The 57,671-nt window shown below is 55.0% G+C and carries 51 protein-coding genes and 1 pseudogene (1 of these 52 cut by a window edge); 27 read left to right on the top strand and 25 right to left on the bottom strand.

The features are described from left to right. Positions 1–733 precede the first annotated feature (733 nt). The gene (locus PGH32_RS17915; RefSeq protein WP_337894742.1) at positions 734–1,048 is read right to left on the bottom strand and encodes a hypothetical protein; all 315 of its coding nucleotides are present in this window, start codon (positions 1,046–1,048) and stop codon (positions 734–736) included. A gap of 715 nt (positions 1,049–1,763) precedes the next feature. Here PGH32_RS17915 and PGH32_RS17910 point away from each other — a divergent pair. Beyond that, positions 1,764–2,645, top strand: a complete 882-nt coding sequence (locus PGH32_RS17910) for a WYL domain-containing protein (protein ID WP_337894741.1) — start codon at positions 1,764–1,766, stop codon at positions 2,643–2,645. A 79-nt stretch (positions 2,646–2,724) separates the two neighbouring features. Here the strand turns inward: PGH32_RS17910 and PGH32_RS17905 are convergent, their stop codons facing one another. Continuing rightward, on the bottom strand, positions 2,725–3,006 hold the full coding sequence (locus PGH32_RS17905) for a hypothetical protein (RefSeq protein ID WP_337894740.1): 282 nt from the start codon (positions 3,004–3,006) through the stop codon (positions 2,725–2,727). Positions 3,007–3,234: 228 nt separating this feature from the next. Continuing rightward, a complete protein-coding gene (locus tag PGH32_RS17900; RefSeq protein ID WP_337894739.1) occupies positions 3,235–4,104 on the bottom strand; it encodes a helix-turn-helix transcriptional regulator in 870 nt (289 codons plus the stop codon). Between the two features lie 832 nt (positions 4,105–4,936). Between PGH32_RS17900 and PGH32_RS17895 the strand changes: the two genes are divergently transcribed. From PGH32_RS17895 to PGH32_RS17880, 4 genes are read left to right on the top strand one after another with little or no spacing between them, the layout of a single operon-like run. Beyond that, entirely contained in the window at positions 4,937–6,346 is a 1,410-nt protein-coding gene (locus PGH32_RS17895) for a sugar porter family MFS transporter (protein WP_337894737.1), read from the top strand. 23 nt (positions 6,347–6,369) lie between these two features. Next, the gene (locus PGH32_RS17890; protein ID WP_337894736.1) at positions 6,370–7,383 is read left to right on the top strand and encodes a Gfo/Idh/MocA family protein; all 1,014 of its coding nucleotides are present in this window, start codon (positions 6,370–6,372) and stop codon (positions 7,381–7,383) included. A gap of 24 nt (positions 7,384–7,407) precedes the next feature. Further along, positions 7,408–7,836 carry a PTS sugar transporter subunit IIA gene (locus PGH32_RS17885; protein WP_337894735.1) on the top strand — a complete coding sequence of 143 codons (429 nt, stop codon included), beginning with the start codon at positions 7,408–7,410 and terminating at the stop codon, positions 7,834–7,836. Positions 7,837–7,855: 19 nt separating this feature from the next. After that, positions 7,856–8,797, top strand: a complete 942-nt coding sequence (locus tag PGH32_RS17880; protein ID WP_314426827.1) for a sugar phosphate isomerase/epimerase family protein — start codon at positions 7,856–7,858, stop codon at positions 8,795–8,797. Positions 8,798–9,006: 209 nt separating this feature from the next. Here the strand turns inward: PGH32_RS17880 and PGH32_RS17875 are convergent, their stop codons facing one another. Together PGH32_RS17875 and PGH32_RS17870 are read right to left on the bottom strand one after the other, a co-directional pair. Beyond that, a complete protein-coding gene (locus PGH32_RS17875) occupies positions 9,007–9,408 on the bottom strand; it encodes an NUDIX hydrolase (RefSeq protein ID WP_337894734.1) in 402 nt (133 codons plus the stop codon). After that, entirely contained in the window at positions 9,401–9,988 is a 588-nt protein-coding gene (locus PGH32_RS17870) for an LOG family protein (RefSeq protein WP_314426822.1), read from the bottom strand. The genes PGH32_RS17875 and PGH32_RS17870 overlap by 8 nt, the downstream gene beginning before the upstream one ends. A 287-nt stretch (positions 9,989–10,275) precedes the next feature. On the opposite strand from PGH32_RS17870, the gene PGH32_RS17865 reads away from it, so the two are divergent. Further along, entirely contained in the window at positions 10,276–10,713 is a 438-nt protein-coding gene (locus PGH32_RS17865; protein WP_337894733.1) for a DUF4186 domain-containing protein, read from the top strand. 12 nt (positions 10,714–10,725) lie between these two features. Here the strand turns inward: PGH32_RS17865 and PGH32_RS17860 are convergent, their stop codons facing one another. Then, positions 10,726–12,051 (bottom strand): type II toxin-antitoxin system HipA family toxin, encoded by a 1,326-nt coding sequence (locus tag PGH32_RS17860; protein ID WP_337894732.1) that lies wholly within the window; start codon positions 12,049–12,051, stop codon positions 10,726–10,728. A gap of 4 nt (positions 12,052–12,055) precedes the next feature. After that, a complete protein-coding gene (locus PGH32_RS17855) occupies positions 12,056–12,352 on the bottom strand; it encodes a helix-turn-helix domain-containing protein (protein ID WP_314426816.1) in 297 nt (98 codons plus the stop codon). A gap of 465 nt (positions 12,353–12,817) precedes the next feature. Here PGH32_RS17855 and PGH32_RS17850 point away from each other — a divergent pair, with 465 nt between their 5' ends. The 7 genes from PGH32_RS17850 (at position 12,818) to sorE (ending at position 18,529) form a co-directional block, all read left to right on the top strand. Further along, complete coding sequence (locus PGH32_RS17850; RefSeq protein WP_337894731.1) at positions 12,818–13,765, top strand: sugar-binding transcriptional regulator; 948 nt, start codon at positions 12,818–12,820, stop codon at positions 13,763–13,765. Positions 13,766–13,834: 69 nt separating this feature from the next. Further along, a complete protein-coding gene (locus PGH32_RS17845; RefSeq protein ID WP_314426812.1) occupies positions 13,835–14,638 on the top strand; it encodes an SDR family oxidoreductase in 804 nt (267 codons plus the stop codon). 11 nt (positions 14,639–14,649) lie between these two features. After that, entirely contained in the window at positions 14,650–15,057 is a 408-nt protein-coding gene (locus tag PGH32_RS17840) for a mannose/fructose/sorbose PTS transporter subunit IIA (RefSeq protein WP_337894730.1), read from the top strand. Continuing rightward, complete coding sequence (locus tag PGH32_RS17835; protein WP_337894729.1) at positions 15,057–15,551, top strand: mannose/fructose/sorbose PTS transporter subunit IIB; 495 nt, start codon at positions 15,057–15,059, stop codon at positions 15,549–15,551. The genes PGH32_RS17840 and PGH32_RS17835 overlap by 1 nt, the downstream gene beginning before the upstream one ends. 65 nt (positions 15,552–15,616) lie before the next feature. Then, a complete protein-coding gene (locus tag PGH32_RS17830; RefSeq protein WP_314426803.1) occupies positions 15,617–16,414 on the top strand; it encodes a PTS mannose/fructose/sorbose transporter subunit IIC in 798 nt (265 codons plus the stop codon). Positions 16,415–16,425: 11 nt separating this feature from the next. After that, positions 16,426–17,250: a PTS system mannose/fructose/sorbose family transporter subunit IID gene (locus PGH32_RS17825; protein WP_337894728.1), complete on the top strand. Its 825-nt coding sequence runs from the start codon at positions 16,426–16,428 to the stop codon at positions 17,248–17,250. 49 nt (positions 17,251–17,299) lie between these two features. Then, positions 17,300–18,529: an L-sorbose 1-phosphate reductase gene (gene sorE, locus PGH32_RS17820; protein WP_337894727.1), complete on the top strand. Its 1,230-nt coding sequence runs from the start codon at positions 17,300–17,302 to the stop codon at positions 18,527–18,529. An 802-nt stretch (positions 18,530–19,331) separates the two neighbouring features. Here sorE and PGH32_RS17815 read toward each other — a convergent pair. From PGH32_RS17815 to PGH32_RS17805, 3 genes are read right to left on the bottom strand one after another with little or no spacing between them, the layout of a single operon-like run. Beyond that, complete coding sequence (locus PGH32_RS17815) at positions 19,332–20,144, bottom strand: PfkB family carbohydrate kinase (protein WP_337894726.1); 813 nt, start codon at positions 20,142–20,144, stop codon at positions 19,332–19,334. A 12-nt stretch (positions 20,145–20,156) separates the two neighbouring features. Beyond that, positions 20,157–21,131 (bottom strand): SIS domain-containing protein, encoded by a 975-nt coding sequence (locus PGH32_RS17810; RefSeq protein ID WP_337894725.1) that lies wholly within the window; start codon positions 21,129–21,131, stop codon positions 20,157–20,159. Between the two features lie 4 nt (positions 21,132–21,135). Beyond that, complete coding sequence (locus PGH32_RS17805) at positions 21,136–21,915, bottom strand: ABC transporter substrate-binding protein (RefSeq protein ID WP_314426945.1); 780 nt, start codon at positions 21,913–21,915, stop codon at positions 21,136–21,138. A gap of 233 nt (positions 21,916–22,148) precedes the next feature. On the opposite strand from PGH32_RS17805, the gene PGH32_RS17800 reads away from it, so the two are divergent. Together PGH32_RS17800 and PGH32_RS17795 are read left to right on the top strand one after the other, a co-directional pair. Beyond that, positions 22,149–22,913 (top strand): GntR family transcriptional regulator, encoded by a 765-nt coding sequence (locus PGH32_RS17800; RefSeq protein WP_337894724.1) that lies wholly within the window; start codon positions 22,149–22,151, stop codon positions 22,911–22,913. A gap of 1,034 nt (positions 22,914–23,947) precedes the next feature. Continuing rightward, positions 23,948–24,502, top strand: a complete 555-nt coding sequence (locus PGH32_RS17795) for a sterol desaturase family protein (protein ID WP_337894723.1) — start codon at positions 23,948–23,950, stop codon at positions 24,500–24,502. Here PGH32_RS17795 and crtB read toward each other — a convergent pair. The 6 genes from crtB to PGH32_RS17765 all read right to left on the bottom strand — a co-directional run bounded on the left by crtB (position 24,441) and on the right by PGH32_RS17765 (position 30,652). Further along, entirely contained in the window at positions 24,441–25,370 is a 930-nt protein-coding gene (crtB, locus tag PGH32_RS17790; RefSeq protein WP_337894722.1) for a 15-cis-phytoene synthase CrtB, read from the bottom strand. The genes PGH32_RS17795 and crtB overlap by 62 nt on opposite strands. Beyond that, the gene (locus PGH32_RS17785) at positions 25,367–26,845 is read right to left on the bottom strand and encodes a phytoene desaturase (RefSeq protein ID WP_337894721.1); all 1,479 of its coding nucleotides are present in this window, start codon (positions 26,843–26,845) and stop codon (positions 25,367–25,369) included. Before PGH32_RS17785 ends, crtB begins: the two co-directional genes overlap by 4 nt. Beyond that, entirely contained in the window at positions 26,838–28,016 is a 1,179-nt protein-coding gene (gene crtY / locus PGH32_RS17780; RefSeq protein WP_314427870.1) for a lycopene beta-cyclase CrtY, read from the bottom strand. Before crtY ends, PGH32_RS17785 begins: the two co-directional genes overlap by 8 nt. After that, entirely contained in the window at positions 28,013–29,041 is a 1,029-nt protein-coding gene (gene fni / locus PGH32_RS17775) for a type 2 isopentenyl-diphosphate Delta-isomerase (protein ID WP_337894720.1), read from the bottom strand. Before fni ends, crtY begins: the two co-directional genes overlap by 4 nt. Then, positions 29,041–29,949: a polyprenyl synthetase family protein gene (locus PGH32_RS17770; RefSeq protein WP_337894719.1), complete on the bottom strand. Its 909-nt coding sequence runs from the start codon at positions 29,947–29,949 to the stop codon at positions 29,041–29,043. Before PGH32_RS17770 ends, fni begins: the two co-directional genes overlap by 1 nt. Before the next feature lie 148 nt (positions 29,950–30,097). Continuing rightward, entirely contained in the window at positions 30,098–30,652 is a 555-nt protein-coding gene (locus PGH32_RS17765) for a YtfJ family protein (protein WP_337894717.1), read from the bottom strand. A 964-nt stretch (positions 30,653–31,616) separates the two neighbouring features. Here PGH32_RS17765 and PGH32_RS17760 point away from each other — a divergent pair. From PGH32_RS17760 to dgaE, 7 genes are all read left to right on the top strand, one after another. After that, positions 31,617–33,710: a TonB-dependent receptor gene (locus PGH32_RS17760; protein WP_337894716.1), complete on the top strand. Its 2,094-nt coding sequence runs from the start codon at positions 31,617–31,619 to the stop codon at positions 33,708–33,710. Positions 33,711–34,314: 604 nt separating this feature from the next. Continuing rightward, complete coding sequence (gene dagR, locus PGH32_RS17755; protein WP_337894715.1) at positions 34,315–37,110, top strand: transcriptional regulator DagR; 2,796 nt, start codon at positions 34,315–34,317, stop codon at positions 37,108–37,110. 120 nt (positions 37,111–37,230) lie between these two features. Continuing rightward, positions 37,231–37,665: a PTS sugar transporter subunit IIA gene (locus PGH32_RS17750; RefSeq protein WP_337894714.1), complete on the top strand. Its 435-nt coding sequence runs from the start codon at positions 37,231–37,233 to the stop codon at positions 37,663–37,665. Positions 37,666–37,678: 13 nt separating this feature from the next. After that, the gene (locus PGH32_RS17745) at positions 37,679–38,164 is read left to right on the top strand and encodes a PTS system mannose/fructose/N-acetylgalactosamine-transporter subunit IIB (RefSeq protein WP_105593016.1); all 486 of its coding nucleotides are present in this window, start codon (positions 37,679–37,681) and stop codon (positions 38,162–38,164) included. Between the two features lie 65 nt (positions 38,165–38,229). After that, positions 38,230–38,979: a PTS mannose/fructose/sorbose/N-acetylgalactosamine transporter subunit IIC gene (locus tag PGH32_RS17740; protein ID WP_105593015.1), complete on the top strand. Its 750-nt coding sequence runs from the start codon at positions 38,230–38,232 to the stop codon at positions 38,977–38,979. Then, entirely contained in the window at positions 38,976–39,836 is an 861-nt protein-coding gene (locus PGH32_RS17735; protein ID WP_314424264.1) for a PTS system mannose/fructose/sorbose family transporter subunit IID, read from the top strand. Before PGH32_RS17740 ends, PGH32_RS17735 begins: the two co-directional genes overlap by 4 nt. Before the next feature lie 3 nt (positions 39,837–39,839). Beyond that, positions 39,840–40,949 carry a D-glucosaminate-6-phosphate ammonia lyase gene (gene dgaE, locus PGH32_RS17730; RefSeq protein ID WP_337894713.1) on the top strand — a complete coding sequence of 370 codons (1,110 nt, stop codon included), beginning with the start codon at positions 39,840–39,842 and terminating at the stop codon, positions 40,947–40,949. 113 nt (positions 40,950–41,062) lie between these two features. Here dgaE and ampC read toward each other — a convergent pair whose 3' ends face one another. Then, complete coding sequence (ampC, locus tag PGH32_RS17725; RefSeq protein ID WP_337894712.1) at positions 41,063–42,208, bottom strand: CMY2/MIR/ACT/EC family class C beta-lactamase; 1,146 nt, start codon at positions 42,206–42,208, stop codon at positions 41,063–41,065. Positions 42,209–42,339: 131 nt separating this feature from the next. Between ampC and ampR the strand changes: the two are divergent. Beyond that, positions 42,340–43,217 (top strand): annotated as a pseudogene (gene ampR, locus PGH32_RS17720) (LysR family transcriptional regulator AmpR). A 47-nt stretch (positions 43,218–43,264) separates the two neighbouring features. On the opposite strand, the gene PGH32_RS17715 reads toward ampR, so the two are convergent. The 4 genes from PGH32_RS17715 to PGH32_RS17700 all read right to left on the bottom strand — a co-directional run bounded on the left by PGH32_RS17715 (position 43,265) and on the right by PGH32_RS17700 (position 47,116). Next, complete coding sequence (locus PGH32_RS17715; protein WP_337894711.1) at positions 43,265–44,059, bottom strand: amino acid ABC transporter ATP-binding protein; 795 nt, start codon at positions 44,057–44,059, stop codon at positions 43,265–43,267. 18 nt (positions 44,060–44,077) lie between these two features. Next, positions 44,078–45,013, bottom strand: a complete 936-nt coding sequence (locus tag PGH32_RS17710) for an amino acid ABC transporter permease (protein ID WP_337894710.1) — start codon at positions 45,011–45,013, stop codon at positions 44,078–44,080. A 118-nt stretch (positions 45,014–45,131) separates the two neighbouring features. Then, entirely contained in the window at positions 45,132–45,938 is an 807-nt protein-coding gene (locus PGH32_RS17705; RefSeq protein WP_337894709.1) for a transporter substrate-binding domain-containing protein, read from the bottom strand. A gap of 14 nt (positions 45,939–45,952) precedes the next feature. Beyond that, positions 45,953–47,116, bottom strand: a complete 1,164-nt coding sequence (locus PGH32_RS17700) for an FAD-dependent oxidoreductase (RefSeq protein ID WP_337894708.1) — start codon at positions 47,114–47,116, stop codon at positions 45,953–45,955. 1,384 nt (positions 47,117–48,500) lie between these two features. On the opposite strand from PGH32_RS17700, the gene PGH32_RS17695 reads away from it, so the two are divergent. From PGH32_RS17695 to PGH32_RS17680, 4 genes are all read left to right on the top strand, one after another. Continuing rightward, positions 48,501–49,262, top strand: a complete 762-nt coding sequence (locus PGH32_RS17695; RefSeq protein WP_314424287.1) for a hypothetical protein — start codon at positions 48,501–48,503, stop codon at positions 49,260–49,262. 69 nt (positions 49,263–49,331) lie between these two features. Continuing rightward, the gene (locus PGH32_RS17690) at positions 49,332–49,856 is read left to right on the top strand and encodes a CS1 type fimbrial major subunit (protein ID WP_337894707.1); all 525 of its coding nucleotides are present in this window, start codon (positions 49,332–49,334) and stop codon (positions 49,854–49,856) included. Positions 49,857–50,010: 154 nt separating this feature from the next. After that, positions 50,011–52,356 (top strand): TcfC E-set like domain-containing protein, encoded by a 2,346-nt coding sequence (locus PGH32_RS17685; protein WP_337894871.1) that lies wholly within the window; start codon positions 50,011–50,013, stop codon positions 52,354–52,356. Then, positions 52,353–53,624 carry a hypothetical protein gene (locus tag PGH32_RS17680; protein WP_337894706.1) on the top strand — a complete coding sequence of 424 codons (1,272 nt, stop codon included), beginning with the start codon at positions 52,353–52,355 and terminating at the stop codon, positions 53,622–53,624. The genes PGH32_RS17685 and PGH32_RS17680 overlap by 4 nt, the downstream gene beginning before the upstream one ends. Positions 53,625–54,411: 787 nt before the next feature. On the opposite strand, the gene PGH32_RS17675 is transcribed toward PGH32_RS17680, so the two are convergent. The 4 genes from PGH32_RS17675 to PGH32_RS17660 all read right to left on the bottom strand — a co-directional run. After that, positions 54,412–54,828 (bottom strand): hypothetical protein, encoded by a 417-nt coding sequence (locus PGH32_RS17675; RefSeq protein ID WP_337894705.1) that lies wholly within the window; start codon positions 54,826–54,828, stop codon positions 54,412–54,414. Positions 54,829–54,887: 59 nt separating this feature from the next. Next, positions 54,888–55,811 (bottom strand): helix-turn-helix domain-containing protein, encoded by a 924-nt coding sequence (locus PGH32_RS17670; RefSeq protein ID WP_337894704.1) that lies wholly within the window; start codon positions 55,809–55,811, stop codon positions 54,888–54,890. A gap of 462 nt (positions 55,812–56,273) precedes the next feature. Further along, positions 56,274–57,281 carry a restriction endonuclease gene (locus PGH32_RS17665; protein ID WP_004108748.1) on the bottom strand — a complete coding sequence of 336 codons (1,008 nt, stop codon included), beginning with the start codon at positions 57,279–57,281 and terminating at the stop codon, positions 56,274–56,276. Positions 57,282–57,544: 263 nt separating this feature from the next. After that, positions 57,545–57,671 carry the final stretch of a TA system toxin CbtA family protein gene (locus PGH32_RS17660; RefSeq protein WP_337894703.1) on the bottom strand. Its footprint extends 215 nt past the window's final position, so the window shows 127 of its 342 coding nt (coding positions 216–342); its start codon lies off the right edge, out of view — the gene reads right to left on this strand; the stop codon is at positions 57,545–57,547.

Genomic DNA, 57,671 nt, shown 5'->3' with positions numbered 1-57,671 from the left:
CTGACGTGCTTAACGGGAACCGCCTGACTCAGCGAACCGCCGCTGTGCTTCGCGCTGAAGTCCGCCAAGTCGTCGATATCGATTCAGCCTTCCGTAATGGTCGCCAGTTTGCTTAAATAGATCATAATTAGGCGCTTTGCAGTGATCTAAACGGTTAAACACCGAACTTATTTAGCCATTATGCTTAGTATTTTTTAGAGTATATCGATTGGCGGAGAATGTCATTTTTGCCAGACTTTGCACTGAAAAATAAAGCACTGCCCATAGTCTGGGAAGCACGAATGAAATCCGCTAAGTTTATTACTCCGACCAAGACAGTCGACATACAAGTATAAATTTCATATAGTTACGATGAATACATCAGATAAAGCGAAACCTAAGTCGCAGAAGAAATTACCTGAACAATAGTCCAATTTAACGACTTTTAAGCAGAGTTAAAAAAGAACAGGGCCAGAATATAGTTACGAAAAACTTAGCAAATCTGTCACAGCAATAAAAAATTACATCACGGAACCTTAGAGCCAACTGAGGCCTCATCACTATAACAGTGGTTAGACGCCGTATAAATAAGAACGATTTTTTTGGGAAAACTCTGGAGACATGGCCAATTTTTATCTCACACTAAAAAACGAAAAATAACCACCTCACAAGGAGGTGGTTTTAGGCTAAAAATTAAACATGGGAAACAACGTTGGGTATAAATATAAATTCTTTAGGTATGTCTGTTTTATTGTTAAGAAACTTCAATATCTATTATGTCAACGCAGGTTTGTGCTTGGCTATGATTTTCTGCAGAATGCCAAGTTCCCGGCCGTAACGTTACATCGGTTAGACCATCTACAGGAATGCATCGCCAATTAGAGGTAGCTCCTGGTAAGACGGCCCCCCTACTGCTTTCACCAGCAAACTGATAGAAAAGGGCTTGCTGCCGTCCATTTTTTGAGCCAAGTGCATGTGGGCACATCTCGCGATAATAACCTTGATAATAAGCTGTTATTTGTAGCTTCTCTCTTATCGCGCGCGCTATGATTTCGTAGTTGCTAGACATACTCATCCATCTCCAAAAAATTGGAAAACATGATATTAGACCGACCTGTTGTGGGCAGGTCGGTCACGTCCTACTTCCTGCTCTTGCCTGCATCCGAGCGTTTTTTTCGTACAGTACCGTCATTATTACGATCTCGCGGCTGTGTTCCACCGCCAGGTTTAGGTACTGTAACGTTGGGGTTTAAAGGTCTTCTATCGGCCATACATCCTCCTAAGTGATTACAAATCCCCTTAATATTCTCTTAAAAGGGGGTTAATTTTTATCCTTCTTCACCGGTATCTTGAACATTCCACCATTAGGACGGGTAATGCGTTTACCTTTTACTGTTATGTATGGCCTAAAAATATACTCAGTTGTATCAGTTGGAGTCATAGTTCTACCTATAAATTTCTACCAAATTCGTTGAATTTCGCTGAAAATCAGGTAATCTTCTAGTTCAACAAATTTGGTGAGCTGTTACGCTTTAGGTCGAAGTAAAGCGTCAAGTTTGTTCTCGTCTATGGAAGGCTCGTTCGTGCGAGCCTTTTTTAATTTTTTTGCGTTTTTTTCATACAAACCCTCCTATGTTTCAGACGTATGCCCGTGTTTTCCACCAACTTTAGCGATAAATTAGACTGATTCCTTACGTATCATCACAACGGTCTGATCATTTTAGTCTGATCATTGTGATTAGATCAATAGCTGTGCGATTTTTTTTGTGGTGGAGATCAAGATTATGAGTAATAAAGATGAGTTAACACATGCAGCTCAAGAGCGTTTGGAGTTCATTGAAAGGCAGCTTATCTTTAAGGGATGGGTGTCTCGGATGGATCTAACTGAACAGTTCGGTATAGGTGAAGCTGCTGCAACAAGAGATTTTAAAGCATATAAGGAATTGTCAGTAGACAATATGGTTCTTAATCATACGGTTAAAAGGTATGAAATAAACCAAGCTGACTTCAAACCTGTTTTTGAAAAAAGTGCATCGATATACATATCTGAACTGAAGGACTCTTATTTCAAAAATGGCAGTGAAAAAAAACTGATAGAGCCTATGGAGAGGATTTCCTATTTAAAAATGAATATATTTTCAGAGTTATCCAAATTCATCAGCAACGAAAGACCCGTCAGTATAAGATATAGATCTCTTGAAAATGACGTATCAGAAAGAGTCGTAATACCACACTCTTTTTTTGATACAGACATTCGTATGTATATGAGATGTTTCGATCGAAAGCGTGCTAAATTCTCTGACTTTATGGTTAATAGGGTTATTTTTGCATCTGGAGATTTAGTTATTGATAAAACTGTTCATGAAGAAGAAAAGCCTGTCCATGACAAGGAATGGAATAATTTTATTGAATTAATTCTTGTTCCACATAAAAATAACTTCACAGGGAATGGAAAGGCCTGCGTAGAAATGGATTTAGATATGGATGAAGGTAAGAAAATTGTTTCAGTCAGAAGATCCCTTGCACCTTATTGGCTAAACAGATGGGATGTGGACTGTTCAAAAGATGGGGTTTTAGATAGTAAGAAATTTCAGCTTAGTTTGTATAACTTTGATGTTCTTAATGACATTAGTAATAATTTTATAGCACCAGGATACGGAAAATAAGAGATAAGCGCAAATCAAGCGCATGACCAAGGATTAACTTCAGTCGTAAACTTTGGCTTCGAAACGAAAAACCACCTTCTTAGGTGGTTTTTCTATAAATCAGTAAGTTAGATAACCTCTGCTCCTTGAATAAGGTGTGCTGGGCTACGCCAAGGCGAAGCCGGGCATCGGGCTGCGGGGTGTTTTCCTCGCGCAGCACGCGCTCACGTTCCTGCTGGCGCAGCTGTTCCTGCGCATCTATCAAGGCGGCTTCCCGCGCGGGGCTGTTGGATGTAGCCAATACCGGCGTAACTGCGATGGACAGGCCAAGCCCTCCCCACCGAATAAGACGTAATAAACCCTGAGCGCAGTCCTGGCGCATTCCCTGCTCCTTGCGTTGTCATCCATGCTGGCACCTCGCCTTTCGCTTTCCAAACCAGAAAGCAGGCTGCGATCGCATTAAGGTGCCTGTTCAAAATACTGCAAACCGTAAAATAATATGTCAGGCGACAATACTATTGGAGCCACTGGAGAAAATGCAAATTAAATCGATAAAATATTCAATCTGTACAGGAATGATTTATTTTACCGTCCAGTTGAATATTTAAAATCAGGATTTTATCTGCCCCGTCAGCCAGAACTTTTTATAGCGCGCAGGCGGGATCCCCACAAGATTATGAAAAATACGGTGGAAGTTATTCACGTTGTCATAGCCCACGGCATTAGCAACTTCCGTCACGCCTAAATCGGTACTGAGCAGCAGCGTCTGCGCTTCCCCTATTCTGCGCCGGGTTTGATACTGCTTGGGGGAATAGCCGGAATAGGCTTTGAAAACGTGCGCCAGATAAAACTGGTTCATATTCAGCGCGGCGGTAATTGATTTCAGCGCAATATCACTTTTATAACGGCTGTCAATGTAGTCTTTAATTCTCTGCCCCAGCAGGGATTCCGAGGTTTCTTTTTCCTGTTTATTGGCAACCCAGATACTGCGGCACAGCAATAGCAGCGCACAGAGCAGCGCCTGGCTGATTTCCTCTCCCCAGGCGCTTCTGCTGCGCACGTGCTGCCACATCTGGGCGAACATGCCGCAAATCTCGGCGTAAGCCTCACCGCTGGGCATCACGGCAACCTCAGAACGGGCGGTCAGGAAATTGAGCGGCAGCCCGTCAAACTTAAGCTGCTCCACGCCGCAGCTGAAAATCAGCAGATCGTCGGAGGCATGAGGGTTTTCATCATGCAGAATGCCGTGGTTAAACAGCAAAATATCGCCGCGCTTCACGTGATAGCCCCGGCCATCAATGTTATAGATGCCGCTACCCTCGGCGATAAACATCAGCTCGAAGCGGTCATCATGCTGGTGCATCACGCGGGGGATAGCGGCCTCCATGCCTTCAGCCTTGCAGACAAAGGCCAGTTTTGGCCGTGTGCCCTGCTCAAAGAAGCGGGAAGAGGACTGTGGGTTGAGGCAGTAGATCTGCATGATGTCTCCAGTGAATGTGCCGCTATTCTTGCATCATCGATGGCGGCAGTAGTCATCATTTTTGCTTTTTATGATTATTTAACCCGTTGAGTTTAAAAGCTTTGAGAATAATCGCCAGCGACAATAATCTATAAATTTGCGATTGCTACTTTTACGGAAAACGAAACATGATCGCCATCACGTTTTAATCCGCTCATCAGCCACGCCCGCGCTGAGTGATTTTAATACAAATACGCCTGCGGGAAAAAAAAGCAGTGCAGGAGATCCGAACAAAATTACCAGAATTTATCCACTAAAATGCCCGAATATTTAAAAGTCATCAAAACGGCATATACCTCAATGCGTATTTTAGCTCTTCTTTTTTTACTGCTATAAAGCCGGGCGATCCGCTCAGCCCCCGTCCCTGCCACAGCCGGCTGATGCGGCAGGCAAAGGCTTATCAATCAGGTCCGCACCCGCCTGTTCACCCACCTCAAAACATTAATTTCGGCACATCTTCATTCTTGCTTTGTCAATCAATGAGCCTGTTAGTGTGATTTAAATCACTCAATAATCTCAAACTCGTGCGTAATTTATGATCTCCGGCACGTTCTGAAATCATATCTTTCCGCCCTCATGGTTTTTTATTTTCACTTTGATGTAACGTAACCTCAACGACAGCACTTTCACTACGTAACAACCCGGTGAAAAATGGATTTCTACTCTGTCCTTCACATTCAGGAAAGGTGACTGAATATTTAGCGCCTGATTTGCGCTATGCAAATTAATTAATCATAACCTAATCGATAATATCGGCTTGTCCCTGTTTGCCTTATAACCAGATGGAACAGTTATGTCTAATAATACAAACCTGCAAAATAATAAACGGATGCGGATGATTACTATCGTCTCGACGATAGGGGGTCTGTGTTTCGGCTATGACACCGGTGTCATTTCCGGTGCATTAATTTTCATGAAATATGATTTAAATCTGACGCCCGCTGAAGAAGGGTTTATTACCTCATTCCTGTTATTCGGCGCAGCCTTAGGTTCATTATTTGGTGGTTATTTCTCCGATAAACAGGGGCGCCGCAAAAATCTGCTGTGGGTCGCCGCCATCTTTATGTTTGGCGCGCTGGGAACCGCATTTGCCTGGGATGTGCCCTCGATGATCGTGGCGCGCTTCATTCTGGGGCTGGCGGTCGGCTGTGCCTCGGTCACGGTGCCGATTTATATCTCCGAGCTGGCGCGGGCTGACCAGCGCGAGCGGCTGGTCACGGTGAACGAACTGATGATTGTGACGGGCCAGTTCCTCGCCTACAGCGTTAACGCCACCATCGTTAACCTTTATCCCGACATGGGCCACAACTGGCGCATCATGCTGGCTATCCCGGCATTACCGGGTGCCCTGCTGTGGATCGGCATGCTGATGATGCCGGAATCGCCGCGCTTCTTCATGCGCAGTGGCGAAACCGAGAAAGCGATTAAGGTATTGAAAACCATTCGCGAACCGGAAGAGGTTGAGCGTGAAATCAGAGAGATCCAGCAGGTCATAAAGGCCGATGCGGTGAAGTTTAATCTCTTTGAAGAGCTGAAAAAGCGCTGGGTGGTACAGCTGCTGTTAATCGGCCTGATGATCGTCCTTGCCACCCGCGTCACCGGGATTAACACCATTATGTATTACGCCCCGACGGTGCTGAAATCGACCGGCCTTGGCGATGCGGCGGCGGTGACCGGCGCGGTCGCCAACGGGGTTGTATCGGTGCTGGCCACGCTGCTGGGCATGATGCTGATAGGCAAACATTCGCGGCGAAAAATGTTCTTTACCGGCCAGGCGGGCGTCACCATCAGCCTGATATTAATCGGCCTGTCCTTTAACGTTTTCTTCCACACCGAAACCCTCAACGGCGTCGATACGCTGCACGCGAATTTTGACGGTGCCAGCTACATCATTCTCGGCTTAATGCTGGTGTTTTTAGTCTTTATGCAGGGATGGATTGCCCCGGTGTTCTGGCTGATGCTGGCGGAAATTTATCCGCTGCGGATGCGCGGGGTGGGAATGGGCTTTGCCGTCTTCGGCCTGTGGATCTTCGACTTTATTATCCAGCTTATTTTCCCGGTCCTGCTCAGCCAGTACGGCGGCGGCATGACCTTCGGCTTCTTCGCTGCCACCAATATCGTCATGCTGGTTCTGCTGGTGAAATATCTGCCGGAAACGCGTGGCCTGACATTAGAACAGATCGAAAAGAAATTTCGTTTTTAACTTAAAGATGTAAGGGAAAAGAAATGACGATAAAAATTGGTTTAATCGGCCTGGGCATGATTGGCCGCGATCACCTTCAGCGTTTTAAAAATGTGATTACCGGCGCGCAGGTGACTGCGGTCTGTGATATTAACCGCGCGGCGGCCGATGCCGTTGCCGCCGAATATCACGCCACGGCGTTTTATGATGCCGACGAGCTGATTAATTCAGACCAGGTTGACGCGATATTTATCTGCTCCATTGGCCCGGTACATAAAGCGCAGATCCTCTCCGCGTTTAAAGCCGGCAAGCCGGTATTCTGCGAGAAGCCATTAACGCCAACCGCCGATGAATCGCAGGAAATTATCGCCGCTGAAGTTGCGGCCGGTAAGCGCCTGCTGCAGCTGGGCTTTATGCGCCGCTTCGACCCGGGCTATCAGGCCCTGAAGCAGACCATCGCCAGCGGCGAGCTGGGAGAGATCATGCTGATCCACTGTGCGCACCGCAACCCGTCGGTACCGGAAAGCTATACGCTGGAAATGGCGGTCAACGACTCGGCCACCCATGAAATCGACATCATTCGCTACCTGCTGAATGAAAATATCGTCTCGGTGCGCGTGGATAAACCACGTAAGAAAACCAGCCGGGCGTATCCGCATCTGCAGGACCCGCTGATTGTGATTTTCGAAACGGAATCCGGGGTGCGTATTGATGACGAGCTGTTTGTTAACTGCAACTACGGCTACGACATCCGCTGTGAAGTGATTGGTGAGAACGCCATCAGCGGGCTGACCGAGCAGGCGCTGACTTACACGCGTTCACCAAACGGCGTCAGCCGCCATATTTCCCAGTCCTGTATGGAGCGCTTCGCCACCGCATACGACCGTGAAGTGCAGAACTTTGTCGACAATATTTCCCGCGGCAGCGCCATGACCGGCCCTTCATCGTGGGATGGCTACGTTGTTGCGCTGGTTTGCGACGCGGGTCTGGCATCGCTGAAAGATGGCCAGAAACATGATGTCACTATTCCAGAGTGCCCTGCCCTTTATTTGGCATAACACAGTCAGTGTCAGGAGAACGCCATGTTGAAATTGTCCGAAGAGGTTATTTATCTGCAGTGCCAGGCCACGACTAAAACCGAGGCTATTAAAATCGCAGCGGATGAGCTGGAAAAGGCAGGCTACGTTAAGCCGGGCTTTTATGAGGCCATGCTGAAGCGGGAAAAAGACGTCTCGACCTGGATCGGCGCGGGCATCTCCTTTCCACACTGTGCCAAAGAACATATCGATCTGGTTAAAAAAACCGGCTTCCTGATTTTCCAGTTTCCAGACGGCGTGAGCTGGGGAGCGGGACAGGTGGTCTTTATTATGGTCGCCGTGGCGGCGACGAAAAATGAACACGTTCAGGTACTGGCGGATATTGCCGATATGCTGGGAGATGATGCCAACACGTTAATTCTCGCCTGCGCTAAGACCAAACGTGAATTTATTGACCAGTTTGAACAGCATTAATTTCTATTAAGGATTTACCATGAAACTTGCATTATGTACCGACGTTCTGGCCGATCTGTCCTTCCCGGATATGCTGGATAAAGTGAAAGGCTACGGCATTTCCGGCGTGGAAATGACCGCCGGCGGCTGGTCCCCGTGCCCGCATGTGAAAACCGAAGAGCTGCTCGGCTCGCCGGAAAAACTGCGCCAGTTCCAGGCAGAGCTGGCCGAACGCGATATCGAAATCGTGGCGCTGAACTGCTCCGGCAACCCGCTGGCACCCGGCGAGCTGGGCGAGAAGCACACTCAAAGCAGCTACCGCGCCATTGAGCTGGCGGGCAAGCTGGGGGTGAAAAAGATCGTGATGATGAGCGGCCTGCCTGGCGGCGGACCGGAAGATCGCGTGCCGAACTGGATCACCTCCACCATCTCCTGGCCTGACTATATGCCGGGCGTGATCGACTATCAGTGGAACGAAGTAGCCATTCCATGGTGGAAAAAATTCGTCCAGCACGCAAAGCAGCACGGGATCGAGAAGATCGCCATTGAAGAGTTCCCGTGCCAGCTGGTGTACAACCCGTCCACGCTGCTGCGCCTGCGTAACGAAGTGGATGAGATGATCGGCATGAACCTCGATCCTTCGCATCTGATTGCCATGGGCGCGGATCCGATCGCCGCGGCGCGTAAGCTGGAAGGCGCGATCTTCCACGTTCACGGTAAGGACGCCCGCATCGAGCGCGGCCTGGCGGACGTTGACGGCCTGATGGAGTATCAGCCGGTCACCAACACCAAAACCCGCACCTGGAACTATGTGGCGGTGGGCTGCGGAAAGGATCTGCTGTGGTGGAAGGAGTTCTTCTCGGTGCTGCGCATGACCGGCTACGACGGCTACGTGTCGCTGGAGATGGAAGATCTGACCATGAGCGTGGAAGCGGGATTACAGACGTCGATTGATGCGCTGAACGCGACGCTGAGCCGCTAAATCGGCTTCGGCTTCGGCTCAGGCTCAGGCTCAGGCTTCAAAGCCTGATTGATATGGGTAACGACATGGCTACGGCGATGCCGTTACCCTCAAAAGATCGGCAATTCGACGCGGTCTGCACACCTTTCTCACGCCACCTGCCAACCTTCACACCAATCCCCTGTCATCCGCTATCAGCCCTGATCTTTTAGCCTTCAGCGGGACAATTATCAAACCGCGGCGTAAACCAGCGGGATAATCTGCTTCGCCGTCAGCGGCGCCAGCATCAGGCTGTCGAACTCTGTCGGAGGCACCCACCTCACCTCTTCGATCTCCGCCGCGGGCTGGAGATCTCCGCTCACGTTATGGATGCGGAAAATATCCGCCACCAGCAGATGACCCGGCTCGTTGGCGGCCACGTCGGTAAACTGCCCCAGCGGAGTCAGATCGCCCGGCGTAATCACCAGATCAAGCTCTTCCCGAAGTTCGCGGATCAGCGCAGATTCCGGTGATTCTCCGGCATCCAGCTTGCCGCCAGGCTGCATAAAGTAGAGCGTGTTACGCTTACGCACCAGCAGCAGGCGCCCGGCATCATCGACGATCGCCGCCGCGGCAATATGCTTATCAACCATGCTGGCTCCCGACTGGCGAAGCCCACTTAGTTGCCGGCGGCGTGTAGTCGTTAAAATAGTCGATGATCTCCGCCAGGCTGTCGGAAAACAGCAGCATATCGATGTAGCTCTGCCTGATAAATCCTTCGGCGGCCATGCGCTCAATCATCGCCTTCAGCGGCTGATAGAAACCGTTCACATCCAGAAACGCGCAGGGTTTATGGTGCATACCGAGCTGCGCCCAGGTCCACTGTTCAAAAATTTCTTCCATCGTACCGGCCCCGCCCGGTAACGCGATAAAGCCCGAAGACAGCTCCGCCATCCGGTGCTTGCGCTGATGCATATTCTCCACCACCACCAGTTCGGTCAGCCCGGTATGGCCAATCTCCCGTTCAAACAGCGCATGGGGGATCACGCCGGTCACGCGCCCGCCGTACTGCAGAGCGGAATCCGCTACCGCGCCCATCAGCCCCACCCGTCCACCGCCGTAAACCACGGCGATATCCCTTTGCGCCAGCAGCTGGCCCGTGGCGCGGGCTGCATTCATATACTCCGGGGAACATCCTTCCGCCGATCCGCAAAAAATGCCGATTGAATTCATCTTTTTTCCTTCGGAATTGTTCTGTTCAAATAAGGCGACTGCCCTTTGTCCCTAAGATACGCGGGAGCAGTCATCGCTGCCAGAAATGGTCACGGCACGTGGCTTTTCCCTGGGGCATCCAGCGGACATCATCGAGGCTACACGGCGTGTATGACCGCCATTCGCGAAGGGGGAGCAGAGGCTGCCGATCGCGTTTTTTCACCGCTTTTCTATTGCCAGCCTTCCGCACAATGGCGCATGCTGCGACGTGATAAATAGACTGCTTCAACGTTGAGTAAGCCCGTTTTATGCCTGCAATCGATCAACTCTTCCAGCGGCTTTCCCGCTCTCCCTTTCGCCAGCGCTTTCATTTAGGCAGTGCGGAATATCGCTATTGTCAGGAAAAAGGCCGGACGCTGGTCGAAGAGCATACCGCTGAGTTTGTCCGCACCCGGCTGGCCCCGGCCGAGCCCGCTAACGATGGGAAACAAACGCCGATGCGCGGCCATCCGGTGTTTATCGCCCAGCACGCTACCGCCACCTGCTGCCGCGGCTGCCTGAGCAAATGGCATGATATCCCGGCACATCAGCCGATGAGCGAACGGCAGCAGCAGTGGGTGTGTGAGGTGATCCTGCACTGGATTAACGATGAAATGCAGCGGCCTGCTCCGCCGGAAAAAATCAGGAAAACGGTGAAAATCGCTAAAAAACCGCAGGAAGATGGCGGGCAGATGGATTTACTGTGAGCGCGTCCGATTTTATGTGTCCTGGGCCAGTCTTTCGCACTGCTGTCGCATACCCACAAAAATAGCCTCGGCGATTTCAGCAGGAAATGAGCCTGGCAACAAAGCGGTCACTTTTTCAATCACTTCCGGCGTTATTCCGATAAGTTCATCGATCATAGAGTCAATGTATTGGCTATCCAGCCCAACTAATTCTCCATGATTAAGCCAGTGTCGCCGCTGGATCCGAAAAAGTTCGTAATAGTTACTGCTACCGCGAACAGCCATGGCCAGCTTACATTTCCTCCAGGCAAGCTGACCCCGTGCCGTGCCGATCACCGGCCATGCGGATAGAACATCATAAAGAGGCGTCAGCTCATATTTGTTTTGCGGTTCAAGCGTAATGCTGAAATTCTTTGCATGCCCATCCGTCGCAGCCAGTAGCCAGAAAATAATCTGCACTTTAAAGAACTGTTCCCTGTCACGCGCCGCCCGCTCTGAATGATTCAGGATGGCCATAATATCGGAAATTCCCGGACCGCCATCCGCCTGATATTTCTTCAGCGGTGAAACCCCCAGGGCCTGGCACAGATCCTCCTGGGGTAGACGAACGATCCATTGACGATCCTGCGACCACCTCCGGTCAAAGCGCTCAACGCTCAACACTTTCTGCTCTTCAAACTGCGCAATATGCGTTTTTGCGACAGGAATACCATAACTTTCAAGGATCAGAGAGCACAGCCATTCATTTTCCACAGAGGTACTCATGTCTGCCTGCATATTGCCGACCAGCCCTAGTGGCAGCTTGAATATATGGGTGGTCGGTGTGTTGCCTTCAGGCAGGCACCACTGCCCATTCTGCCAAAGAAGGGCCGTTTTTTCCTGAGCACCGGCGATAGATAAACGCAAATCGCCAGGTTCAGACTGCCGTCCTGGCAACCCTGTCGTGGTATCGCGCAGTACAGCGGCAACTTCAGCTTCAGAAAGCGGGCGGCAGTTCACTGAGAATAAATGACTGGGATGCTCACCTGCATTCAGTAACTGTATCGCACCAACACAGTCCCTTCCCAGCTCAGCCAGAAGATCGAAAGGCTCAAGACTTTCAGCCTGATAACGCATCGCTAAACGCCTGCGGATCCCTTCGCTATCAGGCAGCAAATTATCAAAATAGTCGCGTACAATACTGCCACGCCAGGGTTGATTACCCGGCGTGAAAGGCAGTGAAAGCGACAGGGGCCTGCCCAACTCGTCATCAATCCACTCAGGCAGATATTCCAGCCGATCCTCTCCCCTGACCTTTTCCCAGAACCCCACATGAATGCCGTTCATCCAGATAGCTAAACGCTGCTGAGTACGCCGCATAGTTTCACCATTTCTCCTGTCTGGCAGGCGAATAGCCTTCTTCCATTGGCTCCTTCACAGCGGTGACCATCGGCGAATAAGGTCCGGCAGAGAGCACCATTTCAATGCCCAGCACAGTAAACACCTTATACAGACGTTCGATGCTGGCGCTGGCAGGATTGGCTTCCAGGCGGGCATAGGTTTGCTGTGTTACACCCAACCTTTCTGACACATCCTTCTGCGTCATCCCTTTTTCCTTACGGAAACCAACCAGCAGCGGCCTCAGCTGATTCAGGGTCTTCAACGGATAAACAGTATTCATAGAGTTTCGACCCTCATTCTAAATCTGTACAAACTATAAGCGACCAGGCCACTTTACACCCGATAAGCTGTTAATGCAAAATACAACTTATAAGCTGTAATCAGCATAAACAGCCCATAGGCTGTACAAAGTGAGCGCAGGCGTAGCGCCTGAAATGGCGAGGAACTTGCCAGAACCATTACCTGCCGAACTAAATGTGATCCATTACGACTTTCTACACAAAAGTGCCTGCCTCCACCGGCTGCAAACATGTCCGCTAAAAAATAACAGAATCAATCAATTAGCGACTACTGCACAAACGTGCCGCCAGACGCCATTTCAATAGACAAATGTGCAATACAATCCACCACGAAACCGGGCTGAAATAAGCGAAAATTACTTTTAAGTCACTCTTTGATCGGGTTATATCAGATCAGAACAGCAAAAAAGTGATTTGCACAAATGTGCAGAAACCCGAGGACGACGATGGAAACCAGCGACGATATCCGCCTGATTGTGAAAATAGCCCAGCTCTATTACGAGCAGGATATGACGCAGGCGCAGATTGCCCGCGAACTGGGGATCTACCGCACCACAATCAGCCGCCTGCTGAAGCGCGGCCGCGAGCAGGGCATCGTGACGATTGCCATCAACTACGACTGCAACGAAAACCTGTGGCTGGAGCAGCAGCTCAAACAGAAATTCGGCCTGAAGGAAGTGGTGGTCGCCTCCTGTGATTCCCTGCTGGAAGACGATCAGCTGAATATGATGGGCCAGCACGGCGCACAGCTGGTCGACCGGCTGCTGGAACCGGGCGATATCGTCGGATTTTCCTGGGGCCGGGCTTTACGTGCGCTGGTCGACAATCTGCCGCAGGCGGGCCAGTCGCGGCATACGATTTGCGTGCCGATTATCGGCGGCCCGTCCGGCAAGCTGGAAAGCCGCTATCACGTGAACACCCTGACCTACGACGCCGCCGCGAAGTTTAAGGCAGAATCGCACCTGGCAGATTTCCCGGCGCTGCTGGACAACACGCTGATTCGTAACGGCATCATGCAGTCAGAACATTTCAAAACCATCTCATCCTACTGGGACAATCTGGACGTGGCGCTGGTAGGGATTGGCTCCCCGGCGATTCGCGACGGGGCCAACTGGCACGCCTTTTACGGCAGCGAAGAGAGTGACGATCTTAACGCCCGCTGCGTGGTCGGCGATATCTGTTCACGCTTTTACGATATCGAAGGGGAAAGGGTGGAAACCAATATGAGTGAAAAAACCCTGTCGATAAACATGACCAGGCTGAAGCAGGCCCGCTACTGCATCGGTATCGCGATGGGAGAAGCAAAATACGCCGGCATCCTGGGTGCGCTGCACGGTAAATATATCAACGGTCTGATCACTAATAAAGAAACAGCCGAGTCGTTACTGAAGTAAAAAAAACAATGTGATTTCACGCGGATTATTCTGCGGGGGATCCCTTTATCAAAAACCAAGGGGCTTATGATGAAAACATGGTTAAACCTGGAAGGGAAAATAATTATCGTCACCGGTGGCGCATCGGGAATTGGCCTGTCGATTGTTGACGAGCTATTAGAACAGGGAGCCAGGGTACAGATGACCGATATCCACGGCGGCGATAAACACCATAACGGTGAAAATTATCACTTCTGGCCCACCGATATTTCCAGCGCGGCTGACGTTAATCAAAGCGTGGAAAATATCATTCAACAGTTTGGCCGAATCGACGGCCTGGTCAATAACGCCGGCGTGAATTTCCCCCGCCTGCTGGTCGATGAAAAAGCACCGGCAGGCCGTTATGAACTGAATGAAGCCGCCTTCGAGAAGATGGTCAATATTAATCAAAAAGGCGTGTTTTTAATGTCGCAGGCCGTGGCCCGACAGATGGTTAAACAGCGTGAAGGGGTGATTGTTAACGTCTCATCCGAAAGCGGGCTGGAAGGATCGGAAGGCCAGAGCTGCTATGCGGCAACCAAGGCGGCGCTGAACAGCTTTACCCGTTCATGGGCAAAGGAGCTGGGTAAACACGGTATCCGCGTGGTGGGCGTTGCGCCGGGCATTCTGGAAAAAACCGGACTGCGTACTCCGGAATACGAAGAGGCGCTGGCGTGGACCCGCGGTATCACCGTGGAGCAGCTGCGCGACGGCTACAGCAAAAACGCGATCCCAATTGGCCGCTCCGGCCGCCTGAGCGAGGTGGCGGACTTCACCTGTTACCTGCTTTCAGAGCGCGCTAGCTATATAACCGGAGTGACCACTAACATCGCCGGTGGGAAAACGCGCGGCTAAGGGGAGGAAATATGGTCAATGTTATTTTTTGCGCCCACGGCCAGCTGGCCTGCGCCGTACTGGATTCGGTACGAATGGTATATGGCGAAGTGAACGTCACCGCCGTGGAGTTTGTTCCGGGGGAAAACGCCGGAGATATCACCGTTAAGTTAGAAAAGTTAGTCAGTGCTCACATTGATGAGGAATGGCTTATTGCCGTCGATCTCCAGTGCGGCAGCCCGTGGAATGCGGCGGCGGCGCTGGCTATGCACAACCCCCGGCTGCGGGTGATCAGCGGCCTGTCGCTACCGCTGGCGCTGGAGGTGGTGGATAACCAGGATGCACTGCCTGTAGATGCGCTGTGTGAACACCTGACCGCCGTTGCCAGCCAGTGCTGCGTGGTCTGGCAGCAGCCGGAAACCGTTGAGGAGGATTTATAATGAACATTACGCTCGCCCGCATTGATGACCGCCTGATCCACGGCCAGGTCACCACCGTCTGGTCAAAAGTGGCCAACGCCCAGCGCATTATTATCTGCAATGACGATGTGTATAACGATGAAATACGCCGCACGCTGCTGCGCCAGGCCGCACCGCCGGGCATGAAAGTTAACGTGGTGAATATCGAAAAGGCCGTCGCGGTTTATCATAACCCGCAATATAAAGACGAAACGGTATTTTATTTATTCACCAATCCGCAGGACGTACTGGCAATGGTTAAACAGGGCGTTAATATTGCCACCCTGAATATTGGCGGCATGGCATGGCGACCGGGAAAAACACAATTAACCAAGGCCGTTTCTCTCGACGAAGGCGATATTCAGGCTTTCACCGAGCTGGATATACTGGGCGTAAAACTGGATTTACGCGTGGTGGCTTCCGACCCGTCGGTAAATATTCTCGACAAAATTAAAGAACACGCTGCCACAGAATAAAAAACAACAGCGCCTGTAACTATGCCGTCACAGGCAGGTACCGTCATATTTCAATGGTGAAAACGATGGAAATAAGTACCCTACAAATAATCGCTATTTTTATTTTTTCCTGTATTGCCGGAATGGGCAGCGTGCTGGATGAATTCCAGACCCACCGGCCGTTAATTGCCTGTACCGTTATTGGCTTAATCCTCGGGGATTTAAAAACCGGGATTATGCTCGGCGGTACGCTGGAGCTTATTGCGCTGGGCTGGATGAACGTCGGCGCGGCGCAGTCGCCTGACTCCGCATTGGCCAGCATTATCTCCGCCATTCTGGTGATTGTCGGCCACCAAAGCATCGCCACCGGTATCGCCATCGCGCTGCCGGTCGCTGCGGCGGGCCAGGTGCTGACGGTGCTCGCCCGCACCATTACCGTGGTGTTCCAGCACGCGGCGGATAAAGCCGCAGAAGAGGCACGCTTCGGCACGATAGATCTGCTGCACGTTTCTGCGCTGGGCGTACAGGCCCTGCGCGTGGCGGTTCCCGCGCTGATCGTTTCGATGTTCGTCAGCGCGGACATGGTCAGCAATATGCTGAACGCCATTCCGGAATTCGTCACCCGCGGCCTGCAAATCGCCGGAGGCTTTATCGTGGTGGTCGGCTACGCCATGGTGCTGCGCATGATGGGCGTGAAGTACCTGATGCCCTTCTTCTTCCTCGGCTTCCTGGCGGGTGGCTACCTCAATTTCAGCCTGCTGGCCTTCGGCGGCGTCGGTGTGATCATCGCACTGATCTACATCCAGCTTAATCCGCAGTGGCGCAAGGCCGAACCTCAGGCCTCCACCGCCTCTTCCTCCTCCCTCGACCAGCTTGATGACTGATGGTGACCCCCATGGAACAGAGAAAAATCACCCAGGGCGACCTGATTAAGATGTTTCTGCGCTCTAACCTGCAGCAGGCGTCATTCAATTTCGAACGTATTCACGGGCTGGGCTTCTGCTACGACATGGTCCCCGCCATCAAGCGGCTTTACCCGCTGAAGGAGGATCAGGTGGCCGCGCTGAAGCGCCATCTGGTGTTCTTCAACACCACGCCAGCGGTGTGTGGCCCGGTGATTGGCGTGACGGTGGCGATGGAAGAAGCGCGTGCCAACGGCGCAGATATCGATGACGGGGCAATTAACGGCATCAAAGTGGGCCTGATGGGGCCGCTGGCGGGCGTCGGCGACCCGCTGGTGTGGGGCACGCTGCGCCCAATTACCGCCGCGCTGGGTGCGTCGCTGGCGCTGTCCGGCAATATCCTCGGCCCGCTGATGTTCTTCTTTATTTTCAATGCGGTACGTCTGGCGCTGAAGTGGTACGGCCTGACCTGGGGCTTCCGCAAAGGGGTCAATATCGTCAGCGATATGGGCGGTAACCTGCTGCAAAAACTGACCGAAGGCGCCTCGATCCTCGGCCTGTTTGTGATGGGGGTGCTGGTGACCAAATGGACCAGCATCAGCGTGCCGGTCATCGTCTCGCAAACGCCCGGCCCGGACGGCGGCACCGTGACGACCACCGTGCAGAACATCCTCGATCAGCTCTGCCCCGGCCTGCTGGCGCTGGGCCTGACGCTGCTGATGGTACGCCTGCTCAATAAAAAAATTAACCCGGTGTGGCTGATCTTCGCGCTGTTTGGCTTAGGGATTATCGGTAACGCGCTGGGCTTCCTGTCCTGATTTTACGCCCCGCGCCGCTGCCGGGGCACACTAAACAATGAGGTGGTTTATGAAAACAACAGCTTTACGCCTGTACGGCAAACGCGATCTGCGCCTGGAAACCTTCGCGCTGCCGGAGATGCAGGACGATGAAATACTGGCCCGCGTGGTGACCGACAGCCTGTGCCTCTCCTCCTGGAAAGAGGCCAATCTGGGCGCGGACCACAAAAAAGTGCCGGACGACGTGGCCACCAATCCGATCATTATCGGCCACGAGTTCTGCGGCGAGATCCTTGCGGTCGGCAAGAAGTGGCAGCACAAATTCCAGGCCGGGCAGCGCTACGTGATCCAGGCGAATCTGCAGCTGCCGGATCGCCCCGACTGCCCGGGCTACTCGTTCCCGTGGATCGGCGGTGGCGCTACCCACGTGGTGATCCCCAACGAGGTGATGGAGCAGGACTGCCTGCTGTCCTGGGAGGGCGATACCTGGTTTGAGGGATCGATGGTTGAACCGCTTTCCTGCGTGATCGGCGCGTTTAACGCCAACTATCATCTGCAGGAAGGCACCTACAACCACGTGATGGGCATTCGTCCGCAGGGCCGCACGCTGATCCTCGGCGGTACCGGTCCGATGGGACTGCTGGCTATCGACTATGCGCTGCACGGCCCTGTCAACCCGTCGCTGCTGGTCATCACCGACACCAATAAGCCGAAAATGAGCTACGCGCGTCAGCACTATCATTCGGAGCCGCAGACCGAACTGCATTATATCGACGGTAACGAAGCCGACTACGATACGCTGATGGCGCTGACCGACGGCAAGGGCTTCGACGATATTTTCGTTTTCGTTCCTAAAGAGCATCTGCTGACCCTTTCCTCTTCGCTGCTCGCCCCGGACGGCTGCGTCAATTTCTTCGCAGGCCCGCAGGATAAAGCGTTCAGCGCGCCGGTAAACTTCTACGACGTGCACTATGCCTTTACCCATTACGTTGGGACTTCCGGCGGCAATACCGACGATATGCGTGCCGCCGTTGAGCTGATGCAGGCGAAAAAAGTCAACGCCGCGAAGATCGTCACCCATATTCTGGGGCTGAATGCGGCAGGGGAAACCACGCTGGATTTGCCTGCCGTGGGCGGCGGGAAAAAGCTGGTGTACACCGGTAAGTCGCTGCCGCTGACGCCGCTGGGTAAGATCGCCGATCCTGAGCTGGCGGCGATTCTGGAGCGCCACCACGGGATCTGGTCCGGCGAGGCGGAGGAGTATTTACTGGCGCACGCTGAGGATATTCGTGTGGAGTGATGGCTAGTATAGCGGGCTGGATGAGTGTTTCACTGTCTGCATGAACGGGGGGCGCTGGCGGGTTGTGCCCCCGAGCGGGCTGGTCCTCTCGCCGCTGCGCGGTGCCTTCACTTCGGTCGTCAGCCTGTCGGACCGGCCAAGATTGGCACTTGTTCCGGGTCGTTTGCAAAGTCAGGAGTTGGAGCTGGCTGGTTGTGCCCCCGAGCGGGCTGGTCCTCGCGCCGCTGCGCGGTGCCTTCACTTCGGTCGTCAGCCTCACGGACCGGCCCAGACGCGCGTCCTGCGCGGCTGGGCCTTTCGGCCACTTCCCTGTGGCCGAATCCTGGCTTCCTCTCTCCATTCAGCGCTGTGGATTGCCCGCCCGGGAGCGCAACCAGCCCGCTTTCTGATTTCCGCGTTGCCTGAATGAAAGAAGAATCCTGGCTTCCTCTCTCCATTCAGCGCTGTGGATTGCCCGCTCGGGGGCGCAACCAGCCCGCTTTCTGATTTCCGCGTTGCCTGAATAAAAAGAGAATCCTGGCTTCCTCTCTTCGTTCAGCGCTGTGGATTATCCGCCCGGGGGCACAGACAGCCTGCTTTCTGATTTCCGCGTTGCCTGAATGAGAGGAGAGTCCTGGCTTCCTCTCTCCGTTCAGCGCTGCGGATTACCCGCTCGGGGGTACAACCAGCCTGCTTTCTGATTTCCGCGTTGCATGATAAAGGCTAAAATGCTGTCATTCATGCAACCGTTTTGCACTTTGAGCAAGAAGTGATGGGGATACTTTATACTCGTCATGGATATCTGCTCTGGCCTGGAACCCACTCAATAGCCTTCCCCATCCCCAAAAGCGCCTTCCAGCAGGCAAATTTTCGCTGCGAAATGTGCCCCGGCACGCAGCGCTGCCGCGATATCTCCCTGCTGGCGGAAATGCAGCAGAAAGGCGGTGATGAACGCATCTCCCGCGCCGAGCGTATCGATCGGTGTGACCGCTTCCGGTGCCTGCTGATACCAGTTTTCCCCGTCAAACAGCAGCGCCCCTTCCGCCCCCCGCGTGGCGACAGCATAGCGGGTGCCCGCCTCAACCGCCTGAATCAGCAGCTCGCGCGTTTCCACCAGAGAACGTTCCGCACAGGAGAAAAATGCCGCGTCCAGCCAGCGGCAGAGCGGCAGCGCCTGTTCGGTCACGAAATCGTCTGAAAAATCATAGGTCAGCCAGCCGGGAAGCTGCGCCAGTTCGGGCAGCTGTTCATCGATGTAGCTATAGCTGCTGGTGTGGATCAGTTCAAATTCCTGCAGCCAGTCGCGATGCTGCAGAATAAACGCCATCGATTCCGTCTGCCGCACACCGCCAAGATTGGAATCAACAAACACCCGTTCGCCCTGCTCGATGGTCAGGCGTGCATAGCCATTTTCACCCGCGACCTGCCGGCAGTAGCAGGTATCAATGCCGCGCGCGGCCAGGGCACGCTGCACGTGATCCGCCGCATCATCGTCGCCGAAAATCCCCAGATAGGCGGCCTCCACCCCCAGCATCGCGGCATAGACGCTGAAGTTCAGCGCATTGCCGCCGGGGTAACGCACGCGCCGGTGTTCATACTTATCGACAACGTTGTCGCCCACGCCAATCACTTTCATCTTACGCTGCCTCTAGTAGTCCACGACACCCATGTAGCGACGGGTCGAAAGCGGATGCTGGCGAATATCGGCCAGTGCCGCGCGGTAGTCGCACATGATGCTGTAAAACAGCACCGGGTTAAAGTAGTCCACCACCGATGCGGGCAGCGCATTCAGGCCCAACTCGCGGGCGTCCACCACCACGGTTTTATCGTTGTAACGGTTCAGGAACGACAGCGCGCGCTGGTCGAGTTCACGCGTACGGCCTTCGTTCATCAGCAGAATAAACGGCACGTGATTGTCGGTGACTTCAAACGGGCCGTGGAAAAACTCGCCGCTGTGGATGGAGGCGGCATCAACACGCTGCATCTCCATCAGCGAGCAGATAGCAAAGCCATAGGCATGGCCGTAAGACGCGCCGCTGGAGAGGACATAGAACAGGGAATCATGCTGATAGCGGTCCGCAAAATCCGTACAGCGATCGGCCACCTGCGTTCGCCCCTGGCGGATCACCGCATCGATCTGCGTGAAACCCTGCTGGAAATCCTGCCACCCGGCATAATCCTCCACCTGGCGCAGCACATCGACACACAGGCTGAGGATCAGCGCCATTGGATTATCGGTTACCGGCGTGTCATCTCCCCACTGGTACAGCAGGTTATGGTCGGCCCACTGCAACAGCTGCGCTTCCGCATTGTGGGTCAGCGTTACCGTTGCCGCGCCCCGCGCTTTCGCCAGCTTCGCCGCCGCGACGGATTCCGGCGTGTTACCGCCGTGCGAGCAGACAATCACCAGCGATGATGCCCCCAGCGCTTTCGGCGTGGCATAGACGAACTCATTGGCGGTCATCATCCACGAACGCAGGATGTCGCTCTGTTCGCTGAGGAAATAATGCGAGGGGTACATATCCACCAGCGAACCGCCGCAGGCCACCAGGAAAACCTGACGCAGCGGGGCGTGGTGAAAATGGCTGTTCATCAGGGAGGCGATAATTGTTTGGGTCTGCATGGCGTTACTCACCGTAGATGTTGAAATTGAAGTATTTTTTCGCTAAACGATCGTAAGTGCCGTTGGCGCGAAGGGTATCGATAGCCTGATTAAACCGAGCCAACAGAGCACTATCCTGCTGGCGAAGTCCGATGCCGGTGCCTGGGCCAAAAATCGCATCGTCTTTGACCTGCGGCTGAATAAGCGTAAAGCCCTGCCCCTGTGGCTTGCTGAGCAGCGCTTCGGTAATCACCACTGCATCGTCCAGCGTGCCGTCAAGGCGACCGTTAATCAGATCGGCATACACCGATTCCGCATCCGGATAGGTGATGACCTCGACGCCCGCGCTACGCCAGTATTTATTGGCATAGGTTTCAAATACCGACCCCTGCTGTACGCCAATACGCTTGCCCTTCAACGACTCCGCCGTGGGATGCAGCGAGCTGTTCTTCGCCGTAATCAGGAAGGCTGGCGTATTGAAAAGCTTGTGGCTGAAAGCGATAGCCTTCTTACGCTCTTCGGTAATCGATAGTGAAGAGAGAATGGCATCGAACTTCTTGGCCTGTAGCGCGGGGATCAGCCCGTCAAAGCTGTTCTGCACCCAGGAACATTGCACGTTCATCTCTGCACAAATAGCATTGCCGAGATCGATATCGAAGCCCACCAGCTGACCGCTGGCGTTTTTCGATTCGAACGGTGGGAAGGTGGGATCGATGCCGAAACGGATCTGTTCCGCAGCCGTTGCCGCGTGGATACTGGCTGACAGAGCAACCGTAGCTGCCAGTACTGCAATAGTTTTTCTTATTTTCATAGCTGTTCCCCTGGTGTTGCATTTATACCAAAAAACATACCATGGATATTGATATACGCTTTTATCGCTTTATATAGCAACAATTATTGCTGGTTAAATACCAAAAAAAACCTCATGGTATGTTATTATTTCTGCCATAGAATACATCAGTAAATTGAATATAATTCTTTAAAACAACATCTTGATATTCATCTTTTTTCATTTTTAACATCAGAGCTAAATGGACCATGACAACATCTGAAAAGCAGACCAGAAAGCCAAGAAAAAGCTATCTGGACGCGCGAAAGCGGCTGCTGGAAATCCTGCATTCCCCCGATTTCAACAGCGGCGATCAGATCCCCGCCGAACGGGAACTTTGCGAGCTGCTGGCTATCAGCCGGATGACCGTGCGCAAACTGCTGGCGGAGCTGGTGGAGGAAGGTGTGCTGGAGCGCCGGGGCAATCAGGGTACCTGGCTACTGGATACGCCCATCGAGCGACCGTTACAGCCCGCGCTGGGGATCGGGAAGATCCTGGAGCTGAACGGCGCGGTTCCCAGCAGCCAGTTGATCTATTTTCATATTTCCACTGCCAGCGCCCGTATTGCACGCCTGCTGCATATTGCAGAAGGTGATGAGGTGGTGATGATCAAGCGACTGCGGCTGGCCGACGGTCAGCCATTCTGTCTGGAAACCAGCTATTTGCCCCGGGCTCGGGTCGCGGATCTCAGTGCCGAAATGCTGGAAGAGGCCGGATCGCTGTATCGCCTGCTGGCCGAACGCTACCATATTCAGGACGTGTACGATGAAGGCACGCTTCGCGCCTCGGCGATGAACGAAGAGGAGCATCAGTTGCTGCAGGCGAAACCGGAAAGCCCGGCGCTGGTTTATCGCGGGGTGATTTACGACAGGCAGCGCCAGCCGGTCGAATATCTGGTTTCAGTCAATCATCCGCAGCGGGTGGCTTTTCGTATTAACGGGGGATTAAATGAGGTTGATGCTCCGGTGGTGTGAAGTGCCTTCACTTCGGTCGTCAGCCTGTCGGACCGACTGAAACGGATGTCTGCAAAATCTGGAGCTAGCGCTGGCGGGTTGCGCCCCCGGTCGGGCGGTCCTCGCGCCGCTGCGCGGTGCCTTCACTTCGTTTGTCAGCCTCACGGACCGGCCCAGACGCGCGTCCTGCGCGGCTGGGCCTTTCGCTCACTTCCCTGTGAGCGAATCCTGGCTTCCTCTCTCCGTTCAGCGCTGTGGATTGCCTGCTCGGAGGCACAACCCGCCTGCTTTCTGAATTCGTGTTGCCTGAATGAAAAGACATTACGAGCTTCCTCTCTTCGTTCAACGTTGTGGATTGCCTGCTCGGGGGCACAACCCGCCTGCTTTCTGAATTCGTGTTGCCTGAATGAAAAGACATTACGAGCTTCCTCTCTACGCTCAACGCTGTGGATTGCCTGCTCGGGGGTACAACCAGTTTGCTTTCTGACTTTCATGTTGCCTGAGAAACAAATCAGCTCTCCCCTATTTCTGTTCTGCACTGAGGATTGCCTATTCGGTTTGTTATGCAGCCAGTCTTGCCGCATCCAACGATGAGTAACGTTCTTAAAATAGCGATCTGTAAGCTGGAAAACGGATATCAGCTCAAATGCAAAGTCTGAACATGCTTAAAACAGCGAGCAATTAGTCAAAAGGGGCGCGTCCTCTGCGGCGGCCGGGCAATCCGCAGCGCTGAGGTGCAGACTGCGGGGCCGGAGAGACCAGCAGGGATGCTGGGCTCAGGCGCAGCGCGGGCAGGACGCCCGCTCTGCGCCGATCCGAAAGACCCGCAGTCGAAACCGAAGGTACCGCGTAGCGGCGCGAGGACCGCCCGGCCGCCGCAGAGGACGCGCCCCGATCGCCAATTCTGACGCCAACCCGATCGCGCCCCCTGACGCCAATCCAAACCGCAAGACCCCGTGAATTCATCCCCCAACCCGGCAGCCCTCCACGCCATTGCTATACTCATCAATCACCCGGATCGCATACCCTCTGCCCCTGGACAACAAGGAATACAAATGCTCGTGCTGTGGAACACCCTGATTGTCCTGGCGACCGTCGCCGCGATGGAAATGATTGCCGCGCTGACGCACAAATACATCATGCACGGCTGGGGATGGGGATGGCACCTTTCACACCATGAACCGCACAGCGGCCGGTTTGAAGTGAATGACCTGTATGCCGTGGTCTTTGCCGCGCTGGCCATCGCGCTGATCGCCTTCGGGGCAACGGGCGCCTGGCCACTACAGTGGATTGGGGCGGGGATGACGCTCTACGGACTGCTCTATTTTATTGTGCATGACGGACTGGTCCACCAGCGCTGGCCGTTTCGCTATATTCCCCGTAAGGGATATTTAAAACGCCTATATCTGGCCCATCGCCTGCATCATGCGGTGCGGGGCAAAGAGGACTGCGTCTCGTTCGGCTTTCTGTATGCGCCGCCGGTGGCAAAGCTACAGGCGACGCTGCGCAGCCGCAATCGGCAAGCGCATGCCGGCAAAGAGGAAGCAGCTAGCGCGGACGCTGCCACAGATCGCTCGCGCGAGGCGACGGCCGACCAGCGCGAGAGCTGAGCGCCTGCGCCGCGCCCTTCGCCAGCAGACCCAGCTTTTCCAGCCGGTTGGTCCCCTGACGACTATCCCAGGCCCGGGGACCGGCCGCACTGACCTTCACGCCAATTTCCCGATAGACGCCGTGCGCCGAGGCAATCGCCCACGCGCTGCGCAGAGGTAAACCCGGTAGCCCGGCGCGGGCAGAGGCGTAATACGGTTCGGCGGCCGCCACCAGCCGTTGCGCCAGACGCGCCAGCTTTTCACGATGAGCCGGATCGGCGATCTGAGCGGCGTTAATGCCTTCTTCAGCCAGCCACTGCGCGGGCAGATAGCAGCGCCCGGCCTGCGCATCCTCAACGATATCGCGGGCAATATTGGTCAACTGGAAAGCGAGTCCCAGATCGCAGGCGCGATCCAGCACCGACTCGTCGCGTACGCCCATCACCCGCGCCATCATCAGTCCCACCACGCCCGCCACGTGATAGCAGTAGCGCAGCGTATCCTCAAACGTAACGTAGTGCGTTTCCCTCACGTCCATCGCGAAACCTTCAAGGTGCTCAAAAGCCAGACGCGGGGGAATACCGTGGCTGAGCGCCACTTCCTGCAGCGCGGCGAAGGCCGGGTCGTCCATTTTTACACCGTCGAAAGCGCGCTGCGTCTGCATCTTCAGGCGGTCCAGCCGCTGTGTTGCACTGTCGGTGTCCGGGGTCGCCTGGTAAAACCCGAGCACCTGCCCGTCAATCACATCGTCGCAGTGGCGGCACCAGGCGTACAGCATCAGCGCGCTGCGGCGGGTCGGCGCATCAAACAGCTTCGATGCGGTGGCAAAACTCTTTGAACCTGCCGCCATCGTTAAGGTGGCGTGATCCATCAGCGTGGCGTTGGTCATAGCCGATCCTCCAGCATCAGGCCCGCGGTGGCTTTCGCCGAACCGATTACGCCGGGGATCCCCGCCCCCGGATGGGTGCCCGCCCCGACCAGGTAGAGGTTATCGATCCGACTGTCGCGGTTATGAGGACGGAACCAGGCGCTCTGCCGCAGGATCGGCTCAATGGAAAATGCCGACCCGTGATACGCCCCCAGCCGATCGCGAAAATCGAACGGGGTAAACATCCGGTGCGTCACCAGCTGCTCACGCAGGCCCGGCATATAGTGCTGTTCCAGATAGGCAAAAATGCGGTCGCGCAGGCGCGGGCCTTCCACCGTCCAGTCCAGATCCGCCGTCCCCAGGTGCGGCACCGGCGCTAACACGTAATAGCTGCCGCAGCCCGGCGGCGCCAGGGAGGGATCGGTGACGCAGGGCGCGTGCAGATAAAGGGAAAAATCTTCCGACAGCGTGGGAGAGTGAAAAATCTCATCAATCAGCGCCCGGTAGCGCGGGCCGAAACACACCGTGTGATGCGCCAGCTGGCTGTGATGCTTGTTCAGCCCGAAGTACAGGACAAACAGCGAATTGCTCATACGTTTGCGCTTTAGCGATGCGCCGCGTGCGGCCCCGACGGGATGGTGACCCAGCAGCTTTGCATAGGTCTGCACCACATCGGCGTTAGACGCCACGGAAGCGACCGCAATACGGCGCCCGTCCCTGAGCTGCACCGCGCTGATACGTTCGCCTTCCGTCTCCAGCCTGGTCACTTCCGCGTTCAGCTCCAGCGTGCCGCCGAGATCCTCAAACAGCTTTACCAGCCCCTGCACCAGCGCACCGGTGCCGCCGCGGGCAAACCACACGCCCCATTCCCGCTCCAGCGCGTGGATCAGCGTGTAAATGGATGACGTGGCGAAGGGATTGCCGCCGACCAGCAGCGAATGGAAAGAAAACGCCTGCCGCAGCTGCTCGTTTTCAATAAACTTCGACACCATGCCGTACACGCTGCGCCACGCCTGCAGCCGCGCCAGCTGCGGCCCTGCGCGCAGCATGTCGCGGAAGGATAAAAACGGCACGCTGCCCAGTTTGAGGTATCCCTCATTGAACACCGCTTTCGAGTAGGCCAGAAACTGCCGATAGCCTTCCACATCACGCGGATTGATGCGCCGGATTTGCTCTTCCAGCCGCGCCTGATCGTTATCGTAATCAAAAACTTCGCCATCTTCCCAGCACAGCCGGTAAAACGGCGTTACCGGCAGCAGATCGACATAATCTTCGATGCGCTTGCCGGCCAGGCTGAACAGCTCTTCGATCGCCGTCGGGTCGGTAATGACCGTTGGCCCGGCGTCGAAGGTAAATCCGTCGTCCTGATAAACATAGGCGCGGCCGCCGGGTTTATCGCGCTGCTCCAGCAGCAGCGTGGGAACACCGGCCGCCTGCAGGCGGATCGCCAGGGCAAGGCCGCCAAAACCAGAACCGATAACTACTGTTTTACTCATCGTGAAAAGCTCGCAGCCGGGGGGTATATTTCAGTGCGGCACGCAGGGCTTCGCCCACCGGAACCGGTGGCTTACCTGCCAGGATCCGCACCCTGTCTTGCAGCGTCAGTTGACCCGCATAAAATCGAGCGATCAGTCCGTGGTTCAGTTGATAAAACCGCTGCATCACCCGCCAGCGCCCGTCCGGGCGCCCGGCCAGAAACAGCATGCGGTTGAGCAGGCGGAAGAAACCCTGACGCCGCCACTGCGCCAGAGCGTAACCTTCGATCAGCGAGAACAGCGTAGCGGCGTCCAGAACGGGCTGGGCAGCTATCAGATCCGCCAGCGCTACCGCCTGCGGCAGCGAGTAACCGGTGGTCGCATGAAACAGCCCGGCGCGCAGGCCGCTGCACGGCTGGCCGGCCTGTGCCTGCCAGAACGCGCGGGCATTGCCTGCCAGCGCAATCGGCAGATTGCCCCGCTCTTCCCGCTCCAGCCGATCCAGGTGCCAGCCCTGCCGTTCGGCGTACTGACGGATATGCTGCCGTGCGCGCTCTTCGCTGAGGGTGGCGCGATCGATATAGTGCGTATCTTCGATCAGCAGCCGATGGTCGGAAAGCGGCAGGGTGTAAACAAAACGGTAGCCCGCCGACTGGTCGACGGTGGCGTCCATCAGGATGGGGCGCGTCAGGCCGTGCGGCTGGCTCAGGCTCCATTCCTGCCCTAAAAAAGCCTGGCAGCCAACGATCAGATGGGGACTGGGCCGGTAGCCGCGTCCGTCAATGACCGCCGCCGCATTCAGCGTTTGCCCATCACTGAGCGTCACCGTGTCCGGCGTCAGGCTCAGGGCGCGGGTGCCGGTCAACAGGCTATCGCCCAGCACCTGACGGATAACAGTGGCAAAACGTTCGGAGGTCACACTGATATATTCGCCCGCGAGGGTGCGATTCATCGCCGGGAAACGCACGTCGTAGCCCGCCCAGCGGTGCGCCACCAGCGGCGCTATCCAGCGATGCTGCCCGGGCAGCAGATCGCGCTGATGGAAAGACCAGGTATGATTGCCGCCCGGCTCGGCATCCGACTCCAGCACCAGCACGCGCAGCCGCGGCTGCAGCTGCCGTAACCGCCAGGCAATCAGGCCATTCGCCAGCCCGCCGCCGACCAGTATCACATCCCAGCGAGCTGCACTCATTCAACGGGCACCAGTTTCGCCTGGCGGAGATCGCGCAGGCTGCCGCTGCCGGTGCAGAAGCAGGCCACGCGCAGCTGTTCAATGATGACCTGAAAATGGTCGACCACCGCCTCGCTGGAGACCGTCGCACAGCCCAGCACGCCCGCCGCCTGGCCGGCGACATCAGCCCCTAACCGCAGCGCTTTCGCCACGTCGATGCCATCCATAATGCCGCCGGACGCAATCAGCGGCACCTGCGGCAGCGCCTGATGCAGCTGCGTAAGCGCCTGCGCAGTGGGGATCCCCCAGTCGGAGAAGGCCATCGCCACCGCCCGGGCCTGCGGCGATACGGCACGCTCCCCTTCCACGGCCGCCCAGCTGGTGCCGCCTGCGCCAGCGATATCCAGCATCGCCACGCCCACGTCAACCAGCTGGCGTGCCACCGGCACGGACAGCCCCGCACCGACCTCTTTGATCACCACCGGCACCGGCAGCGCTTCCACCGTATGGGCAATCGCCGCCAGCACGCCCCGCCAGTCGCGATCGCCGCCGTGCTGCAGGGCTTCCTGCAGGGGGTTGAGATGGACGATCAGTGCGTCTGCTTCAATCATCTCTACCGCCCGCCGCGCATACTCCGCGCCGTTTTTCCCGGCGATTTGCGCCGCACCCAGGTTCGCCAGTAGCGGAATGTCGGGTGCAAGCTGACGCAGTTCCCGCGTCAGCCCCCAGTCCTGTTCGCTTTCCAGCGCCACGCGCTGAGAGCCGACGCCCATCGCCAGCCCCAGCGACTGAGCGGCCTCTGCAAGGTGCCGGTTAATGCTTTTCGCCCGCCGGGTGCCGCCGGTCATCGAGCCGATCAACAGCGGTGCCTGCAGCGTTTTACCCAATAGCGTTGTACGAAGATCGATGCGATCGAGGCTCAGCTCCGGTAGCGCACAGTGCTCAAAATGCCACCGTTCAAAGCCGGTTGTCCGGGTTTTCACGCTGCGCGATCCGTTCAGGACGATATCGAGATGATCGCTTTTTCGTTGGATAAGATCGCTCATTAGCACCCCGGCTGCGTGCTGTTATTGCCAAACTGAGCCATCTGCTTGTCAAACCAGGCATGCATAAAATGCCGGGTGGAGAGGCCACGCTGGCAGGCGCTGGCGATATGCTCATCCGCACTGCGCAAATGCTCACGCAGCTTCCGGTGAACCGCTTCGGCCCCCAGCAACGCGACCAGTGTTGATTTTCCGCTGTCCTGATTTGCATCTTTACCGGTATTGCTCAACCCGTCGGAGAGATCGTCCATCAGCTGAAAGGCCTGCCCCAGATCCTGGGCAAAACAGCGCAGGCGCTGCCGCGTTTGCGGCGAGGATCCGGCAACAATGGCCGCCATCTGCAATGAGGCATCAAATAAACGGCTGGTTTTAAGCTCGTTGGTCAGCAGAATCGCTTCGCTGCTTCTCGCCCGGCCCCCTTCGCTGAGGTCAAGATACTGGCCCTGCACCAGCCCCTGCGATCCGACCGCCAGCGACAGTTCCGCGACGGCCTGGGTTTTGCAGGCGGGGGATAACGACGGTGCCTCAACCACCACGCCAAAAGCACGGCTCAGCAGCGCAACGGCGGCGAGGATGGCAACGTTCTCGCCGTACTGAGCGTGGATAGTGGGCCGCCCGCGACGCAGTAACGCATTGTCCATACAGGGGATATCATCCAGCATCAGGGATGCGGCATGTACCATCTCAACCGCGCAGGCGAGGTCGAGCAGGCCGGGCTGATCCACCGCGCAGCCCAGATCGCGGGCGGCCAGGATCAGCAGCAGGGGGCGAACGCGCTTGCCCGCCGCCAGCGTTCCTTCACGCATGGCGGTAAAGACCAGATCCTGCTGTTCTCCAGCGGGCAGCAGCTGGTCCAGGCGACTCTGCAGGGCTTCACGCAGCCTCAGCAGTTCATCTTCATGGTTGTTCATCGTTTCAGGCAACCCCTGACAATTACATGGCTTTATTTGCAAAGCCTAGTGCAATATCCAGAAATTTCTCTGAGTATCGGAGGATGCGACAAACTTTTACAAAAAACAGATTACCTGTACAGATTTTTGGTCATTTTCACGCAGCGATTTAAACCTCCAGCTGCTGCACTAAGGCGATAACCTGCCGGACCTCTTCATCGGTTAAGGCCCCGTCTTTGGCAAATCTGACCCGGCCCTGTTTATCCAGCACCACCGCCGCCGATCCTCCTGCTGCCAGCTGCCAGGCCTGCCTGACTGCGCCCTTTTCATCCACCACAAACTGTGCACCGGGTGTTTCCTTTTTGCTGCTTTCGAGGCTCTGCCGGACAAACATGGCGCTGCCGGGGATGGCGTCGTCGGTATTGACGATGGTAGTGATCTGGACCGTGGCCGCAGGGAAGTGGGCGTTTTCGATCGCCTGAATCAGCGCGGCATTGCTCTCTTTCGCTGCCAGGCGTCCTGCCATATGCAGCACGATGCCCGTCCTGCCGGTCAGCCGGGCGCTGTTCCAGCGTTGGTAGTGTATTTTATCCTGCGCTATCACCAACTCCCCGCGATCGGTGACGCCAATCGGCGGCAACGGCTGGCCGGGGATCAGGTTGTGGGCGGAGGTGAAAAAGGGAAGGCCGCCGAGGGTCAGCAGCAGGGTAAGGCGCAGCAGCATAGTAGGATCCGGGGTTGGGGCTGGGTCACTGACTATAGGTGATGGTTTTGCGTTTTGCTCAGGGGGGATTGCTGCCGGACCGGTACAGACAGTCGTTTGCAAAGGCTGGAGTTAGCACTGGCGGGTTGGTCGTTTGCAAAGGCTGGAGTTAGCGCTGGCGGGTTGGTCGTTTACAAAGGCTGGAGTTAACGCTGGCGGGTTGGTCGTTTACAAAGGCTGGAGTTAACGCTGGCGGGTTGTGCCCCCGGTCGGGCGGGTCCTCGCGCCGCTCACGCGGTGCCCTCACTTCGTTCGTCAGCCTGTCGGACCGGCACAGACGCGCGTCCTGCGCGGCCGTGCCTTTCGCCCACTTCCCTGTGGGCGAATCCTGGCTTCCTCTCTGCGTTCAGCGCTGCGGATTACCCGACCGGGGGCACAACCCGCCTGCTTTCTGACTTTCGCGTTGCCTGAAAAACCTATCGGGTCTTCCTTCTTTCACAATGTTGGTGAGATTCCCACATTCGGCGCTAATTAGTGTTCTTTAAACAGCGATCTGTAAATTGGCCCACGGATGTCAGGCCAAATGCAAAATCTGAAACAGGCTTTAAAGTTTTTCGAACAGCGATCAATTAGCCAAAAAGGAGCACGTCCTCTGCGGCGGCCGGGCAATCCGCAGCGCTGAGGTGAAGGCTGGGGGGCCGGAGAGACCAGCAGGGATGCTGGGCTCAGGCGCGGCGCGGGCAGGACGCCCGCTCTGCGCCGATCCGCAAGACCCACAGCCGGAACCGAAGGCACCGCATAGCGGCGCGAGGACCGCCCGGCCGCCGCAGAGGACGTGCGCCAAACACAAATCTCAATACGCAGCCAATTTATCACCCAAGATTGTAACGCCAATCATTATCATTCTCGTAATCGTTAAGAGTGCGTTTAGAAAGTGTTTATTAATGTAACGCCGCGTCTTTCAACATTTCCCAATGGCTCTGTAATGAAAAAAAACAACATCACCGCGGCAATCCTCCTGGCGGCATCAGTACCCGTATTTGCCCAGGAAGGCACGCTGGTCGTCACCGCCAGCGGCTATGAACAAAAACTGACTAACGCGCCGGTCTCAATCTCCGTTGTCAGCCAGGATGAGCTGTCCAAAAAGAACTACAGCGACCTGGGTGAGGCACTCAGCGGCATGGAAGGCGTGGACGTACGCGGCGGAACCGGGAAAACCGGCGGGCTGGATATCTCTATACGCGGCATGCCCAGCAGCTATACGCTGATCCTGATCGACGGTATCCGACAGAACGCCAGCTCCGATACCACACCCAACGGTTTCGGCACTCTTAACACCGCCATGATGCCGCCGCTTTCCGCTATCGATCATATCGAAGTGATCCGTGGCCCGATGTCAACGCTCTACGGCTCCGATGCCATGGGTGGCGTGATCAACATTATCACTAAGAAAAACACCGACGAATGGCACGGCGGGCTGAACCTCTCTCATTCGGTACAGGAACACAGCAAGTGGGGCGACAGCTCAACCGTGGGCCTGTACACCAGCGGCGCGCTAATCCCCAATACGCTGGATCTGACCCTTCGCGGCAACTTCGAACACCGCCAGGGTTCCAGCGTCACCAGCCTGAGCGACAGCGGCAGTGACACGCGCGTTCCCTACCCGACCAAAAGCAATAACTACACCGTGGGCGGGCGGCTGAACTACAAGACCAGCGATAAAAATACCCTGTGGATCGATGGCGAAACCGCCGAACAGGAGTATGACAACAGCCACAGCCAGCTTGGCCCGATCGGCACCAGCGGCGGCGGCTATCGCGACAAACTGCACTATCAGCGCAATAAAGTGGTCATTGGTCACGACACCGATCTGTCTCTGGGCCGCTGGAGCTCCAGCCTTTCCTATGCGGTCACAGAAAACAAAGGCCGCGTTCTGACCCCGCGCACGCTTTCTGCGGAGAACAGCGGTCTGAGTGGACAGGATCGCGAGCTGAAGAACACCAATGCGATTTTCAACACCAGCATTGTTGCCCCGATCGGTGACGACCACCTGCTGACCGTAGGCGGTGAATACTGGGATTCCCGCCTGAAGGACGGCATCGTGCTGGCGAACAGCGGCGAAACCTTCAAGCAGAAAACCTGGTCACTGTTTACCGAAGACGACTGGCAGATTATCGATCCGCTTTCCCTGACCTGGGGCGCGCGATACGAGAAACACGACAGCTTCGGCGGCCACGTCAGCCCGCGCGCCTACCTGGTATGGAACGCGCTGGACGACTGGACGGTGAAGGGCGGCGTCAGCACCGGCTATAAAGCCCCTTCCCTCGCCCAGCTGCATAATGGCGTCAGCGGCGTGGCGGGTAATGGCCTGATCAGCACCCTCGGTAACCCGAACCTGAAGCCGGAATCCAGCGTTAACTACGAAACCGGGATCTACTATGAAAATGCCGATAACGTAAAAGCCAACGTCACTGGATTTATCAGCAACTTCCGTAACGCCATATCCAGTGAAACCATCGACGATTCGACAAACTCGTATCGTAACGTCGGTAAGGCGATCAACCAGGGGATTGAGTTCGCCTCCTCCTTCCCGGTGGTTATCCCGGAGCTGACGCTGAACCTGAACTACACCTACACCGACAGCAAACAGCGCGGTGGCGATAATCCGGGCGCACCGCTGACCAATACCGCACGCCATATGGCCAACGCGAAAATGTCGTGGCAGATGAACGACGATCTGACATCGTGGATAGCGGCGGAATATCACGGCAAAACCCCGCGTTATACCACTGGCTACGGCAACCTGAGCGCGATTGAGAAAACGGTCTACGACGATCGCGGTGCCTATTTGAAAGCCTGGACGGTGGTGAACATGGGCGCGGCGTATAAGATTACCCCGGCGCTGACGGTTAACGGCACGATCAATAACGTACTGGATAAGGACTTCTCGAAAGTCAGCCTGTATCAGGCTGGCCGCAGCAGCACCTACGCGGGCGACTACTTCCAGACGCTGGCCTCCACCACCGGCTACGTAACGCCGGGGCGTAACTACTGGGTATCACTGAACTACACGTTCTGAGTAAAAGAGTGAAACACAGGCTTACCCCCGGTAAGCCTGAAATATTTTAAGCACCGCGAGCAATTAGCCAAAAGCAGCTCGTCCTCTGCGGCGGCCGGGCAATTCGCAGCGCTGAAGTGCGGGCTGGGGGGCGGAGAGACCAGCTGGGATGAACCACTGACTACAACACCCAATCAAGCCGGCACTACCACCAACGAGTCAAAGACAAAGTCTGAAGGTAAACGCTGAATAACGTTCTTTAAACAGCGAGCAATTAGCCAAAAGGAGCACGTCCTCTGCGGCGGCCGGGCAATCCGCAGCGCTGAGGTGAAGGCTGGGGGGCCGGAGAGACCAGCAGGGATGCTGGGCTCAGGCGCGGCGCGGGCAGGACGCCCGCTCTGCGCCGATCCGTAAGGCCCGAAGCCGGAACCGAAGGGACCGCGCAGCGGCGCGAGGACCGCCCGGCCGCCGCAGAGGACGTGCGCCAAACGCAAATCTCAACGCAACCCACCCGCAAGACCCACTGCAATCCCCTCCCCACCCCGCATCTGCAACCCTCGTCTCTTTCTCCCCCCGCCGATTAGTGTATGTTCTGAAACGTCATTTATTTTTCAGTGGTAATGAGATGAAACGGATTGAAATCATACTGGGAGAGCTGGAACGGTTAACGCAGGGACTCAGCCTGACCGATCTGGCAGAAGAAAAAGCCTGCACCGCAGAGGCGATGGGGTTCAACCTCGGACTGGCGCGCAACTCGGTGAGCAAAGACCTTAATCAGCTCTGGAATGATGGCCTGGCGATTAAAAGCCGCGGCCGCCCGGTGTTCTTTCTGCACCGCCGGGTGGCGGAAGGAGTGCTGGGCCGGGCGCTGGAGGAGTCCGAACGCGAAGTGCGTTCAATCGCCGATCTGCTGCCGCCCAACGAAAACCACCCCGCCGACGATCCCTTCACCGCACTGATCGGCTTCGATCGCAGCCTGCACGAAGCGGTGGAAAAAGGCCGCGCCGCCGTGCTCTATCCGCACGGGCTGCACGTGCTGCTGACCGGCCCTTCCGGCGTGGGAAAAACCTTTTTCGCCGAGCTGATGCACCGCTTTGCCTGCAAACACAAGGCGGGATCGCCGCCGCCACTGGTCTACTTTAACTGCGCGGAATACGCCCACAACCCGGAGCTGCTCTCTTCCCATCTGTTCGGGCATCGCCAGGGCGCGTTTACCGGTGCCAGCGAGCATAAAACCGGGCTGGTGGAGCAGGCGGACGGGGGCTACCTGCTGCTGGATGAGGTGCACCGCCTGCCGTATGAGGGCCAGGAAAAACTGTTCTCGATCCTGGATAAGGGAGAATACCGCCCGCTGGGGGCCAGCAGCGCGCCCCGCCCGATTGCGATCCGGCTGATTTGTGCCACCACCGAACCGGTCAGCTCCGCCCTGCTGCGCACCTTCCAGCGGCGTATTCAGGTCTGCATCGATCTGCCGGGGATCCGCCAGCGATCGGTGGAGGAACAGATCGAACTGATCGTCGGCTTCCTGCAGCGTGAAAGCCGCAAGATCGAGCGCACCGTCAGCATCGATAAAACGCTGCTGCTCTGGCTGCTGAATAAGCCGCTGGAGGGCAATATCGGCCAGCTGAAAAGCGATATTCAGTTCCTGTGCGCGCAGGCCTGGGCCGTGGGGATGACGGATCATAACGAGACGCTTCAGTTGGATAAACGGATCGAGATGCCGTTTAACGCCACGGCGGAGCAGCGCCAGCGGGTGGACGGCCTGTTTGCTGGCAGGGAACGGCTGAACGTGGATGCGCGCACCCTGCCCGCGTTAAAAACCTCGCTGGCCAGCGGGATGGAGGCGGAAGAGAGCGATCTGTTCTACAGCTTCCTGACCCGCGAATACGTCAACCTGCGCAACAGTAACGTGCCGCCCGCGGAAACCCTGGCGATCCTCAAAAACAAACTCAGCTCCATTTTTGAGTACGGCCTCTACAGCCGGGACAGTACCGCGCACCCGCCGCGCTACGGCGACCGGATTGAAGAGCGGGTGACGCTACTGATCGGCTGCGTGGAGCAGGTGCTGGGCTTTGCCCTGCCGGAGAATCTGCTGAACCCGCTGCGCAAACACTTTCTCGCGCTGATAGGCTACGTGCAGCGCGGGCTGATCCCGCAGCTTTATTCATCCAGCCTGATCCTCGACCGCTGCAAGGATGAGTACGAGAATGCCACCCTGCTGTGCCGCAAGATCGACGAGCTGCTGCATATTCAGTGCCCGGCAACGGAAATCGTCTGGCTGTGCCTGTTCCTCAAGGAGTGCCGCCATTACCGCCAGCGGATCGACGCCAGCCCGGACACCGGAGCGATCCTGATTGCCCACGGCGCGACCACCGCCACCAGCATGGCCCAATACGTGAACCGGGTGCTGGAGCGCGAGCTGTTCAGCGCCATTGATATGCCGTTTGAACAGTCGGTGCACGACACGCTGGAAACGCTGACGCAGATGATTCAGGCCCGGCGGTACCGGCGGCTGATCCTGATGGTGGATATCGGTTCGCTGGTCCACTTTGGCAGCACCATCAGCAAGCTGTTTCAGATCGACGTGCTGCTGATGCCGAATATCACCCTGACCAGCCTGCTGGAAGTGGGGCTGGATTTAAGCTTTGAAACCGGCGATCTGCCGCAGCTGGCCCAGCTGATGCGGGATAAAGGCATTGCCAGCCAGTTCTGCACGCCGCAGCAGGAGAACGGCGGCAGGGTGCTGGTGATTTCCTGTATTACCGGGATGGGCACGGCAGAGAAAATCAGGAAGGTGCTGGAAGAGAGCTTCGGCGAGCTGATGTCGCAGGATACCCGAATGACGATCCTCGACTACAACGAGGTGCGCAGCCTGGAGCGCGTGCAGCAGGCGCTGAAGCCCGGTGAGCGGCTGGCGGGCATCGTCGGCACCTTTCAGCCGGGGCTGCCGGATATTCCCTTTATCTCGCTGGAGGAGCTGTTCTCCGAACAGGGGCCGGAACTGGTGCTCAGCCTGCTGACGCCGGACCTTTCCAGCGCCGAGCGTCGACTGGAGATGGAGCGCAGCGCGATGCGGTTTATCAGCGCGCTGACCATGGAGAGCATCATCAATCATATTTCGGTGCTCAACCCCCGGCGCATTCTGAAGGAGATGGAGGGCGTATTTGAGCATCTGACCAGCGCCCTTTCGCTCAAACCGAGCCGCCAGGTGACACTGCGCTTCCTGATCCACTGCTGCTGCATGGTCGAGCGTATCGTGATCAACCGAAAACCGTTACAGATGGCGCTGGAAAACCGCCCCGATCTCGATGTCCGCGCGCTCAGTGTCATCAAAACCGCCTTTCAGCCGGTTGAAGAGGCTTACGCCATTCGCCTGTCCGACGCGGAATATTTTTATATCTACGAACTGCTTTACGGTTAATCCCTTATCCGGCGGGGCCGCACGCCCCGCTGTCCCTGCCGTTCTCCCCGCGTGACACAAACTCTGGCACAGCCCTTGCTCTGTATACGTCTGTAAACGTAACTGAGCCAGGAGGCCGTTTTGACTACCGCTGCACCCACTGAACCCTTGTCCCAGATCCTGCTGCTGACTCACGGCGGCTGGGGAGAACAGCTTTGCAACAGCCTGCGCATGGTAACCGGTGAGATCCATGGCGTTACGGCAATCGCCCTGATGCCGGTAGATACGCTGGGTGAGTTTTACCAGCGGGTGGAAGCCGCGGTGAAAGTGATGCCGCACGGTTCGCTGATCCTCACCGATTTTATCGGCGGCACCACCTCGAACGTGGCGGCACGCCTCAGCGCGGACTATCCGGTGGCGGTGATTTGCGGGCTGAACGCCTCCCTGCTGCTGGAAGCGCTGGACCGGCGCGAAGCAGGCCCGCTGACCGACTGCGTAACCGATCTGATCGACGCCGGGCGCAGCAGCTGTCTGGACGTGGTCGCCCACGTTCGTCAGTTACAACAACCCCAATAAAAAGGAACACAGCATGGCAACGATCGTTTTATGCCGCATTGACAGCCGCCTGATTCACGGCCAGGTGGTCACCAAATGGGTTGGGCAGTCCCAGGCCAATCGCATCGCCGTAGTCAGCGACGAGCTGGACGCCGATCCGTTTATGAAAAACATCTACCTGATGGCCGCACCGCCGAACATCAAAGTGGACTGCTACAGCAATCAGAGCTTTGCGGCCTCGTGGAAGGAGAATCAGCTGGGCGACGGCAAAGTGCTGGTGCTGTTCCCGTCGCTGGCGGCGATCCAGGATGCGGTACAGCAGGGATTTGATGTGACCAACGTGCAGGTCGGCGGACTGGGCGGCGGCCCCAACCGTAAAGCGGTGTTCCAGAACATCACCCTCGATGAGAAAGACGTCGGCATTCTGAAAGATCTGCGCGATCGCGGCGTGCAGGTGTTCTTCCAGACCATCCCGGAAGATAAGCCGCAGTCGCTGGACGATATCCTGAAAAAATTCTAACTCACTCACTGCACCTCTCTTTCAGGCGCAGTCGGCCTGAAGGATAAGGTGTAAAGGATAACACTATGGATACCTTACTTTTTGCAAGCCTGATGGGCCTGTACTACTGGTTTGCCCGTTTACGCCTGGGATATACCCTTTCCGCGATGCTGCTGCAGCCGGTGGTGATCGCCGTCTTTGTCGGCCTGCTGCTGGGCAATATGCATACGGCGATGATTATCGGCGCGGGCATGCAGCTGGTTTACCTCGGTGTGACCTCCACGCCCGGCGGTAACGTCCCGTCGGACCCGGCGCTGGCCGCCTGTATCTCAATCCCTATCGCCGTAAAGGCCGGGATGGACCCGAACCTGGCGATTGCCCTGGCAATTCCGTTTGGCGTGATCGGCGTGTTCCTCGACCAGCTTCGCCGCACGCTGAACGCCGCCTGGGTGCATATGGCGGACAAGCACGCCGAAACCGCCAATATGTCCGGCATCATGCGCTGCGCCTTTCTCTATCCGGCCCTGCTCGGGCTGGCGCTGCGCTTCCCGGTGGTGTTTGCCGCCAACTACTTTGGCCAGAACGTGGTGGAAAGCTTCCTCAAGCTGATGCCGCACTGGCTCACCCACTCCTTTGAAATCATGGGCGGGATCCTCCCTGCGCTCGGCTTCGCCATCACCATTATGGTGATTGGTAAAAAAAGCCTGCTGCCGTGGTTTATCGGCGGATTCTTTGCCGTGCTGTACCTCAAGCTGGACATCATGGCGATGGCGATCTTCGGTACCTGTGTGGCCTTCCTGATCAAAGGCCTGGCGAAAAATGAAGGAGCAGCATGATGAGCAGCGACGCAATGCAGCATGAACTGGTGGAGCGCGCGCGGGAGAGCCGGGCGCTGACCAAAGGCGATATCACCAAGGCCTGGTTTATTTACTGGCTGGGCGCGGAGGTTTCCAGCTCCTACGAGCGTTTGCAGAGCCTGATTTTCTGCGCCTCGATGACGCCGGTTATCAAAAAGCTGTACCCGCAGAAGGAGGAACAGGTGGAGGCGCTGAAACGCCATCTGAACTTCTTTAACTCGGAGCAGACCTTCGGCGCGGTGATCCAGGGGATCGCCATCGCCATGGAAGAGCAAAAAACGCGGGGCGAACCGATCAGCGACGCGTCGATCACCGGGATCAAAACCGGCCTGATGGGGCCGCTGGCCGGGATGGGCGATTCGATCATCTGGGCGGCGGTGATGCCGCTGCTGATCGCCATCTTTATCCCCTTCGCCGCCGGCGGCAGCGCGATGGGCGGGATTATCCCGCTGATCCTTTACCCGGCGATTACCCTGGCGGTGAGCTACGGCATGATCCACAAAGGCTACACGCTGGGGCGCGACTCGATTATCGGCCTGCTGCAGGGCGGGCGGATCAAAGAGCTGATCTACGGGGCCAACGTGCTGGGGCTGATTATGATGGGCGCGCTGTCCGCCAGCTACGTGAAGATCACCACGCCGCTGAAGATCAGCGCGCTGGAAGGATCCGAAGTGGTGGTGCAGCAGATCCTGGATTCGATCGCCCCCGGCCTGCTGCCGCTGGCGGCGGTGTTCTCGGTCTACTTCTATCTGGTGAAAAAAGGGCCGCGCTACACCACCATTCTGCTGTCGATTGTGGCGCTGAGCGTGGCCTGTTCGCTGCTGGGGGTTCTGTAAATCATGGCGCAAAATATCTATCAGCACCTTGGGCTGAAACGGGTGATCAACGCCTGCGGCAAAATGACCATTCTGGGCGTATCCAGCGTGGCCCCGGAGGTAATGCAGGCCACGGCGCAGGCTGCCTCCGCTTTTGTCGAGATTGACCGGCTGGTGGACCGCTGCGGCGAGCTGGTTTCCCGCTTTACCGGCGCGGAGGCCAGCTACGTTACCTCCTGCGCCTCGGCGGGGATTGCCATCGCCGTTGCCGCCGCCATTACCCGGGGCGACCCGGCCCGCGTGGCGATGATGCCGGACAGCGCGGGCATGGCGAATGAGGTGCTGATGCTGCGCGGCCACAATGTGGACTACGGCGCGCCGATTACCAGCGCCATCCGCCTCGGTGGCGGGCGGGTGGTGGAGGTCGGATCCAGCAATCTGTCGGCCCGCTGGCAGCTGGAAAGCGCGGTCACCCCGCGCACCGCCGCACTGCTGTATGTGAAATCGCACCACTGCGTGCAGAAGGGCATGCTGAGCATTGCGGACTTTGTGGCGGTCGCCCGCCAGCACGAGCTGCCGCTGATCGTCGATGCCGCCGCCGAAGAGGATCTGCACGCCTGGGTCGCCAGCGGGGCCGATATGGTGATTTACAGCGGTGCTAAGGCGTTTAACGCACCGACCTCTGGCTTTATTACCGGAACCAGGCGCTGGATCGACGCCTGCAAAGCCCAACACAACGGCATTGCCCGGGCGATGAAAATCGGCAAGGAGAATATGGTCGGGCTGGTGTACGCGCTGGAGCACTACAGCCAGGGTCAGGGCACAGTGACCGCCGAACGGCTCCAGCCCGTTGCGGAAGCGATTTCCGCGATTCGCGGGCTGGCGGCCGATATCGAGCAGGATGAGGCGGGCCGCGCTATCTGGCGTATCCGCATCCGGGTGGAGGCCAGCGAACTGGGACTGGATGCCCGCGAGGTGGAGGCGCAGCTGCGCGGCGGGGAGATCGCGATTTACGCCCGCCGCTACAACCTGCATCAGGGCGTTTTCAGCCTCGATCCTCGCACGGTGGCGGAGGGAGAAATGGCGCTGATTGTGGCGCGACTGAAGGAGATTGCCGGACATGCAGCAGACTGATTTTATCGCCGGCGCGTGGCGCTTAACGTGCTGGCGAAAGTCAGAGCGGTTGATCGGGCTCAGGCGACCAACCGCATGGAATGCATCAACCTGCCGATGCAGGCTGAAAAAGGTTACTCCAGCGCCGACAGAATCCGGTAAGCCGCCTCTACCCTGAGCGGGTTGGGATAGCTTTTGTTCGCCAGCATCACAATGCCGATATCCTTCTGCGGGATAAACGCCACGTAGCTACCAAATCCACCGGTGGACCCGGTTTTATGTACCCAGGAAGCCTGCTGACGCGGTGCGGGAGGCGCGATCTCCGTAGCCTTCATTGGGGCCAGCGCGACCTTATTGTCGCTGCCGTCCACCACGACTTTTTCCTTTAGCGGCCAGTTCAGCATCTCCCAGCCCAGCCCCTGATACATCTCCCCGACCTGCCAGTAGCGCGACTGCGCCAGCGCGATGCCTTTTTGCAGCGACGCATCGGCTACCTTCTCCGGCTGCATATTGACCTGTACCCAGCGGGCCATATCTTCAATCGAGGTTTTCACGCCGTAGGCTTCCGCCTCCAGCATGCCCGGCGAGACGCGGACCGCCTTCCCGTTCCGGTAGCCCCAGGCGTAGTGTTGGGCTTCGCCTGCCGGCACCTGATACCAGGTATGCTTCAGCGCTAGCGGCTGCAGTACCCGGCTGTTCATCGCCTGCTCAAAGCCCATGCCCGACGGCTTCACCGCCAGCGCGCCGAACAGGCCGATGCTGGCGTTGGCATACAGGCGCTTTTCCCCCGGCGCCCACTCCGGCTGCCAGGACTGGTAATACTTTTGCAGCGCGGCTGCGTCGGTAACGCTATCCGGTACCTGCAGCGGCAGGCCGCCGGCGGTATAGGTCGCCAGATGCAGCAGCTTTATCCCCTGCCACTGCTTGCCGGACAGCGCAGGCCAGTATTTGCTGGCCGGATCGCTGAGGCTGATTTCCCCACGGGCAATCGCATCGCCGCCCAGCACGCCGGTGAAAGTTTTACTCACCGAACCCAGCTCAAACAGGGTTTCCTGCGTGACCGGCTTCTTCCCCGCCACGTCCGCCAGACCCCAGGTGAAGTAATGGGGCTTACCCTGATAAATCACCGCCACCGCCATCCCCGGGATCGCCTGGTCCTTGATTAACGGCGCGATGGTGCGGTTAACCACCTCGGCCAGCTGCGCGTCCGTGGTCGGTGCGGCCATGGTACTGCCTGATATGGTGAGCAACAGTGCGGCGCTGAGCGCATTCTTTAGCATAACTTTCGTCCTTAACGGTGAATAAACGGGATATCCGTAGCCATCAGATGCGCCAAGTCTGCGGGAATTGACTGGGGGTGACAAACGGTTAAATTGAGCATCAGCCTTGAGTTTTTCTAACGGATAATCACATGACACGCAGCTACCTGCCGCTGAATGCACTACGCGCTTTTGAAGCCGCCGCCCGGCATCTGAGCTTTAAGAACGCGGCCATTGAGCTGAACGTTACGCACTCGGCCGTCAGCCAGCACGTTAAAGCGCTGGAGCAGCATCTGCACTGCCCGCTTTTCGTGCGGGTTTCCCGCGGGCTGACGCTGACCCCCGCCGGGGAAAATCTGCTGCCGGTGCTGAATGACGCTTTGGATCGTATTGCCGGGGCGCTGGACAGCTTCACCACCCAGCAGCCCCGGGAGAAGCTGAAGGTCGGCGTGGTCGGAACGTTCGCTACCGGCTTTCTGCTCAGCCGCCTGAACGATTCCACCAGCGTTTTCCGCATATCGATTTACAGCTTTCCACCCACAATAACCGCGTGGATCCGGCGGCCGAAGGGCTGGATTTTACCATACGCTTCGGCAACGGCGCCTGGCACGGCACCGAGGCGGCATTCTTGTGCAGGGCGTCGCTCACCCCCCTGTGCCTGCCCGCGCTGGCGGCTCAGTTGCACAAACCGGCCGACCTCGCCCGCTTTACGCTGCTGCGCTCCTACCGCCCCGACGAATGGTCGGTGTGGATGAAAGCGGCAGGCGGGCCGCCGCTTTCCCCCACCCATCCGATGATTGTGTTTGATTCTTCGGTGACCATGCTGGAAGCCGCGCTGAGCGGCGTGGGGATAGCGATAGCCCCGGTGGAGATGTTCAGCCATCTGCTGGCCAGCGGGCAGGTGCTCCAGCCGTTTACCACCACCATCGCATCAGGAAGCTACTGGCTGACGCGGCTGCAGTCGCGACCGGTGACCAGGGCGATGCGGGAGTTTTCGACCTGGCTGGGGGTTGCCGCATCCCCGACGTGACACAGCCTCGGGTCAGGGGGATCCCCGGCATGATGACGGGATGTTGGTTACGGGGCCATCTGCTGCAGAAAGGCTCGGGTACGCGGCTGCCGGGGGGCATCCAGCACCTGCTGCGGCGTGCCGTACTCCACGATATGTCCCTTATCGAGAAACGCAACATGGCTGGCGACCCGGCGGGCAAACTGCATTTCATGGGTGGCGACAACCATCGTAATGCCGCTCTCGGCAAGATCGGTCATCACCGCCAGCACTTCATTGACCAGCTCCGGATCGAGCGCGCTGGTCGGTTCATCAAACAGGATCAGGCTCGGCTCTCGCGCCAGCGCACGGGCAATGGCCACCCGCTGCTGTTGCCCACCGGATAACGAGGATGGCCAGGCATCGGCTTTATGCGCCAGACCGACTCGCTCAAGCAGCTCACGCGCTTTTTTTTCGGCCAGATGCCCCTGCCCCAGTAAACGTGGCGCCAGCGTAATATTCTGCAGCACGGTGAGATGGGGAAACAGGTTAAACTGTTGAAATACAAAACCGATGCGGTCGCGTTGCTGACGCCTGGTTCTCTCCGAAGCGGCATACAGATGCGCCCCTTTTTCCACAAGGCCCAGCGGCGAATCGTTGAAAAAGATCACCCCACCGTCCGGCTGCTCCAGCGTGGCCAGCAAGCGCAATAGCGTACTCTTACCCGACCCTGACGGCCCGATTAAGCACAGCACTTCTCCAGCGATAATGTCCAGGTCGATATGCTGTAACACCACATTCTCGCTGTAGCGTTTATGCAGTCGGCGCGCACGCAGCACGGCATTTTCCGGGTTTTCAACGGCGTTTTGGCAGGGGTCACTCATCGCTGATGCCCTGCAAATTTATCGGTGATGGTAGCCACGGCCATAATAACGTTCGCTCCAGTGCTGAAATAATGAGAGTAAGGACGTCACCGCCACATACCAGAAGGTCGCCACCAGTAATAGCGGGATGATTTTGTAGTTACGGTTGTAAATAAGCTGCGCGGAGTAAAGCAATTCCGTTACCGCCACCACACTGATGATCGATGTCCCCTTCAGGTTATCGATCAGGAAATTGCCCAGCGCGGGAATAATCGTCCGCAGCGACTGCGGAAAGGTGATGTGAAAAAAGATTTTCACCGGTGACAGCCCCAGCATGGTGGCGGCCTCTTTCTGCCCCTGGGGTACCGCCAGCAGGCCGCCGCGAATAAATTCCGCGGAATACGCCATGCCGTGCAGGGTTAAACCTAAAATCGCGGCGCCGATTGCGCTGATTACATCATTGGTTGCCACACTGAACCAGGGCGTGGCTCCCGGCAGGCCGATGGTCAGACGCGGAACCAGATAGCCCAGGTTGAACCAGAACAGCAGCTGTACCAGCAGCGGCGTGGCGCGGAACAGCCAGATGTAGCTCCAGGCCAGCAGTGACACCACCGGATTACGCGACAGCCGCATCAGCGCGATCCCCACGCCAAACAGCACGCTCAGCAGCGTGACCAGCGCCGTCAGCCATAAGGTGGTCCACAGCCCTTGCAGGATCTGCCTGTCAAATAAGTAGTGTGCAACCAGCGGCCAGTCAAAGGCGGGATTTTCCGCCGCCTGCCAGACAAAAAACAACAGGATGGCGCTCACCAGCAGCGCTGAGATCTGCCGCTGCCAGCGGCGAGGCTGGCGCACTCCCTGATGCCGCTCCCGGTCGGTGATACGCTCAAACGCGCTGTTCTGCGGGGATACCCTCGCCGGAACGATGGCGGCCTGATTCTCTGGCAGTTGATCCGCCGTATTTAATCTGTTCATTACACTCGTGATGTTCCCGGTGACAGAATTGAAAAAGGCATGAAGCACCGCGTGAGATCCTGCCGGGCTTCATGCCGGGCGAGCGTCCTCTGCCAGGCCGCACGCCGCGAAGCGTTAATCAGCGCGCCGGGTTGATCACCACGGTTTTTAACGCGACGCTCTGTACGCCATATTTCTGCAGAATTTTCAGGTAGCTGCCGTCCGCAATTAAGGCGTTTATCGCCTCTGCCCATGCCGCCGCATTGCCCTGCGCCTTATTAACGGAGAAGCCGGATTGCCCGCTGTTAAACACCGGGCCGGTCACCCGCCAGCTGGGATCTTTTTTCACAATCCATCCTGATTCACCGGTATAAACCGGGGTCAGCTCAGCCTGACCACTTTTTACGGCCAGCCATGCCGCCGAGCGGGAAGGAAAGATAGCCACCTTAAGCGCGGGTTTGCCCTGTTGCTCACAGGCGGCCACCTGCTGATTCAGCACCTCAATCGTCGACTGCCCCGCCAGCGCCGCCACCGAGTGACCGCACAGTGAGGAAAGCTCCGACGACAGCGTGACCGGACCGTCGCTGCGGGTGATAAAGGAGTAGCCGGCATCGATAAGCGGGACGATATCCACCACCTGCTGCCGTGCTACCGTGGCATCGGTGCCCAGCGCCAGGTCATAGCGCTGGCTCTGCAGGCCGGGAATAAAGGTATCGAACGTACCGTTCTTCACCTCCAGCTTCGCCCCCAGCTTTTGCGCCGCCGCCGCGACGATATCGTAGAAATAGCCGCTGTTGTCGCCTTTATCATCGACAAACGCCACCGGTTCGTAATCATTCTGCATAATGCCATGCAGCTGCTTGCCCTCTAACTCAGTGGTTAAGGGGGCAGCTACTGCACCGTATGTCAGGCTGCCCAGTACGGCAGCCAGTAAGATTTTTTTCATGGGTTTCCTGGATTTTAACGAGAGTATGCAGCCAAAGGCTCGGCGAACTGCCGAACCGGAGAAAACAGGGGCCAGTCGCGCTCAAGCCGGATGTCACCGGCCATCGCCTGTGCCAGCAGCTCGCCCAGCGCCGGCGCCATTTTGAAGCCGTGTCCCGACAGGCCGATGCCGACGAACACATGCGGATGGCTGGGCAGCTCACCCAGCAGCGGCGCCTGATCGAAGGTGTAAGCTTCCGGCCACGTACCGCCGCCGACGATGGTGCGGTGCGCACCGTTAACCGCCTCCGCAATATGGCCGTCGATGCGCGCATAGAGCGTGGGCGTGAGGCTGTCGCTTGCCTCTGTCGCGACCAGCTGCGCGTCGTGCTCTTCATTGAACTCCGCATCACCGATGAAAAACTTAAAGTTTTTGCCATCTGGCAGCGGCTGGGTATTCCACATTGCCCGCCCGGCAGAGACCCGCATCGTCGGCGGGAACGAGACGCTGTCAAAGCCCTCCGCCTTCCCGATATGGAAACTCACGCCCAGCCGGCGCGATTTAACCGGCAGCTCGGGAAGCAGCGTTTTGCTCCATGCCCCGGTGGTGACCACCACCCGGTCAAACTGGCGTACCTCGCCGTTAATCGTCAGCGATACCTGCCCGCCCTGCGCGGTTATCGCGCTGACAACCGTGTGCTCATGCACTTTCGCGCCCAGCGCTTCCGCCTGCGCGGCCGACGCGAGGAGCAGCTCATGGGTCAGCAAGATCCCGCCGGCAGGATCGAAGATGCCCTCTTCATCGGCATCAACATTAAGTCGGGGAAAACGCTGGTTAACGTCCTGACGCGTGAGGCGTTCATAGGGCAGCGCCTGCTGCCGGGCAGATTTTTCCACCGCCTGAAACCAGGGGCTGTCTGGCGTGCCGAGAGTTAAAAATCCGCCGCCATAAAATAGCTGCGTCTGCTGTTCCTGCTCCAGCTGCTGCCAGAGTTCGCTGGCTCTCAGCAGTAAGGAGGTGTAGGCGGCTCCCTCGCCGTAAATCAGCCGGTGCTGTCGCGTTTTTCCACCGGATGCGCCGATATCGTTACCCACGCGGAACTGTTCAAAACCTTCTACGGCAAAACCTTTACGCGACAGCGCGAGTAAGGTGGCGCAGCCAACTGCGCCTAAGCCCACAACGGCAATCTTCATTGTCATTATTACAGCACCTTCGAGAGAGCGGTGGGTAACCGGGTGAAATGGGATAATCAGTTGAATGCGGGGATCCGTATTAACAGGATAATTATCCTGCTCTTTATAAAAGGGCGAGTAAAAGAACAAATCTGAAAAAGCTAATGCGCAAAAAATAATAATGGCTCGGTTAATGCCTGACACGTGGGGTATTGATGGATCTAAAGATCATCAACACTTTAGCAGAGACATAGCATGCGAAGGCCATCAGATGACCTGCGGTAAATATGCGGGTCGATTCCGTATCGTGGGTGGACTTGAAAACGACGACATACACGGCAAAAGGATTTCAATGGGGGGAGTGCCAAAATTCAATAAGCTGCTGCCGACTCCGCTGCCGTTGCAGGCTCAACATCTCCATGCTCAGGCTTTACAGTAGGCGGCTCATTGGGGAGCACTTACGATGATAAATAAAAAGTTTTGAATTAGGTGAGTCAGCATAATCACGATCTGATTTATTTACCTGACATCCAATTTGGATGCGTATCAAATGACAGGGTAACAAGAGAATACACTGACATACTTAACGACAGGACGATTACTCTGCGTATGGCCCCGTTGACAGGACACCAGATCATCGCCGTACTAAAATCATGGAACGTCGGGATTAACCTGCATCGCTGAGGTCCCGGGCGGGAAAAACAGTTGCTTAGTTAAAAAAATAAAAAATTTAAGTTAAAAATACGTTACCAACCTAAACAAACCCTAAACGAGAACACAGGTTGAAATGTTCTCTTTTTTTATTGCCCACTGCTTTGTGGGCTTTTTTAACATCTCGTTTAATTACCATTATCTATAAAAAACGCTTACTCATTGAACTATAGGTGTTTTTTAACTTATCTCTCTTTCTTCACTTTGACGCGAAAAATGACTAATGGGAATTTAACTAACTTTAATTAGTTTTAATGATAATTGTTAATAAATTGATAAATATTGACGTACATTTCAATTTGTAGATAATTAAGTCCAGTTATTTACTGTAGAAAACTATCCACTGGTGAATTGATATATACTGATTCCTTACTGTGTCATGGCCTGAGCCAACGCTTTCAGGTGAAAGCGAAATATTATAACTAATCTTATATCCGCAGCCGATTTTATTGGGCGTTCCCGGCTGCGTGCTCTGTCGGCACGCTGATATCTGGCGAAATTGGTCTGACGCAGCGGAGTTGCTTTTAATTTTAAAATCACCCATGGCGAGTTTGAAAAAATTCATTCTGCCAGTGATGCCTGCTGTTGGAAAAAAATCATTACTAAATTTATTTACCGTTCATCCGGTGGCGTAGCTTCACCCGCTGTCGGATGCTGAATCATTAACCAGATTAATTTCTGAGAAAAGTGAATCATATTTATGAAACTATTTAAGTGCATTTCAGGTTTTGCCAGCGCCTGCATTTTTTCTTTTGCTGCTATGTCACCGGCAACCGCCACGCCGGTTATTGGCATCGGCAGTATGTACGATGTCCTGATGCCGGACACGCAGAATATGACCAAGCGCATTTACAATACCGGCGATTCTACGGCGTTCGTCCGCGTTGAGATACTGGAAGTGAATCCGGGTATTAAAAACGCACAGGAAGAATCACCGCAAAAAGAGTTAAGCGGCAACAGCCTGGAGAAAAACAGACTGATAGTGACGCCTCTGCGCCTTATTATTCCACCGGGTGGTTTTCAGGCAGTACGCATTCTCTGGCCCGGCGAGCGGGATAAAGAAAGGTACTTTCGCGTCCGATTCACCCCTGTCATGCCGGAAGAAAGTGACGGCTTCGGGCTGAGTAAAAATGCAGCCAGTGAATATCGTAAAACGACGCTGAGAGCCGGGCTGAATGTCCTGACCGGTTACGGCACGATTGTTATTGTCCAGCCCGGAAAACCGGTGTTTAACACCGTGATGGATAGTGCCTCCGCAGCTGAAGTCAGGGTCAGAAACAACGGTAACGCCACGATATCTCTGGATAACATCCGGCAATGCAAATCCGCTAATACGGACTGCAGCACCGCGACCCGGGAATTTATTCTTCCTGGACGCACATATATCGTGAAAAAGAAGGCCGGATTTAAAACAAATTTCACTCTCATTGAGGGAAACAACAAACGGGAATTGGAGTATTAACACCCGGAACTAACGTTAAGTATTAACTTAACAACTCATGGATTATTTCAACTCTTAAGGATTTTTAAAATGAAACGCAATCTGTCTGCTCTGAATAAAGCGCTGGTCACTGCACTGGTTTCCTGTGCGGTTCTGGGGGGCACAGCAGCCCATGCCGCTGACTCCCAGAGCTACACCATCAACCTGTCAGCCGAGGTACCGACCGACAGCTTCCATGTTATTCCGGTGGATTCAGGCTGGATCGATCGGACACAGAACATGGGTTACGACATCGCAACCCAAAAACTTCAGACCTTTGAAAAACAGTTCCAGTACAAAAATACGGCAGGGGCTATCCAGGCCACTCTGACCGGTAACCTGAGCGCTGACGGTAAACCACAGCTGTCTAACGGTTCGGATATCATCCCGCTGGCGGTGACGTTTAACAATGTCGCACTCAGCAAAACGGCAACCACCGTGGTCAGCGAAGATGCAGCCAAAACCGGCGGACGTACTGCACTGAAAATTATGCAGGATGATGAAGCCTCCCTGACCGTTAGCGGTTCATTCACCGGCAGCGTGGCAATGATTTTTGAACCCGCTATCGACAAATAAAGTGAACGGTAAGGCAACGTTATAAAAACACCTGTTTTTGACTGACGGAGGCTGTCACAGGATTGTGGCAGCTTTTTTTATGAAAAAATGTCTTCTTGCTCTGACTTTGTTACCGCTGATAGCGCCTGTTGAGGCCAGGGCACAGGCCGTGAATATGCACGGCCTGCCCCAGGACTTCAGGCAGTATTTCTACGACGCCGAGCTTGTGGTGCAGGTTTACCTTAACGATGCCCGCTTATTTGATGCAGTCATTTCCCTGAAAGAGGACGGGAACGTTCGCCTGCTTCGCACATTTGATGATGCAGCGGATTCGGACCCGGATGCGCGTACGCTCTGGGCGGGCATTCTGGCGCAGGGCGTTCCGACGGGAAAATGCGAGAAAAACTGCCCTTCCGGCCTGATGGAACTTCAGTACAGACTGGATAACTCTGCGCTGAAAATTTATACCGCAGACTACGAAACGGCCCGGATCGGCAGCGCATACATAGATATGCAGGAGGACACGCCAGGTGGGGTGATTATGTACAATGATGCGTCATTAACCCACGCGGCATCCACACGAAACTGGGGAATTAATTCCTCCGTAACCACCTCATTTGCGGGCTGGAGCCAGAAAGCCTCCTTTCAGTCCTCGGGATCGGCGGGAAGATATCACTACAGCAATTCCAGCCTGTATGAGTTGTTCACCCAGAAAGAACTTAGCGGCAGCTTTTTCCGGCTGGGTTTTTTCTCCCCTGACAGTGATACGGGCAACGTGCAGGCTTCCGGTTTTGGCTACGATACCGTTATCGGAGCCATGTGGGGAACCTCTGATGCGCTGCTGACAGGGACAGACAACGTCAGCGCCTGGCCGGTTTATGTCACCGGTCGTAATCAGTCCGTCGCCGAAGTCTGGCGTGAGGGACGGCTTATCCGTACCCAGCAGCTGCAGGCCGGCGTACAGGCCCTGGACACGCGTCAGCTGCCGGGAGGTATCTACGACATCACGATCAAAATTATCGAAAACGGTCAGACGGTAGATACGCAGCAGGCACAGATTTACAAGCCCCAGGGCTGGGGTAACCCGAACCGGCGCTGGCGGACAAATATCTGGAGTGGCCTGCGCAAAATGCTGACGACCGGCAATGCCACGTCGAGAGAGGGGAACCCGGTTGCTGCCGGTGGCGGCATAGAATTACTGGCACATCCCCGAGCCATTCTCGGGATTGGCGGCGCGGTAGCAGAAAAAGAGCATCAGGTCAGGACGCGGGCCAACATTACCCTTTCGCCGAATGACACGCTTTTCGCGCAGTACTCGCAGGGCAGAACAGAGTATCAGGCAGAGCGGAATACCGACATCCGCTACTACCGCAATATTCCCGGCGGCGGGTCAGCCAGTCTGTTCTGGCGCTCGACCACCGCAGATATTTACGGCCGCATCACGTCATCACGTCAGCAGGGCGATACCTGGGGCAGCAGCCTGGCATTGCGGCTGCCGTGGTCAACATCGCTGATCGTTAACGGGCAGTATATGAAAACCGCCTGGCGTAAAGGCGTGGGTACGGACATCTCGGTGACCACGCTGGCCAACCTGGCGGGGCGAGAAATGAATTTCAGACTCAGTGCGTACGATACTCCCGGATTTAACAGCCGTCGTCGCAACTACGGTCTGTCTTTTGGCGTGAGTATCTCGCTTGCCCCCGCGGCCCGCCACTCAATTTCCGCGGAAACCGGCATGAACCAGAATCAGAGTTATTCCAGCCTGGCTTATCAGTGGCAGCCCGGGGATGACGGGATTATCCGCTCGCTGGGGAGCAGCGTATCGTACAGCCCCGGGAATACCGTCATCAGCGGTAACGCTACCGTAGATACGCCATCCGTCAGCGGTGATGCCTATCTGCAACACAATACGCAGGGCCGTTCAAACACCGCCGGCGGCAACCTGAGCCAGGTTCTGGTTATGGGCGGTGGCAAGGCGGTATCCGTAAACGGAAATACCAGCCGCGGCATGGAATCAGCGCTGATTGTTGACGTGGATTCGGATGCTGATACCGCCGGCATCATTGCCTCCGGTTCTATGAGCGAAACGCGCCTGAAGCCGGGCCGCAACATCGTTCCGGCAGAGCTGTGGAAAAAGAACACGGTGCAGTTTTCGGCCAGCGGAGGGGAAAACGTGCAGGTATTCCCGACGCAGGAAAACATACAGATGAGGCGCGGCAGCGTGAAGTACATCAAGGTGACGGCAGTGAAAACCTTCACCATTGTGGGAATGTTGCTGGACGAACGCGGAAACGTGCTGAAAAACCGCTACGTAAGCAGCGACGTTGCCGGCAGCGTTATTAATGCCGAGGGCGTGCTGACGCTGGACTCCGGCACCGCAAACCGCACCCTGACCGTCAGAGAGGATAAAGGACAGCCGGCGCTGAGCTGTGGGCTGCCCGCAGCAATGGATAACGGTAATAAAGTGCAGTTTATCAGCGCCGTAAGGTGTGGTCCCCCCCGTAAAGGAGAGAAAAAATGAAGAACCCCTTAACCCTGCTGGCGAGCATGATGCTGGCGGCAGGGAGCCTGACGGCGACAGCGGCCAGCCTGGATATCACGGCATTTTATGCCCCATCCGCGACGAATCCGGAAAATAACAGTTTCACCATCACCACGCCGGAGGCCGGGTTTTGTAAAAGCTGGCCTATATATTGTACGGGTGACGCAAAAAGTGTCGATATCAAAAATTTAACGCTTAAGGGAAATGGCATACTCAGGGCTTCCGATTCAACGCCAAAAAATAATTTTTTTTTAAGCCTTCCGAAAAATACACCGGTAACGCTGGTTAATTCAACGAGCGGGCAGACCATTCAGGCTAAATTTGAGATAACACATTTTCACGCCGCCTGGACCCAACTTACCGGCGGTGGCGTGAAAGGTTGGGAGAATGGATCCTTTGTTTATCCCTCAAAGAACACCACCTGCTACAGTGCTAACGGTAGTTCATCAGTAGGTAGCGGGGATGGCTCTTCGAACACAACGTACAGATGGGGCTGGACGGTCAGTGGGGGAAATTGTTTTAAACTAAATACCCTGGCAAGCCGGGATATATCATCCTCAAAGCTTAAAGATATAATTATTCGATATAAGTTAATCACGGTCAGCCCGTTACTGCTTGAACCCGGTGAATATACAGGTTACGTAGACTGGTCCATCGGGCCTGACGGGAATATCAGTTTTGGCAACAAATGGGATGCGTCCGACTCGATGCTGAGAGTCAATTTCTCCCTGAACGTTAATCACGAGCTTAAACTCACCACCACGGCAGAGGATCAGCAGGTTTCCCTGCAGCCCTGCGCTTCCGGGAAAGTATGCTCGGCGGATGAGGGCGCTGCCAACTGGGAACGCTGGATGATTACCCGCATCACGCCGGAGCTAAGCGGCAGAAGCCGTTTCAACCTTACCAGCTCCGGCGCTTTCACGGTTTACGTACAGTGTGAACATCAAAGCGGCCAGGACTGCGCACTGAGAAGCGATAACACCCCCTCACAAACGGTCCCCGTGCAGAGCCTGCTGACGCTGCCGCAAAACATTCTGGATGTATCAACTGGCTCAACGGTATCTAAAAGACGGCTGGCCACGAGTAAGGATCTGAATAAGAACATTTTTGTATCTAATTCATACGGTCAGAACCGGGCAGGTCATATTGATTTTCTGGTCAGTCAGAAAGACGTAGATACCATGCTGAAAACCCGCCCTGATACTTACCGGGGAGCCGTGACGGTGATTATTGACCCTAAACTTTGATGAGGGTTTTTTGGTCAGGGTCACACCGACCAGATACAAGCGGCAGTTTGAGAGAAGTTAGTGTTAGTTATGAAGCCCTCGGAAAAGATGTTGCCATAGAGAAAAATACTTAGAAAAATTCAGTTTTGTAGTGTAATACGCAAAATAATACCTGCTATGAGGGCTATCGCAATTGACACAGAATAAAGAAAAGCACTCTGGGTTGTATGATGCAGTGGCATACCGTAATCCTTAGCCAGAAAGAGTGTAGAACTCTTTTCATCAGAATTTTCTCCCATTCACCCAAGCTGTGATATTCAGACTTCAATCCATAGTTGACGACGTGAAACAAAAATTATTTTTTCCTTAAGCAGGCAGGAATGGAGTATCCCTACCTGGCGCGTGTTACTGGCTGGATATCTTCGATGCCACGTTTTACGCGGGGCAAGAAATAACGCAGTGTTTCGCCTTTAGAGCAGAAAGTCCTGGGTCAGGAATGTCTTAACTAAAGTGAGTTAACGGTGCTGAAAAGTGTCCGGTACAGACTCAAGGCCTGGTGCATTAATAAAAAATAATTTTCTCCAATTATTATGTACTAAGCTGGATAATGCAGAATTATTTAACCGAAAACATTCTGACAACCAGAATATTTAGTCAGACTGAAGTCGATTATGCTTGAATCGCGTTCAAGCCAGGATAAAGGTAGTTGTTGAATCGCACAATTCAACTAGAAGTTACCCTACTGGCGTAAACGATTTCTATCCCATGGAGATAAATTATCGAATTCACCGAAAAATCACAGACTAAATCACCTATATGAAAGAGAAGAGATCACAACCCACCCCAGCTTATTTATACATTCCGAGTTTAAAATCTGCACCTCTTTCATTACTGTACCAATGTTATCCTCCGACTTTCCTGTGAGTTTAACTTCATCACCTTCAATACCATAGCAAAAAATCTTATTCTTTTCTGCTGCAGCAAAAATTTCTGGCACAGATAAAATCGGCGTACTTTTATTTAAAACAAGAACTTTTGGCTGTATATCACCTCTACCGTTATTCACATTAATAGTTGAGTTATTCCCTCCCAAAACGACATTTCCACTGCCTTCAATATGCTGGCTTACTTCAGCACTATTTGAATATGGCGTCATTGTATAAATGGTCACTAAAAAACCTAAAACTGTGCAAATTGAAGCAAGCACCCCTATTTTATTAAACATAACACCTCCTTAAATTAACCATATCGTCGTAAGCAAAACTAAGAACAGTCAAAAACAAATCATTCACTTATATCCAACTTTTTCATTATAGCCGGAAGAACTTGATGAATCATTCTCATCCCTACCAGAAGTTCATTCATATACACATCAGGATGAAGTCGAGAACGGTTAATTCCTAAACTTTCCGCTTCAGCTTCACAACCCAGGGCATCCGAGGAGCTATAGATAAGATTATGTAACTCAGCCTTCAGAGGAACACCGGCCCTAAAAGCACACTCTTTTACATGATCAATCCAACGTTCATATTGCATTGACACGGTTCGTTTAAATTTCCCGTAATTGAATGCTATTTCATCATCACAATCTATTTTACATGCTGCCAGAGAAAGTAAATTATATTCAATCTCAGAAACTATATCATAATCCATACCAATAACTTCATTCATAACAATATCTTCGACATAGGCTGCATAAAAACCATAAACATCATTAAATGAAAAGAATATTTTTGAAATAATTTCTGAAATTGGATTTTCATAAATGAGTTCAAATTTTGACTCATTATCATCTTCCTCATCAAGCTCATACACCACATCAAGCTCAGTTGGAAATGACTGAGGGATGGACACCCCCATTTCTTTTAGTATACGAAATATGCTGATTACAAGCTCTTCGTTATCTTCCGTAAGTGGAATGGTGTTATACCCAGTTTCTGCACTTTCAGCAGCGTTGTAAGCCAAAAACTCAACTAAACGACACCATTTTTCAGCATTTTCCAATGACCCACACATCAAGATTAATTCAGGATCATAATGCCTGATGCCTGTGACCTTCCTGAACCTAGTTTCCATGTCTTCAGAAAGGTGGTCACCCTTTTTCCATTTACTAATTTGCGTTGTGGAAACTCCAAGCTTTTCAGCCAGCTCTTTTTGTGTGCATGCCAGAACCTTCAGTGCCAGCTGTACAAAAGCCACACTTTCCATTTACACCTCGATATTTAGTAAATAAACAAAATAAAACAGTAAATTCAAAATATCAGATATAGTAAATAAATTGAACAAGCCTTACGCAAAATCGTTAAACATGCGATTTTATCGCTCTGCATCAGCCTTACGAAATTTATAAAAATATTTAATATCAATTAGATAGATATAAAAACAGACTAAGGAAGACAAGGAAGACAAGGAAGACAAGGAAAAAATTGGCCGGTTCAAAAACAAAAAAAGCCACCTCGCGGTAGCTTTAATTTTCATACTCAATCTATGGTGCGAAGGCCGGACTCGAATTTCACGCCTAATATACTGATATCAATGTATTTTATAAGCAGGAATAAATGGTTATACCCGCACTTGTACCCACAAGTCAAAATCCGTACAAAAAATAGACATTTCGAATGGGTATAAAGCCATACCAGTAGAACACCGATATGGCAGTCAACGCAAGATTCAGGCAGGCAGGAACGTTTTCTTCAGAGGCACCAAAAGTTTAGTCTCGATATCAACTTGTTCGTAGTTCTCAATAAGCGCACGGACGAGATCATCAAGTGTCCAGAGCGTCAGTGGTATTGTCGAACGGTCGGCTTCATATCGAGCATCTTTCGTAAAACCCCCTGTACTAACATAAAGCCCGCGATCGTCTTTATGGCGACCGCCGATAAAGCTGCGTATCTGTTGGCTTCCCATCTGTTCCCTGCGGTGCTTTACTTCAACGATGATACGCGGATTTTCAAAACCGAACCCATCAGGTGAAGCAATGATGTCTTTACCCCGATCGGCTCCCGCAGGTGAGACCTGCGTTTTATAGCCCATACTGCGTAAAACTCCGGCAACAAGATTTTGCATCTCATCCCAGTCAAGAGAGTTGATACGATCTTTGATACCCTCAAACGCCAGCATTTCCATGTCGCGAAGCGGATCAGAAACAACCTCATCTTCATCCATCGCAATTGGATTCTGAGTAATTACATCTGCAGTGGGTTTCTTATCCTGCAAAAGCTCTTCTAGCGCATATTCTGGAAGCTGGAAAACCGTCAGCGTAGAACCTAATGTATTTTTGGTAGCAACAGACAGTCTATCGCGGTCAATTTCTTGAGTATTCCATTTAACCTGTCGAGCGATTCCCATCCCCTCTTCTACCCATTCAGGGTGGTACTGGAAATCAGATGTAACCTTACCTAGCAGATAAGTACGGTTGGCTGGCGAATAGGTAATAACCCAATCACCCTTTTGGATCTCATTCACAAAACGCCAGACCTGCGATGCACCAGAACGCGCAGTTCCCAGCTTTGTTAAGGGATCTGCCTCCTGGTATAAGGCGAGTAACTGGGCTCGGGACAGGCCGGGTTTGACTAATGGAGCCAGCTGAGACCAACCGATGCCTACAATTTGCTTATCGCGAAAATCGTCATAGAGCTTGCCGCCGTCACCACGGATCATCCACATTCTGTTGCCCATACCCGTCCCTTCATGAGGAAAAGAAATTATGCTGGATCATAAGCTTGTTCGTAGTATGCGTCAAAACCATCAACAACGACGGCCCAGCATTCCCGGATTGTGCTTACGATAATGTGCCCAGTTAAAGTTACAGCTTCAATTTGCATGATATTTCGTCCATATAAGTAAAAGCACCAACCAGCATCGGCAGGTGCTTTTTGGAATGAGTAAATTAAATAAGTAAGGAAAGCTGCAGTGTGAATCAGGAAGGCTATTCCCAATGTTCACCGTGCCGCGCTAATACGATTTCTTTTCAATAAACCTGTTGCCTGTCGCGCCCGCAGAATATCGACTGCCCGCAGATATGGGGACTGTTCTTGCCAGTCGAATCCCCTGCGATCAATACGAACC

This window comes from Erwinia sp. SLM-02 (assembly GCF_037450285.1).
In the GTDB taxonomy this organism is placed as follows: domain Bacteria; phylum Pseudomonadota; class Gammaproteobacteria; order Enterobacterales; family Enterobacteriaceae; genus Erwinia.
Note: the sequence above shows the minus strand (reverse complement) of the source record. Positions and strands in the feature narration are given on the sequence as shown.

Excerpts from the sequence above, each read along its gene's own strand:
- PGH32_RS17695 (WP_314424287.1), top strand. The coding sequence starts at position 48,501 with ATGAAACTATTTAAGTGCATTTCAGGTTTTGCCAGCGCCTGCATTTTT.
- PGH32_RS17845 (WP_314426812.1), top strand. The coding sequence starts at position 13,835 with ATGAAAACATGGTTAAACCTGGAAGGGAAAATAATTATCGTCACCGGT.
- PGH32_RS17745 (WP_105593016.1), top strand. The coding sequence starts at position 37,679 with ATGGCAACGATCGTTTTATGCCGCATTGACAGCCGCCTGATTCACGGC.
- PGH32_RS17700 (WP_337894708.1), bottom strand. The coding sequence starts at position 47,116 with ATGACAATGAAGATTGCCGTTGTGGGCTTAGGCGCAGTTGGCTGCGCC.
- PGH32_RS17710 (WP_337894710.1), bottom strand. The coding sequence starts at position 45,013 with ATGAACAGATTAAATACGGCGGATCAACTGCCAGAGAATCAGGCCGCC.
- PGH32_RS17915 (WP_337894742.1), bottom strand. The coding sequence starts at position 1,048 with ATGTCTAGCAACTACGAAATCATAGCGCGCGCGATAAGAGAGAAGCTA.
- PGH32_RS17770 (WP_337894719.1), bottom strand. The coding sequence starts at position 29,949 with ATGAACAACCATGAAGATGAACTGCTGAGGCTGCGTGAAGCCCTGCAG.
- PGH32_RS17740 (WP_105593015.1), top strand. The coding sequence starts at position 38,230 with ATGGATACCTTACTTTTTGCAAGCCTGATGGGCCTGTACTACTGGTTT.
- PGH32_RS17690 (WP_337894707.1), top strand. The coding sequence starts at position 49,332 with ATGAAACGCAATCTGTCTGCTCTGAATAAAGCGCTGGTCACTGCACTG.
- PGH32_RS17905 (WP_337894740.1), bottom strand. The coding sequence starts at position 3,006 with ATGCGCCAGGACTGCGCTCAGGGTTTATTACGTCTTATTCGGTGGGGA.
- PGH32_RS17865 (WP_337894733.1), top strand. The coding sequence starts at position 10,276 with ATGCCTGCAATCGATCAACTCTTCCAGCGGCTTTCCCGCTCTCCCTTT.
- PGH32_RS17835 (WP_337894729.1), top strand. The coding sequence starts at position 15,057 with ATGAACATTACGCTCGCCCGCATTGATGACCGCCTGATCCACGGCCAG.
- PGH32_RS17665 (WP_004108748.1), bottom strand. The coding sequence starts at position 57,281 with ATGGGCAACAGAATGTGGATGATCCGTGGTGACGGCGGCAAGCTCTAT.
- PGH32_RS17675 (WP_337894705.1), bottom strand. The coding sequence starts at position 54,828 with ATGTTTAATAAAATAGGGGTGCTTGCTTCAATTTGCACAGTTTTAGGT.
- dgaE (WP_337894713.1), top strand. The coding sequence starts at position 39,840 with ATGGCGCAAAATATCTATCAGCACCTTGGGCTGAAACGGGTGATCAAC.
- PGH32_RS17895 (WP_337894737.1), top strand. The coding sequence starts at position 4,937 with ATGTCTAATAATACAAACCTGCAAAATAATAAACGGATGCGGATGATT.
- crtY (WP_314427870.1), bottom strand. The coding sequence starts at position 28,016 with ATGAGTGCAGCTCGCTGGGATGTGATACTGGTCGGCGGCGGGCTGGCG.
- PGH32_RS17900 (WP_337894739.1), bottom strand. The coding sequence starts at position 4,104 with ATGCAGATCTACTGCCTCAACCCACAGTCCTCTTCCCGCTTCTTTGAG.
- PGH32_RS17875 (WP_337894734.1), bottom strand. The coding sequence starts at position 9,408 with ATGGTTGATAAGCATATTGCCGCGGCGGCGATCGTCGATGATGCCGGG.
- PGH32_RS17825 (WP_337894728.1), top strand. The coding sequence starts at position 16,426 with ATGGAACAGAGAAAAATCACCCAGGGCGACCTGATTAAGATGTTTCTG.
- PGH32_RS17800 (WP_337894724.1), top strand. The coding sequence starts at position 22,149 with ATGACAACATCTGAAAAGCAGACCAGAAAGCCAAGAAAAAGCTATCTG.
- PGH32_RS17910 (WP_337894741.1), top strand. The coding sequence starts at position 1,764 with ATGAGTAATAAAGATGAGTTAACACATGCAGCTCAAGAGCGTTTGGAG.
- PGH32_RS17860 (WP_337894732.1), bottom strand. The coding sequence starts at position 12,051 with ATGCGGCGTACTCAGCAGCGTTTAGCTATCTGGATGAACGGCATTCAT.
- PGH32_RS17760 (WP_337894716.1), top strand. The coding sequence starts at position 31,617 with ATGAAAAAAAACAACATCACCGCGGCAATCCTCCTGGCGGCATCAGTA.
- crtB (WP_337894722.1), bottom strand. The coding sequence starts at position 25,370 with ATGACCAACGCCACGCTGATGGATCACGCCACCTTAACGATGGCGGCA.
- PGH32_RS17765 (WP_337894717.1), bottom strand. The coding sequence starts at position 30,652 with ATGCTGCTGCGCCTTACCCTGCTGCTGACCCTCGGCGGCCTTCCCTTT.
- PGH32_RS17815 (WP_337894726.1), bottom strand. The coding sequence starts at position 20,144 with ATGAAAGTGATTGGCGTGGGCGACAACGTTGTCGATAAGTATGAACAC.
- PGH32_RS17855 (WP_314426816.1), bottom strand. The coding sequence starts at position 12,352 with ATGAATACTGTTTATCCGTTGAAGACCCTGAATCAGCTGAGGCCGCTG.
- PGH32_RS17795 (WP_337894723.1), top strand. The coding sequence starts at position 23,948 with ATGCTCGTGCTGTGGAACACCCTGATTGTCCTGGCGACCGTCGCCGCG.
- PGH32_RS17880 (WP_314426827.1), top strand. The coding sequence starts at position 7,856 with ATGAAACTTGCATTATGTACCGACGTTCTGGCCGATCTGTCCTTCCCG.
- PGH32_RS17840 (WP_337894730.1), top strand. The coding sequence starts at position 14,650 with ATGGTCAATGTTATTTTTTGCGCCCACGGCCAGCTGGCCTGCGCCGTA.
- PGH32_RS17810 (WP_337894725.1), bottom strand. The coding sequence starts at position 21,131 with ATGCAGACCCAAACAATTATCGCCTCCCTGATGAACAGCCATTTTCAC.
- PGH32_RS17785 (WP_337894721.1), bottom strand. The coding sequence starts at position 26,845 with ATGAGTAAAACAGTAGTTATCGGTTCTGGTTTTGGCGGCCTTGCCCTG.
- PGH32_RS17830 (WP_314426803.1), top strand. The coding sequence starts at position 15,617 with ATGGAAATAAGTACCCTACAAATAATCGCTATTTTTATTTTTTCCTGT.
- PGH32_RS17685 (WP_337894871.1), top strand. The coding sequence starts at position 50,011 with ATGCACGGCCTGCCCCAGGACTTCAGGCAGTATTTCTACGACGCCGAG.
- dagR (WP_337894715.1), top strand. The coding sequence starts at position 34,315 with ATGAAACGGATTGAAATCATACTGGGAGAGCTGGAACGGTTAACGCAG.
- PGH32_RS17715 (WP_337894711.1), bottom strand. The coding sequence starts at position 44,059 with ATGAGTGACCCCTGCCAAAACGCCGTTGAAAACCCGGAAAATGCCGTG.
- PGH32_RS17705 (WP_337894709.1), bottom strand. The coding sequence starts at position 45,938 with ATGAAAAAAATCTTACTGGCTGCCGTACTGGGCAGCCTGACATACGGT.
- fni (WP_337894720.1), bottom strand. The coding sequence starts at position 29,041 with ATGAGCGATCTTATCCAACGAAAAAGCGATCATCTCGATATCGTCCTG.
- PGH32_RS17735 (WP_314424264.1), top strand. The coding sequence starts at position 38,976 with ATGATGAGCAGCGACGCAATGCAGCATGAACTGGTGGAGCGCGCGCGG.
- PGH32_RS17680 (WP_337894706.1), top strand. The coding sequence starts at position 52,353 with ATGAAGAACCCCTTAACCCTGCTGGCGAGCATGATGCTGGCGGCAGGG.
- PGH32_RS17885 (WP_337894735.1), top strand. The coding sequence starts at position 7,408 with ATGTTGAAATTGTCCGAAGAGGTTATTTATCTGCAGTGCCAGGCCACG.
- PGH32_RS17670 (WP_337894704.1), bottom strand. The coding sequence starts at position 55,811 with ATGGAAAGTGTGGCTTTTGTACAGCTGGCACTGAAGGTTCTGGCATGC.
- ampC (WP_337894712.1), bottom strand. The coding sequence starts at position 42,208 with ATGCTAAAGAATGCGCTCAGCGCCGCACTGTTGCTCACCATATCAGGC.
- PGH32_RS17850 (WP_337894731.1), top strand. The coding sequence starts at position 12,818 with ATGGAAACCAGCGACGATATCCGCCTGATTGTGAAAATAGCCCAGCTC.
- PGH32_RS17890 (WP_337894736.1), top strand. The coding sequence starts at position 6,370 with ATGACGATAAAAATTGGTTTAATCGGCCTGGGCATGATTGGCCGCGAT.
- PGH32_RS17870 (WP_314426822.1), bottom strand. The coding sequence starts at position 9,988 with ATGAATTCAATCGGCATTTTTTGCGGATCGGCGGAAGGATGTTCCCCG.
- sorE (WP_337894727.1), top strand. The coding sequence starts at position 17,300 with ATGAAAACAACAGCTTTACGCCTGTACGGCAAACGCGATCTGCGCCTG.